General features: G+C 71.1%; 55 protein-coding genes and 1 riboswitch (2 of these 56 running past the window's edge). Of the genes, 29 read left to right on the top strand and 26 right to left on the bottom strand.

Annotation, left to right across the window (positions count from 1 at the left end):
• Positions 1–348: the 5' portion of a PadR family transcriptional regulator gene (locus tag AB3M34_RS14750; RefSeq protein ID WP_370614986.1), read on the bottom strand. 216 nt of this gene lie to the left of the window's left edge; 348 of the gene's 564 nt are visible here — the first part of the coding sequence; its start codon is at positions 346–348; its stop codon lies beyond the left edge, outside the window.
• An 82-nt stretch (positions 349–430) separates the two neighbouring features.
• On the opposite strand from AB3M34_RS14750, the gene AB3M34_RS14745 reads away from it, so the two are divergent.
• The 7 genes from AB3M34_RS14745 (at position 431) to ilvC (ending at position 8269) form a co-directional block, all read left to right on the top strand.
• Positions 431–1519: a WD40/YVTN/BNR-like repeat-containing protein gene (locus tag AB3M34_RS14745; RefSeq protein WP_370614985.1), complete on the top strand. Its 1089-nt coding sequence runs from the start codon at positions 431–433 to the stop codon at positions 1517–1519.
• 77 nt (positions 1520–1596) lie between these two features.
• A complete protein-coding gene (locus AB3M34_RS14740) occupies positions 1597–2217 on the top strand; it encodes a hypothetical protein (RefSeq protein ID WP_370614984.1) in 621 nt (206 codons plus the stop codon).
• A gap of 28 nt (positions 2218–2245) precedes the next feature.
• Entirely contained in the window at positions 2246–2797 is a 552-nt protein-coding gene (locus tag AB3M34_RS14735) for a hypothetical protein (RefSeq protein ID WP_370614982.1), read from the top strand.
• Between the two features lie 57 nt (positions 2798–2854).
• Positions 2855–4543, top strand: coding sequence for a dihydroxy-acid dehydratase (gene ilvD / locus AB3M34_RS14730; protein ID WP_370614981.1), 1689 nt, complete (start codon positions 2855–2857; stop codon positions 4541–4543).
• Between the two features lie 300 nt (positions 4544–4843).
• The gene (locus tag AB3M34_RS14725) at positions 4844–6613 is read left to right on the top strand and encodes an acetolactate synthase large subunit (RefSeq protein WP_370614979.1); all 1770 of its coding nucleotides are present in this window, start codon (positions 4844–4846) and stop codon (positions 6611–6613) included.
• A gap of 9 nt (positions 6614–6622) precedes the next feature.
• A complete protein-coding gene (gene ilvN / locus AB3M34_RS14720; RefSeq protein WP_370614978.1) occupies positions 6623–7159 on the top strand; it encodes an acetolactate synthase small subunit in 537 nt (178 codons plus the stop codon).
• 81 nt (positions 7160–7240) lie between these two features.
• On the top strand, positions 7241–8269 hold the full coding sequence (gene ilvC, locus AB3M34_RS14715) for a ketol-acid reductoisomerase (RefSeq protein ID WP_370614976.1): 1029 nt from the start codon (positions 7241–7243) through the stop codon (positions 8267–8269).
• Positions 8270–8385: 116 nt separating this feature from the next.
• Here ilvC and AB3M34_RS14710 read toward each other — a convergent pair whose 3' ends face one another.
• The gene (locus AB3M34_RS14710) at positions 8386–8529 is read right to left on the bottom strand and encodes a hypothetical protein (protein WP_370614974.1); all 144 of its coding nucleotides are present in this window, start codon (positions 8527–8529) and stop codon (positions 8386–8388) included.
• A gap of 104 nt (positions 8530–8633) precedes the next feature.
• Positions 8634–8725: riboswitch (TPP riboswitch) on the top strand.
• On the opposite strand from AB3M34_RS14710, the gene thiM reads away from it, so the two are divergent.
• The 4 genes from thiM (at position 8714) to AB3M34_RS14690 (ending at position 11662) form a co-directional block, all read left to right on the top strand.
• Complete coding sequence (gene thiM / locus AB3M34_RS14705) at positions 8714–9508, top strand: hydroxyethylthiazole kinase (protein ID WP_370614972.1); 795 nt, start codon at positions 8714–8716, stop codon at positions 9506–9508. It overlaps the preceding riboswitch by 12 nt.
• Positions 9509–9522: 14 nt before the next feature.
• Positions 9523–10185, top strand: coding sequence for a thiamine phosphate synthase (gene thiE, locus AB3M34_RS14700; RefSeq protein WP_370614970.1), 663 nt, complete (start codon positions 9523–9525; stop codon positions 10183–10185).
• Entirely contained in the window at positions 10182–10985 is an 804-nt protein-coding gene (gene thiD, locus AB3M34_RS14695; RefSeq protein WP_370614969.1) for a bifunctional hydroxymethylpyrimidine kinase/phosphomethylpyrimidine kinase, read from the top strand. Before thiE ends, thiD begins: the two co-directional genes overlap by 4 nt.
• Positions 10982–11662, top strand: coding sequence for a TenA family protein (locus AB3M34_RS14690; RefSeq protein WP_370614967.1), 681 nt, complete (start codon positions 10982–10984; stop codon positions 11660–11662). The genes thiD and AB3M34_RS14690 overlap by 4 nt, the downstream gene beginning before the upstream one ends.
• Positions 11663–11739: 77 nt before the next feature.
• Here the strand turns inward: AB3M34_RS14690 and AB3M34_RS14685 are convergent, their stop codons facing one another.
• Complete coding sequence (locus tag AB3M34_RS14685; RefSeq protein WP_370614966.1) at positions 11740–13182, bottom strand: PLP-dependent aminotransferase family protein; 1443 nt, start codon at positions 13180–13182, stop codon at positions 11740–11742.
• Between the two features lie 61 nt (positions 13183–13243).
• Here AB3M34_RS14685 and AB3M34_RS14680 point away from each other — a divergent pair, with 61 nt between their 5' ends.
• Positions 13244–13924 (top strand): YczE/YyaS/YitT family protein, encoded by a 681-nt coding sequence (locus tag AB3M34_RS14680; protein ID WP_370614965.1) that lies wholly within the window; start codon positions 13244–13246, stop codon positions 13922–13924.
• A gap of 4 nt (positions 13925–13928) precedes the next feature.
• Here AB3M34_RS14680 and AB3M34_RS14675 read toward each other — a convergent pair whose 3' ends face one another.
• The gene (locus tag AB3M34_RS14675) at positions 13929–14492 is read right to left on the bottom strand and encodes an O-methyltransferase (RefSeq protein ID WP_370614963.1); all 564 of its coding nucleotides are present in this window, start codon (positions 14490–14492) and stop codon (positions 13929–13931) included.
• Between the two features lie 298 nt (positions 14493–14790).
• On the opposite strand from AB3M34_RS14675, the gene AB3M34_RS14670 reads away from it, so the two are divergent.
• From AB3M34_RS14670 to AB3M34_RS14650, 5 genes are all read left to right on the top strand, one after another.
• On the top strand, positions 14791–14928 hold the full coding sequence (locus tag AB3M34_RS14670) for a hypothetical protein (RefSeq protein ID WP_370614961.1): 138 nt from the start codon (positions 14791–14793) through the stop codon (positions 14926–14928).
• Between the two features lie 77 nt (positions 14929–15005).
• Entirely contained in the window at positions 15006–16070 is a 1065-nt protein-coding gene (locus AB3M34_RS14665; RefSeq protein WP_370614959.1) for a 3-isopropylmalate dehydrogenase, read from the top strand.
• A 47-nt stretch (positions 16071–16117) separates the two neighbouring features.
• On the top strand, positions 16118–17215 hold the full coding sequence (locus AB3M34_RS14660) for a branched-chain amino acid aminotransferase (protein ID WP_370614957.1): 1098 nt from the start codon (positions 16118–16120) through the stop codon (positions 17213–17215).
• A gap of 102 nt (positions 17216–17317) precedes the next feature.
• Positions 17318–18265, top strand: a complete 948-nt coding sequence (locus AB3M34_RS14655; protein ID WP_370614956.1) for a hypothetical protein — start codon at positions 17318–17320, stop codon at positions 18263–18265.
• Positions 18262–19725: an FAD-dependent oxidoreductase gene (locus AB3M34_RS14650; RefSeq protein ID WP_370614954.1), complete on the top strand. Its 1464-nt coding sequence runs from the start codon at positions 18262–18264 to the stop codon at positions 19723–19725. The genes AB3M34_RS14655 and AB3M34_RS14650 overlap by 4 nt, the downstream gene beginning before the upstream one ends.
• Before the next feature lie 24 nt (positions 19726–19749).
• Here AB3M34_RS14650 and AB3M34_RS14645 read toward each other — a convergent pair whose 3' ends face one another.
• Complete coding sequence (locus tag AB3M34_RS14645; RefSeq protein ID WP_370614952.1) at positions 19750–20445, bottom strand: hypothetical protein; 696 nt, start codon at positions 20443–20445, stop codon at positions 19750–19752.
• On the bottom strand, positions 20442–21500 hold the full coding sequence (locus AB3M34_RS14640) for an NADP-dependent oxidoreductase (RefSeq protein ID WP_370614950.1): 1059 nt from the start codon (positions 21498–21500) through the stop codon (positions 20442–20444). The genes AB3M34_RS14645 and AB3M34_RS14640 overlap by 4 nt, the downstream gene beginning before the upstream one ends.
• Before the next feature lie 179 nt (positions 21501–21679).
• Here AB3M34_RS14640 and cimA point away from each other — a divergent pair, with 179 nt between their 5' ends.
• Positions 21680–23272 (top strand): citramalate synthase, encoded by a 1593-nt coding sequence (gene cimA / locus AB3M34_RS14635; RefSeq protein ID WP_370614949.1) that lies wholly within the window; start codon positions 21680–21682, stop codon positions 23270–23272.
• 77 nt (positions 23273–23349) lie between these two features.
• Here the strand turns inward: cimA and AB3M34_RS14630 are convergent, their stop codons facing one another.
• The gene (locus AB3M34_RS14630) at positions 23350–24645 is read right to left on the bottom strand and encodes a C39 family peptidase (protein WP_370614947.1); all 1296 of its coding nucleotides are present in this window, start codon (positions 24643–24645) and stop codon (positions 23350–23352) included.
• Between the two features lie 132 nt (positions 24646–24777).
• On the bottom strand, positions 24778–26016 hold the full coding sequence (locus AB3M34_RS14625) for an ROK family protein (RefSeq protein ID WP_370614946.1): 1239 nt from the start codon (positions 26014–26016) through the stop codon (positions 24778–24780).
• Positions 26017–26203: 187 nt separating this feature from the next.
• Between AB3M34_RS14625 and AB3M34_RS14620 the strand changes: the two genes are divergently transcribed.
• Entirely contained in the window at positions 26204–27184 is a 981-nt protein-coding gene (locus AB3M34_RS14620) for a TauD/TfdA dioxygenase family protein (protein ID WP_370614944.1), read from the top strand.
• Positions 27185–27290: 106 nt separating this feature from the next.
• On the opposite strand, the gene AB3M34_RS14615 is transcribed toward AB3M34_RS14620, so the two are convergent.
• Genes AB3M34_RS14615 through AB3M34_RS14590 form a run of 6 tightly spaced genes read right to left on the bottom strand, consistent with a single transcriptional unit; the run spans position 27291 to position 31518 of the window.
• A complete protein-coding gene (locus AB3M34_RS14615; RefSeq protein WP_370614943.1) occupies positions 27291–28166 on the bottom strand; it encodes a 3-methyladenine DNA glycosylase in 876 nt (291 codons plus the stop codon).
• Complete coding sequence (locus tag AB3M34_RS14610) at positions 28163–28555, bottom strand: Fur family transcriptional regulator (RefSeq protein ID WP_370614941.1); 393 nt, start codon at positions 28553–28555, stop codon at positions 28163–28165. Before AB3M34_RS14610 ends, AB3M34_RS14615 begins: the two co-directional genes overlap by 4 nt.
• Positions 28552–29406, bottom strand: a complete 855-nt coding sequence (locus AB3M34_RS14605; RefSeq protein WP_370614939.1) for a metal ABC transporter permease — start codon at positions 29404–29406, stop codon at positions 28552–28554. Before AB3M34_RS14605 ends, AB3M34_RS14610 begins: the two co-directional genes overlap by 4 nt.
• Positions 29407–29416: 10 nt before the next feature.
• Entirely contained in the window at positions 29417–30226 is an 810-nt protein-coding gene (locus tag AB3M34_RS14600; RefSeq protein ID WP_370614938.1) for a metal ABC transporter ATP-binding protein, read from the bottom strand.
• The gene (locus AB3M34_RS14595; protein ID WP_370614936.1) at positions 30223–31197 is read right to left on the bottom strand and encodes a metal ABC transporter substrate-binding protein; all 975 of its coding nucleotides are present in this window, start codon (positions 31195–31197) and stop codon (positions 30223–30225) included. Before AB3M34_RS14595 ends, AB3M34_RS14600 begins: the two co-directional genes overlap by 4 nt.
• 57 nt (positions 31198–31254) lie before the next feature.
• On the bottom strand, positions 31255–31518 hold the full coding sequence (locus AB3M34_RS14590; protein WP_370614934.1) for a hypothetical protein: 264 nt from the start codon (positions 31516–31518) through the stop codon (positions 31255–31257).
• A 46-nt stretch (positions 31519–31564) separates the two neighbouring features.
• Here AB3M34_RS14590 and AB3M34_RS14585 point away from each other — a divergent pair, with 46 nt between their 5' ends.
• The 6 genes from AB3M34_RS14585 to dusB all read left to right on the top strand — a co-directional run bounded on the left by AB3M34_RS14585 (position 31565) and on the right by dusB (position 37508).
• Complete coding sequence (locus AB3M34_RS14585; RefSeq protein ID WP_370614932.1) at positions 31565–31900, top strand: antibiotic biosynthesis monooxygenase family protein; 336 nt, start codon at positions 31565–31567, stop codon at positions 31898–31900.
• 25 nt (positions 31901–31925) lie between these two features.
• Positions 31926–32939: an aldo/keto reductase gene (locus AB3M34_RS14580; protein ID WP_370614930.1), complete on the top strand. Its 1014-nt coding sequence runs from the start codon at positions 31926–31928 to the stop codon at positions 32937–32939.
• 110 nt (positions 32940–33049) lie between these two features.
• On the top strand, positions 33050–34453 hold the full coding sequence (locus AB3M34_RS14575) for a glycine--tRNA ligase (protein ID WP_370620028.1): 1404 nt from the start codon (positions 33050–33052) through the stop codon (positions 34451–34453).
• On the top strand, positions 34450–35076 hold the full coding sequence (locus AB3M34_RS14570) for a hypothetical protein (protein ID WP_370614928.1): 627 nt from the start codon (positions 34450–34452) through the stop codon (positions 35074–35076). The genes AB3M34_RS14575 and AB3M34_RS14570 overlap by 4 nt, the downstream gene beginning before the upstream one ends.
• Positions 35077–35098: 22 nt before the next feature.
• Entirely contained in the window at positions 35099–36310 is a 1212-nt protein-coding gene (locus AB3M34_RS14565) for a pyridoxal phosphate-dependent aminotransferase (protein WP_370614926.1), read from the top strand.
• A gap of 58 nt (positions 36311–36368) precedes the next feature.
• On the top strand, positions 36369–37508 hold the full coding sequence (dusB, locus tag AB3M34_RS14560; RefSeq protein WP_370614924.1) for a tRNA dihydrouridine synthase DusB: 1140 nt from the start codon (positions 36369–36371) through the stop codon (positions 37506–37508).
• 18 nt (positions 37509–37526) lie between these two features.
• Here dusB and AB3M34_RS14555 read toward each other — a convergent pair whose 3' ends face one another.
• From AB3M34_RS14555 to AB3M34_RS14535, 5 genes are all read right to left on the bottom strand, one after another.
• On the bottom strand, positions 37527–38750 hold the full coding sequence (locus AB3M34_RS14555) for a metal-dependent hydrolase family protein (protein WP_370614922.1): 1224 nt from the start codon (positions 38748–38750) through the stop codon (positions 37527–37529).
• A 79-nt stretch (positions 38751–38829) separates the two neighbouring features.
• Positions 38830–40299 carry a PH domain-containing protein gene (locus AB3M34_RS14550; RefSeq protein ID WP_370614920.1) on the bottom strand — a complete coding sequence of 490 codons (1470 nt, stop codon included), beginning with the start codon at positions 40297–40299 and terminating at the stop codon, positions 38830–38832.
• Complete coding sequence (locus AB3M34_RS14545; protein WP_370614919.1) at positions 40283–40774, bottom strand: PH domain-containing protein; 492 nt, start codon at positions 40772–40774, stop codon at positions 40283–40285. Before AB3M34_RS14545 ends, AB3M34_RS14550 begins: the two co-directional genes overlap by 17 nt.
• A 10-nt stretch (positions 40775–40784) precedes the next feature.
• Complete coding sequence (locus AB3M34_RS14540; RefSeq protein WP_370614917.1) at positions 40785–42986, bottom strand: bifunctional polysaccharide deacetylase/glycosyltransferase family 2 protein; 2202 nt, start codon at positions 42984–42986, stop codon at positions 40785–40787.
• 2 nt (positions 42987–42988) lie between these two features.
• The gene (locus AB3M34_RS14535; protein WP_370614915.1) at positions 42989–43579 is read right to left on the bottom strand and encodes a hypothetical protein; all 591 of its coding nucleotides are present in this window, start codon (positions 43577–43579) and stop codon (positions 42989–42991) included.
• A gap of 126 nt (positions 43580–43705) precedes the next feature.
• Between AB3M34_RS14535 and AB3M34_RS14530 the strand changes: the two genes are divergently transcribed.
• Together AB3M34_RS14530 and AB3M34_RS14525 are read left to right on the top strand one after the other, a co-directional pair.
• A complete protein-coding gene (locus tag AB3M34_RS14530; RefSeq protein ID WP_370614914.1) occupies positions 43706–44248 on the top strand; it encodes a hypothetical protein in 543 nt (180 codons plus the stop codon).
• 137 nt (positions 44249–44385) lie between these two features.
• The gene (locus tag AB3M34_RS14525) at positions 44386–45459 is read left to right on the top strand and encodes an ABC transporter ATP-binding protein (protein WP_370614912.1); all 1074 of its coding nucleotides are present in this window, start codon (positions 44386–44388) and stop codon (positions 45457–45459) included.
• Between the two features lie 86 nt (positions 45460–45545).
• Here AB3M34_RS14525 and nagB read toward each other — a convergent pair whose 3' ends face one another.
• The 7 genes from nagB to AB3M34_RS14490 form a co-directional block, all read right to left on the bottom strand.
• On the bottom strand, positions 45546–46325 hold the full coding sequence (gene nagB, locus AB3M34_RS14520; protein ID WP_370614911.1) for a glucosamine-6-phosphate deaminase: 780 nt from the start codon (positions 46323–46325) through the stop codon (positions 45546–45548).
• Positions 46313–47281: an ROK family protein gene (locus AB3M34_RS14515; protein WP_370614910.1), complete on the bottom strand. Its 969-nt coding sequence runs from the start codon at positions 47279–47281 to the stop codon at positions 46313–46315. The genes nagB and AB3M34_RS14515 overlap by 13 nt, the downstream gene beginning before the upstream one ends.
• Complete coding sequence (locus tag AB3M34_RS14510; protein ID WP_370614908.1) at positions 47278–48786, bottom strand: glycoside hydrolase family 3 protein; 1509 nt, start codon at positions 48784–48786, stop codon at positions 47278–47280. The genes AB3M34_RS14515 and AB3M34_RS14510 overlap by 4 nt, the downstream gene beginning before the upstream one ends.
• The gene (locus AB3M34_RS14505; protein WP_370614907.1) at positions 48783–49640 is read right to left on the bottom strand and encodes a carbohydrate ABC transporter permease; all 858 of its coding nucleotides are present in this window, start codon (positions 49638–49640) and stop codon (positions 48783–48785) included. Before AB3M34_RS14505 ends, AB3M34_RS14510 begins: the two co-directional genes overlap by 4 nt.
• A complete protein-coding gene (locus AB3M34_RS14500; protein WP_370614905.1) occupies positions 49637–50602 on the bottom strand; it encodes a carbohydrate ABC transporter permease in 966 nt (321 codons plus the stop codon). The genes AB3M34_RS14505 and AB3M34_RS14500 overlap by 4 nt, the downstream gene beginning before the upstream one ends.
• Positions 50603–50679: 77 nt before the next feature.
• A complete protein-coding gene (locus AB3M34_RS14495) occupies positions 50680–51930 on the bottom strand; it encodes an extracellular solute-binding protein (RefSeq protein WP_370614903.1) in 1251 nt (416 codons plus the stop codon).
• 86 nt (positions 51931–52016) lie between these two features.
• Entirely contained in the window at positions 52017–53189 is a 1173-nt protein-coding gene (locus AB3M34_RS14490; RefSeq protein ID WP_370614902.1) for an ROK family transcriptional regulator, read from the bottom strand.
• Between the two features lie 214 nt (positions 53190–53403).
• Between AB3M34_RS14490 and AB3M34_RS14485 the strand changes: the two genes are divergently transcribed.
• Together AB3M34_RS14485 and smc are read left to right on the top strand one after the other, a co-directional pair.
• Positions 53404–53601, top strand: coding sequence for a hypothetical protein (locus AB3M34_RS14485; RefSeq protein WP_370614900.1), 198 nt, complete (start codon positions 53404–53406; stop codon positions 53599–53601).
• Positions 53602–53834: 233 nt separating this feature from the next.
• Positions 53835–56827: the 5' portion of a chromosome segregation protein SMC gene (gene smc, locus AB3M34_RS14480; RefSeq protein WP_370614898.1), read on the top strand. 565 nt of this gene lie beyond the right edge of the window; 2993 of the gene's 3558 nt are visible here — the first part of the coding sequence; it begins with the start codon at positions 53835–53837; its stop codon lies off the right edge, out of view.

The raw sequence follows: 56827 nt of genomic DNA, 5'->3' as shown, positions 1-56827 counted from the left end.
GTGGGCGAACATCAGCCGGAGGGCGACCGGGTGCTTGAGCACGGGGAAGGCGGGCTCGGAGGTCTCGAGCCAGGTGAGCAGCGCCGCCCGGCCGGCATCGCTGAGGGCGTACCGGCGGGTGTTGCGGCGTCCGTTCGGTGCGTCCGTGGTGTCGACGAGGCTGAGGCGGGCCAGCCGGGCGAGCTCGGTGTAGACCTGGCTGGTGGCGGGGGAGACCCAGTAGAAGCGCATCGTGAGGTCGCACCGCTGCTTGAGCTCGTAGCCGGTGAGGCCCTCTGGCGGGTCGTTCGGGTCGAGCGTGAGCAGACCGAGGAGCGCGTACGAGGTCGTTGACAGGTCGGCCGCCATGTCCCTAGCGTAGCGAGTATTCCAGTTAGGAAGATCGCGGCCGTCGACGACGACGGGCGCGGGTGGCGAGGCGGGGAGCGACATGGACGCGATGCTGTTGATCGGGACGCGCAAAGGCCTGTGGATCGGTCGTTCACCCGATCGCACGTCGTGGGAGCTCACCGGCCCGATCTTCCCCATGACGGCCGTCTACTCGGCCTGCATCGACACTCGCGGTGCCTCCCCGCGGCTCCTCGTCGGCACGATGAGCGAGCACTGGGGTCCTCAGGTGAGCTGGTCCGACGACCTCGGGGAGACGTGGTCCGAGACGAGCGGCGGCGGCATCCGGTTCCCGGAGGACGCCGGCGCAGCCGTCGAGCAGGTGTGGCAGCTGACCCCCGGGGCGCGACCCGACGAGGTCTGGGCCGGCACGCAGCCCTCGGCGCTGTTCCGCTCGACCGACCGCGGTGAGCACTTCGATCTCGTACGCCCCCTGTGGGACCACCCGCACCGGCCGAACTGGGACGCCGGCTACGGAGGTCAGGCGATCCACACCATCGTCCCTGATCCTGCAGATGCCGAGCGGGTAACCGTCGCGATGTCCACCGGCGGCGTCTATCGCACCGAGGACGGCGGTGCGAGCTGGGACCCGCACAACGTCGGCATCAAGGCGTACTTCTTCCCCGATCCCTGGCCCGAGTACGGCCAGTGCGTCCACAAGGTCGCGGCGCACCCCGACCGCCCTCGGCAGATGTACGCCCAGAACCACCACGGCGTCTACCGCTCCGACGACGGGGGCGACACGTGGACGTCGATCGCGGACGGGCTGCCGAGCGACTTCGGGTTCCCGATCGTGGTCCACCCTGCGAACCCCGACACCGTCTACGTGTTCCCGCTGGTCGCCGACGGAGACCGGATGCCTCCGGGCGCGGCCGCACGGGTCTGGCGCTCCGACGACGCGGGGCAGACGTGGCGCGAGCTGGGCAAGGGCCTTCCCGACGTCTACTACGCCGCCGTGATGCGGGATGCGTTCCGGGCTGACGACGCGACGGCGTACGGGCTGCCTGCGGGGCTCTACCTGGGCGGCCGCGACGGCAGCGTCTTCGCCAGCGCGGACGAGGGCGAGACGTGGGACGAGGTGGCGGCGCACCTGCCGGACGTGATGTGCGTCCGTGCCGCGATCGTGGGCTGAGCCGCCGTCAAGGCTCTGCGCTTGACATTCTCGATTCAAGCGCGCAGCCTTGATGTCAAGGGATCAATTCTGAAACCTTGACGGGAGCCGAAGTCATGTACGTGATGACGCTCGACCAACGACGCAGCAGGACCGGGCCGGACGCCGTGCCCGACCTCCTTGCCGCGTTCGCAGCGCTCGCCGAACCCATCCGCGCGTTCGAGCGCACGGCGGGCGACGAGGTGCAGGGTCTCCTCGACGACCCAGACCAGGTTGCCGACCTGACGGCGTACGCGCTGCGCGACGGACGCTGGTGGATCGGCATCGGAGCGGGCGTGGTCGACGGTCCCCTCCCGCAGACCACCCGCGCCGGACGCGGAGCCGCGTACGTCCACGCACGGGAAGCCGTCGAGCGGGCCAAGTCCGAGCCGCAGCCGGTCTGCGTCCGCGCGGACGACACCCAGCGCGCCGACGACGCCGAGGCTGCCCTGTGGCTGGTGTCGAGCCTGCTGTCTCGCCGTACCGATGCCGGGTGGGAAGCCGTCGACGCGATGGCGAGCGGCGGCACGCAGCGCGCGGCCGCGGCCGACCTCGGCATCACGGCGCAGGCGTTCAGTGGCCGGCTCGCGGTCGCGGGATGGACCGAGGAGCGTCGAGGCCGTACGCTCGCGGCGCACCTGCTGGCCATCTGCGACCCCGAGCAGAAGCCCAGCGACTGAAGACGGCCCAGCCACGAGGAGTGCGCCCATGACGACCTACGTGCTGGTGATCGCGGCTGCGTGCCTCGCTGTCGTCGGATCTGCCTTCGCACGCACCGAGCTCGCCCAGCGCATCGTCGGTGCGCTCCTCGCCGTCGCCGTCGCGTTCGGCGTCGTCGCGACCATCTTCGAGGACCCGGTGACGGGGGTGCAGCACGACATCCTCGTGCTTTTCGCGATGGTGCTCGCCGTCCTCGGCGGCGGTGTCGTCACGACGGCCGCCTTCGAGACCATCGACGCCTCTCGCTCCTCGGACACGCCCGGCCGAACGGTCACGGCGGCCGCCGAGGTCCTGCGCGGGGGTGCGTGGGTCGGGGCACTCGAGCGGCTGGCGGTGTTCGGGTCGCTCGCTGCGCGCTGGCCCGAGGGCGTTGCGATCGTGCTCGCCGTGAAGGGCCTCGGGCGCTACCCCGAGCTGAAGGTCAAGGAGCGCTCCGGCGCTGCTGAGCGCTTCATCATCGGCACCATGATCAGCGTGATCTGGGCCGTGGCGTGCGTCTACCTCGCCTTCGCGCCGTACGTGCTCGACCCCCGCCGCTGAGTCCGCACCGCGATACCAGCGGACCGCCGCGGCCGCAGCGGTCGTAATCTTGCACGCATGGCGTCCGAGACCCCCGACATCAAGCCCCGCAGCCGCGACGTGACCGACGGTCTGGAGAGCACCGCTTCACGCGGCATGCTCCGTGCCGTCGGCATGGGAGACGACGACTGGGAAAAGCCCCAGATCGGCGTCGCGTCGAGCTGGAACGAGATCACCCCCTGCAACCTCTCGCTCGACCGGCTCGCAGGAGCGGTGAAGAACGGTGTGCACGCGGCGGGCGGATACCCGCTCGAGTTCGGCACCATCTCGGTCTCCGACGGCATCTCGATGGGGCACGAGGGCATGCACTACTCGCTGGTGTCGCGCGAGGTGATCGCCGACTCGGTCGAGACCGTGATGATGGCCGAGCGCCTCGACGGGTCGGTCCTGCTCGCGGGGTGCGACAAGAGCCTGCCCGGCATGCTGATGGCGGCCGCACGCCTCGACCTCTCCAGCGTCTTCCTGTACGCAGGCTCGACCATGCCCGGCCAGGTCGACGGCAAGGACGTCACGATCATCGACGCCTTCGAGGCCGTCGGTGCGTGCGTGAAGGGCCTCATCACGCGTGACGAGGTCGACCGCATCGAGCGCGCGATCTGTCCGGGGGAGGGTGCCTGCGGTGGCATGTACACCGCCAACACGATGGCCTCGGTCGCCGAGGCTCTCGGCATGTCGCTGCCCGGATCCGCCGCCCCTCCGGCGGTCGACAGCCGCCGCGACGGGTTCGCCCGCCGCTCCGGCGAGGCCGTCGTCAACCTGCTGCGTGAGGGCATCACGGCGCGCCAGATCATGACGAAGCCCGCCTTCGAGAACGCGATCGCCGTCGTCATGGCGCTCGGAGGGTCGACCAACGCTGTGCTCCACCTCCTCGCGATCGCCCGCGAGGCCGAGGTCGACCTGACGCTCGACGACTTCGTCCGGATCGGCGAGAAGGTCCCGCACCTCGGTGACCTCAAGCCGTTCGGCCGCTACGTCATGAACGACGTCGACAAGGTCGGTGGGATCCCGGTGATCATGAAGGCGCTGCTCGACGCGGGTCTCATGAACGGCGACACCCTGACCGTCACCGGCAAGACGATGGCCGAGAACCTCGACGCCCTCGTCAAGACGGCGATCGACGGAGACGTGATCCGCAGTCTCGACAACCCGATCCATGCGACCGGGGGGCTGACGATCCTCGAGGGCACGCTCGCGCCGCGGGGTGCGGTCGTGAAGAGCGCAGGGTTCGACGAGTCGGTCTTCACCGGCACCGCGCGTGTCTTCGACGGCGAGCGCGCGGCGATGGACGCGCTCGAGGACGGCACGATCGTCGCCGGCGACGTCGTCGTCATCCGGTACGAGGGACCGAAGGGCGGTCCCGGCATGCGCGAGATGCTCGCGATCACCGGGGCGATCAAGGGCGCCGGCCTCGGCAAGGACATCCTGCTCCTGACCGACGGGCGCTTCTCGGGCGGTACGACGGGGCTGTGCGTCGGGCACGTCGCGCCCGAGGCCGTCGACGGAGGCCCCATCGCGTTCGTGCGCGACGGCGATCCGATCACGCTCGACGTGGCCAACCGTCGCCTGGATGTGGACATCGACCCCGACGACCTGGAGCGGCGCAGGGTCGGCTGGGAGCCGCGGCTGCCGGTCGTCCCGCCGCGCGGCGTCCTCGCGAAGTACGCGAAGCTGGTCGGCTCGGCCGCGGACGGCGCCGTCCTCGGCTGACCCGGCACCGGAACCGCAGTGAGGCCGCCGTCATGTGGGACGGCGGTCTCGCTATTTGAGATCGGCTCGACGCTGGCTTGACCGTCACCGGCGCGTCGCGCACTCTTGACTCGTGCGCAACCTTCTTCTCGTACGTCACTGACGCGTCACCGGTCACCGGTCCCGCGTCACCCCTCGAATGCCCAGGTGGGCCGGGGGGTTTTTTCTTGTCACCACGGCTATCGAGACGACAGCAGCACACCGGGCAGCCGCCCACCCGAACGAACCGGCACCGCAGCCGGTCAGCATGAAGGGACAGTGATGAGCGAACAGATCACGGGGGCCCAGAGCCTCGTCCGGGCGTTGGAGCACGCCGGTGTCGAGGTCGTGTTCGGCATTCCGGGCGGCGCGATCCTTCCGGCCTACGACCCGCTGATGGACTCCCAGCAGATCCGCCACATCCTCGTCCGCCACGAGCAGGGCGCCGGTCACGCGGCCCAGGGCTACGCCGTCGCGAGCGGCCGGGTCGGCGTGTGCATGGCGACCTCCGGCCCCGGCGCGACCAACCTCGTCACCGCGATCGCCGACGCCTACATGGACTCCGTCCCCATGGTCGCCGTCACCGGTCAGGTCGCGAGCCGCGCGATCGGTACGGACGCCTTCCAGGAGGCCGACATCCGAGGCATCACGATGCCGATCACCAAGCACAGCTACCTCGTGACCGATCCCGCCGAGATCCCGCGCGCGGTCGCCGAGGCGTTCCACATCGCAGCGACGGGCCGACCGGGCCCGGTCCTCGTCGATGTCTCCAAGGACGCCCTCCAGGCCATGACCACGTTCACGTGGCCGACCGAGCTCCACCTCCCCGGCTACCGCCCCACGACCAAGCCGCACGGCAAGCAGGTTCGTGAGGCGGCTCGGCTCATCGCTGCCGCCTCCCGCCCAGTGCTGTACGTCGGCGGAGGCGTCGTCAAGGCCAATGCGTCGACCGAGCTGAAAGTGCTCGCCGAGATGACGGGCATCCCGGTCATCACCACCCTGATGGCCCGCGGCGCCTTCCCCGACAGCCACGACCTCCACCTCGGCATGCCGGGCATGCACGGCACCGTCGCCGCGGTTGCCTCGCTGCAGAAGAGCGACCTGCTGATCTCGCTCGGCGCGCGCTTCGACGACCGGGTGACCGGTGATCTCGCCTCGTTCGCACCCGGCGCGAAGGTGATCCACGCCGACATCGACCCGGCCGAGATCTCCAAGAACCGCACCGCCGACGTGCCGATCGTGGGCGACTGCCGCGAGGTGATCGCGGACCTCGTGGTCGCCCTCCAGGCGGCGTACGCCGAGGGCCCCGCGGACTCCGCGCATGACAGGTACGCCCCGTGGCGCGAGCAGATGCAGGCGCTGCGGACCCGCTTCCCCCTCGGATACGACGAGCCCGACGACGGCACGCTGTCGCCGCAGCGCGTCATCCAGCGGATCAGCGAGATCGCGGGCCCGGGGGCCACCTACACCGCGGGGGTCGGCCAGCACCAGATGTGGGCCGCGAACTTCATCCAGCACGAGCGTCCCGCGCGCTGGATCAACTCCGGCGGCATGGGCACGATGGGCTTCTCCGTGCCGGCGGCGATGGGTGCGCAGGTCGCCCGTGCCGGAGAGGTCGTGTGGGCGATCGACGGTGACGGCTGTTTCCAGATGACGAACCAGGAGCTCGCGACGTGCGCGCTCGAGGGCATCCCGATCAAGGTCGCCGTCATCAACAACTCGTCGCTCGGCATGGTCCGGCAGTGGCAGACGCTCTTCTACGAGGGCCGCTACTCCAACACCGACCTGCAGACCGGGTCTGATGCGGCGCGCATCCCCGACTTCGTCAAGCTCGCCGACGCCTACGGCTGCGTGGGCCTGCGGTGCGAGCGTGCCGAGGACCTCGACGACGTGATCGCGAAGGCGATGTCGATCAACGACGTGCCCGTGGTGATCGACTTCGTCGTGCACCGCGACGCCATGGTGTGGCCGATGGTCCCGGCGGGCCTCAGCAACGACCTGATCCAGATCGCGCGCGACATGGCGCCCGACTTCGGCGACGAGGAGCTCTGAGGAGCAGGCATGACCAAGCACACCCTGTCCGTCCTGGTGGAGAACACCCCCGGTGTTCTCGCCCGCACCGCGAGCCTGTTCATGCGGCGCGGCTTCAACATCGAGTCCCTCGCCGTCGGCGAGACAGAGATCCCCGAGATCTCGCGGATGACGATCGTCGTGAACGTGGACGAGCTGCCTCTCGAGCAGGTCACCAAGCAGCTCAACAAGCTCGTCAACGTCCTCAAGATCGTCGAGCTCGAGCCGGCGCACGCCGTCGAGCGCGAGCTGATGCTGATCAAGGTCCGTGCCGACGCGCAGACGCGCGGCCAGGTCCTCGAGACCGTCCAGCTGTTCCGCGCGAAGGTCGTCGACGTCGCGGTCGACGCGGTGACCATCGAGGCCACCGGGGACCCCGGCAAGCTCGCGGCGATGCTGCGCGTCCTCGAGCCGTTCGGGATCCGCGAGATCGCCCAGTCCGGTCGTGTCGCGATCGGTCGCGGCGGTCGGTCGATCACCGACCGCACCCTCCGTACCGTCCCCGGATCCTCCACCCAGTCCGCCTGAGCGTACGGTCGTAGTCGGCCGCACCTCTTGCAAAACGGCACCACACCGGTGCCACTCGGCACCACGAGAAGGAGTAACCCCGTGCCTGAGCTGTTCTATGACGACGACGCCGACCTGAGCGTCATCCAGGGCCGCAGCGTGGCCGTCCTCGGCTACGGCAGCCAGGGCCACGCCCACGCGCTGTCGCTGCGCGACTCCGGCGTCGACGTCCGCGTCGGTCTGCCCGAGGGCTCGAAGAGCCGTGTGAAGGCCGAGAACGAGGGCCTCCGGGTGCTCACCCCGGCAGAGGCGTGCGCCGAGGCCGACGTCATCGTCGTCCTCGCTCCGGACCCGGCGCAGCGTTCGCTGTACGCCGAGGCGATCGAGCCGAACCTGAACGACGGTGACGCACTGATCTTCGGTCACGGCTTCAACATCCGCTACGGCTACGTGAAGCCCCCGGCCGGTGTCGACGTCGGCATGATCGCGCCCAAGGGTCCGGGTCACCTGGTCCGTCGCGAGTACGTCGAGGGTCGCGGCGTGCCCGTGCTCGTCGCCGTCGAGCAGGACGCGACCGGCAACGCCTGGCCGCTCGCCCTCTCGTACGCGAAGGCGATCGGAGGCCTGCGTGCCGGTGGCATCAAGACGACCTTCACCGAGGAGACCGAGACCGATCTCTTCGGCGAGCAGGCCGTCCTCTGCGGCGGCGCGTCGCAGCTGATCATGTACGGCTTCGAGACGCTCACCGAGGCCGGCTACCAGCCCGAGGTCGCCTACTTCGAGGTGCTCCACGAGCTGAAGCTGATCGTCGACCTCATGTACGAGGGCGGCATCGCCAAGCAGCGTTGGTCGGTCTCGGACACGGCCGAGTACGGCGACTACGTCTCCGGCCCGCGGGTGATCGATCCGCGCGTCAAGGAGAACATGCAGGCCGTTCTCGCCGACATCCAGAACGGCGCGTTCGCGGAGCGGTTCATCGCCGACCAGGACGCCGGTGCTCCGGAGTTCAAGAAGCTCCGCGCGGAGGGCGAGGTGCACCCGATCGAGACCACGGGTCGTGAGCTGCGCAAGCTCATGGCGTGGGTCAAGAGCGCGGACGACGACTACACCGAGGGCACAGCAGCGCGCTGACCCTCGCGCGCGGACGCACCGCGTACGCACGAACCGACCGGCGGTGAGCCCGGTCCCACGACGCCTCGGCGGCTGGGACCAGGCTCACCGCCGTCGTCGTGTCGCGACCCGGAGTCTCAGGACGCCGGGTCGCGCCTGCGCGGCGGGCGGGGGATCTCGCCGGGGTAGATGAGACGGGCGAGCCATCGGCGGGTGGCGAGGTAGACCTCGTGGGTGCCGCCGCGACGATAGGCGCGGCGGAGACGGCGGGCGGAGTGCATGGCGTGCGTACCCCTCGGGGATGGAGTCGGGCCGGTGCCCGGCACCGTACCGGTCGTACGAGGGTCTCCGAAAGGGTTGATCCCGCTCTGTTATCGTCTCCACAACTGCACGGCCGGGGTGCCCACGAGGCTGAGAACACACCCGACGAACCTGATCCGGGTCATACCGGCGAGAGGGAGCCTGATGCTCGATCCACAGACTGCTGTCCACGTCCACGACCAGCTGCGGTCCCGCGGGCCGCTGGTGCAGGTCATCACGAACTACGTGTCGATGGACATCGCCGCCAACCTGCTCAACGCGGCGGGTGCGTCGCCGGCGATGGTGCACGACGCGCGGGAGGCCGGCGAGTTCGCGGGTCTCGCCCAGGCCGTCGTCGCGAACATCGGCACCTTGTCGCCGCCGTGGGTCGACGGGATGCTCGCGGCCGTCGAGGTCGCGTCCGCCGCCGGCAAGCCGTGGGTCCTCGACCCGGTGGCGGTCGGGGCGACCACCTACCGCCGCGAGACCGCCGCCCTGCTGGTCGAGCACCGTCCGACGGTCATCCGGGGCAACGCGAGCGAGATCCTCGCGATCGCGACGTCGACCGGGGCAGGACGCGGGGTCGACGCCGATGCCGACACCGCTGACGTCCGCGCCGACGCAGAGGCGCTCGCGTCGAAGCTCGACACCGTCGTCGCGATGACCGGTGTGGTCGACGTGGTCACCGACGGCACGCGTACGGCGCACGTCATCGGCGGCGACGACCGCGCTCCGATGATCACCGCGCTCGGCTGCTCGGCGAGCGCGCTGGTCGCCGCCTGCTGCGCGGTCCACGACGACTCGTTCGAGGCGTCGGCGTCGGCGCTCGCGATCCTGACTGCCGCCATCGAGCAGGCCGCACTGCTCGCGGAGGGTCCGGGGTCGCTGCGCTGGCGCCTGCTCGATGCGCTCTCGACGCTGCCGTCGGCCGCGGTCGCCGGCGTCGTCGCACGTCGGTGACCGGAGGCGCGGCCGTGGATCGCGCCGACCTGCGCCTCTACCTCGTCACGGGTGACGTCCCGCCGGGTGTCGACCTGGTGGACGTGGTCGTGGCCGCTGCCGCGGGCGGCGTGACCACGGTCCAGCTGCGCGACAAGGTCGGTTCCCGGGACGAGGTCGTGCGGGTCGGCAAGCGGATGGTCGAACGGCTGGTCGGGTCGGGTGTCACGTTCGTCGTCAACGACGACCTGGAAGCGGCGCGTGCGATCCCCGGTGCGGGCCTGCACGTCGGGCCGGACGACCTGCACCCCGCTGATGCGCGTGCCGCGCTCGGCGAGGGGGCTGTGATCGGCTGGTCGTTGCACGACCTCACCCAGCTCGACGACACGTCGGCGTTGGACGCCTGCGACTACCTCGCGGTCAGCCCGGTCTGGCCGACGCCCACGAAGCCCGACACGACCACGCCGTGGGGACTCGACGGGGTTCGTCGGCTGCGCGACGCGGTCCCGTCGCGCCTCCCGCTCGTCGCGATCGGCGGCATCACGGCCGCCAACGCGGCATCGGTCGTCGAAGCGGGCGCGGACGGGGTCTGCGTCGTGTCCGCGATCTGCTCGTCCGCCGACCCGGGTGCCGCCGCGTGGACGCTGCGAGCCCAGGTGGACGCGGCTGTCGCTGCCGCCCCAGGATGGTCGTCATGAGCGACGTTCCCGTGATGCTGTCGATCGCCGGATCCGACCCGTCGGGGGGCGCCGGCATCCAGGCCGATCTCAAGACGGCGACGGCGCTCGGGGCGTACGGCGCCGCGGTGGTGACGGCCCTGACCGTGCAGAACACCCGTGGTGTGACCGGCATCCAGTCCGTGCCGCCCGACTTCGTCGCCGACCAGATCCGCTCGGTCCTCGACGACCTGGACGTCGGTGCCGTCAAGATCGGCATGCTCGGGACGGCTGACGTCGTGGTCGCGGTGTCGGTCGCCCTCGCGGACGCCGACGTGCCGATCGTCCTCGACCCGGTGATGGTCGCGACGTCCGGCGACCGGCTCGTCCCGTCGGACGCGGTGGACGCGATCCGTACGATGCTGGTCCCGCTCGCCACGGTCGTCACCCCTAACGTCCCGGAGGCTGCCGTCCTCGTCGGTGCCGACCCGGCGAAGGACGTCGACGGGCTCGCCGAGGCGGCGTACGCGCTGCGCGAGGTCGGTGCGGCAGCGGCGCTCGTCAAGGGCGGGCACCTCGGTGGCGACCTGAGCGTCGACGTGCTGGCCGACGCCGACGGCGTCCGCAGCTTCGAGGCGGCGCGGGTCTCGACCCCCAACACGCACGGGACCGGTTGCACGCTCTCGTCGGCGATCGCCACCGGACTGGCGCTCGGGCTCCCGCTCCGCGAGGCCGTCGCCGACGCGAAGGCCTACCTCACGGGCGCCCTCCTCAGCGGTGCCGAGCACTCCGTCGGGCACGGCAACGGCCCGGTCGACCACCTGTGGAGGATGCACCAGTGACGAGCCCGGCACGCTTCTCGCAGTCGGCGTGGACGCACGTCGCCGGCTGGTACGACGCGATCATGGCCCACCCGTTCGTGACAGGGCTGGCGGACGGGTCGCTCCCGCCGGAGGTGTTCGCCCGCTACTTGCTCGACGACGCCCACTACCTCGCGCAGTACGCGAGGACGCTGGCCATGCTGTCGGCGCGTGCCGGTGACCCGGCGCTCTCGGCCGAGCTGGCGCGGGGCGCCGCGGACGCCGTGGAGGCGGAGCGGCTGCTCCACCAGGGCTTCCTCGCCCCGCTCGGCATCGACCCCGACGCCCCCGACGCGGCCGAGCCGACGCCGACGTGCCGGGCGTACGTCGGCACGCTGCTCGCCGATGCGGCGTACGCGCCCGTCGAGGTCGGGCTCGCGGGGGTGCTGCCGTGCTTCCGGGTGTACCTCGAGGTCGGCCGCGCGATCGCGGCGCAGGCCGATGACCACGCACACCCGTTCCGGGCCTGGATCGACACCTACTCCGACCCGGCGTTCGACGCTGCCGTCACGCGTGTCGAGGAGTGGGCCGACAGGCTCGCCGCGGCGACCACCGACGGTCGTCGCGAGGCGATGCTGGCCGCGTACGCCCGGGCGACGCGGTTCGAGTGGATGTTCTGGGACGCCTCGTGGCGTGGGGAGGCCTGGCCGAAGCCCTGACCCGCACTGAGACGTGGCGTAAAGACGTTGCGACCAGGGCACGGTGGTGATGTCGATACGAAAGGTCGATACGCACGTCAGGCGGTGAGCGCGGGGCGGCGACGTGACGGCGTCGAGGGTGCGGCGCGGCCGGCGACGACGGCGTCCCAGGCGAGGGCCAGCCGGTCGACGCCGTCCGCGAGGTGCTCGGCGCTGCGGGCGTAGGGCAGCCGCAACGAGGTCTCGCCTCCGCCGTCGGCGAAGAAGCGCGGGCCGGCGGTGAGGAGCAGGTCGTGCGCCTCCGCGGCGACCACGAGCCGGCTTGACGCCCGCGCGGGGAGCCGGACCCACAGGGACAGTCCGCCCACCGGCGCGTTGAGCCCCCAGTCCGGGAGCCGCTCGCGCAGCACCCTCACCAGCTCGTCGCGGCGCGCGCGAAGGCGCTCGCGCCGGCCGTCGAGCACCTCGCGGCGGACGCGGAGCAGCTCGGCGACGGCGAGCTGCTCGAGGATCGGCGTCCCGATGTCGACCGTCTCGCGGGCAGCGACCAGCCTCGGCACGACCGCGTGAGGGGCGCGGATCCACCCGATCCGCAGGCCACCCCAGAAGGTCTTGCTCGCCGAGCCGAGCGTGATCGCGCCGGGGTGGTGCGCGGCGAGGGGGACGGGCATGGCCTGCTCGTCGACGTCCAGCGACAGCTCTGCCATCGTCTCGTCGACGATCGGCGTGGTGGTCGATCGGCGCAGGATGGAGGCGACGTCGTGGCGCGTCATGTCGTCCATCAAGGTGCCGGTCGGGTTCTGGAAGTCGGGGATGAGGTACGCCCAGGCGACCGGGGCCGCCCGCACGGACGCCGCGAGCGCGTCGAGGTCGAGCCGGTGACCGTCGTGCGGGACGCCCAGCACGCGGAGGCCGCTGCGGCGCAGTGCGTCGATCGCGTTCGGGTACGTCGGACTCTCCACGGCGACGCGGTCGCCGCGCGCGGCGAGCGTACGGGCGAGGAGCGTGAGTGCTGACTGTGCGCCGGAGGTGATGATGATCTGGTCGGGGTCGGTGGGGAGGCCGCGCTCGAGGTAGCGCTGCGCGACGAGCTCCCGGAGCACCGGGATGCCGGTGGTCTCGTACCCGGTCTCGGTGAGGTAGGCGGGCAGCTGTTCGAGCGCCCGGCCGTACGCCAGGCCGACTCCCGGGGCGGCGTGTCCGGCGGCGATCGTCCATCCGACCATCGACGACCCGGGGGCGGGCATGAACGGCGGGCGGCTGCCGCGGGGGAGTGCGACGACGCTGCCGGAGCCGCGGCGTGAGACGAGCAGGCCCGCGTCGCGGAGCATGGCGTACGCCCGGGTGACCGTGGTGCGGCTGACGGGCAGTGCCGAGGTGAGATCGCGCTCGCTGGGAAGACGTGTGCCGGCGGGGATGCGTCCGTCGAGGACGAGCAGGCGCACCAGGTCGGAGAGCTCCCGGTAGCCCGGTGGATCCTCGGCCGAGACGTCGAGCAGCGCTCGAAGGCGGTCGGCGGAGAGCTGAGAGGTGGGAGCCATGTAAGCCACTATTCCATGATTGGCTATCGAAACGTAGGCCAATCACACGCAGAATGGGGACATGGCGCGTCCCGCATACACCCCTGTGTCCGTCTCTCCGGTCGAGCAGCTGCGAACCGGTCGCCTCGTACGACGCCTCCCGCAGCTGGTCTTCGGCCTGCTGCTCTACGGCTGGTCGATGGCGCTGATGGTCGAGGCAGGACTCGGGCTCGACCCGTGGGACGTCTTCCACGAGGGGCTGACCCAGTACCTGCCGCTGACGTTCGGCCAGATCACGATGGTGGTCGGGGCGTTCGTCCTGCTGCTGTGGATCCCGCTGCGCCAGTGGCCTGGGATCGGCACGGTGCTCAACGTGGTCCTGATCGGCATCGCGGTCGACCAGGGCATCGCGCTGTTCGAGCAGCCCGACTCGTTGGTGGCGCGAGCAGCGATGCTGGTCGCCGGCGTGGTGCTCAACGGGCTCGCCGGGGCGCTCTACATCGGTGCCCACCTCGGCCCGGGCCCGCGTGACGGTCTCTTCCTCGGTCTCGTACGCCGTACCGGCTACAGCGTCCGGCTGATGCGGACCTCGGTCGAGATCACGGTCCTCGCGCTCGGCTGGCTGCTCGGCGGCACCGTCGGGGTCGGGACGGTGCTGTACGCGCTCGCGATCGGACCGATCGTGCAGGCGTTCCTGCCGCTCGTCCAGGTGCGGATGAATGCCCCCGAGGACGAGGCGGCTGCCGCGCTGCCGGCGAGCTAGAGGGTCAGACCCGGGTCGCGAGGATGACGGACGCGTCGGGCGCGACCATCACCTCGACCGCGATGAAGCGCTCGTCGGTGAGCCACTGCTCGCGGACGACGTCGACGCGTCCCTCGTAGATCGGGGGCCACGTGTACGACGGCGTGAAGTCGTCGAGCACGGCGATGCCGCCCGGCTCCATCAGGTCGGCGACCAGATCGACGCTGCGCTTGACGTCACGCACGTCGACGAACAGCAGGGAGAACGGCGCGTGCTTCTCGAGCGCACTCCAGTCGCCCGAGGTGACCTCGATCGACGGGGTGTCCGAGAAGAGGTCCTGGACCGCTTCGGCGAGCTTCGGGTCGAGCTCGGCGCTGACGATGTGCGCATCTTCGGCGACGCCGCTGGACAGCCACGCGGATCCGACCCCGCACCCGGTGCCGAGCTCGGCCAGGGTGCCCGTCCGTGACGCGGCGAGCGCGGCGAGAAGGCGGCCCGTCTCGTTGCGGGTCGCCGTGATGAAGCCACGGCGCCGCGAGAGGTCGAGGGCGCGCGCGACGAGGGGCGGAACTTCGTTGGGGGCGCTCACGGTTCGAGTCTGTCACACCGCCAGAGTCCGGACACCGGTCTCAGTCAGCGAGATCCATCGCAGAACCGGTAGCGCACCGCGGAAACGCGACGTACGGTCGATCCATCATGCGGATCGACGTCGTATTCCTCGACTGCCGCGGCGAGGCCTCTTAGGCCGACACCTCGCCGCGGAGCTTGGCGTTGGCCGACGACCCGCAGCGAGGATCCCGCACCGCACCTCTTTCCTCCCGTTCGGCGAATCGGTTCCCAGTGCCACCGGCTACCGCACAGAACCGACACGAACAGGAGATGGACCGATGTACGAGATGGACTACGCCGAGTGGGGCCCGAGCCGCCACTGGTCAGACGAGAGCCGCGACGAGGGTCCCCGGAACCCGGTGCAGACCGCGCTCGACCTCCGCGACAACGGTGGTCCACGACCGGACGACAACTGACCCGTCCTGTCGTGTGACCATCCGACATCCGAGATCCCAGTATCAGATGCTGGGACGCCTTGAGTAGAGTACGAGCCATGACACGCAGCTTCTCCCTGGCCGTGATCCCCGGAGACGGGATCGGTCCCGAGGTCGTCGCCGAGGCGACCCGCGTCCTCGACGAGGTCGCACGCATCCACGACGTGACGTTCGAGCAGACGCCGTACGTCCTGGGCGCGGAGCACTACATCGAGACGGGAGAGGTCATCTCCGACGCGACGCTGGCCGAGATCCGCGGCCACGACGCGATCCTTCTCGGAGCGATCGGCGGCAAGCCGGGCGACCCCCGCCTCCCCGCCGGGCTCCTGGAGCGCAACCTCCTCCTGCGGCTGCGCTTCGAGCTCGACCACTACGTGAACCTGCGTCCCACCAAGACGTACCCGCAGGTCGACTCACCGCTGCGCGACGCCGACGGGGTCGACTTCGTCGTCGTCCGCGAGGGCACCGAGGGCCCGTACGTCGGCAACGGCGGCCGCCTCCGTGCCGACACGCCGCACGAGGTCGCCACCGAGGTCAGCCTCAACACCGCCTTCGGCGTGGAGCGCGTCGTCCGCGACGCCTTCACCCGTGCGCAGGCTCGCCGCAAGAAGCTCACCCTCGTCCACAAGACGAACGTGCTGGTCCACGCGGGAGCCGTCTGGTCGCGCATCGTCGACGCCGTCGCCCCGGAGTTCCCCGAGGTCGCCGTCGACTACCTCCACGTCGACGCCGCGACCATCTTCCTGGTCACCGACCCGGCTCGCTTCGACGTCATCGTCACCGACAACCTGTTCGGCGACATCCTCACCGACCTCGCGGGCGCCATCTCCGGCGGTATCGGCCTGGCGGCGAGCGGCAACATCAACCCCGACCGTACGGCGCCGAGCATGTTCGAGCCGGTCCACGGCTCGGCTCCCGACATCGCCGGGCAGGGCATCGCCGACCCGACGGCCGCGATCGGCTCGGTCGCGCTGATGCTCGACCACCTCGGGCTGCCCGAGGCGGCTGCCCAGATCGACCGCGCGGTCGCCGCCGACATCACTGCCCGTTCGGGCCGACGCACCACCAAGGAGGTGGGGGAGGCCATCGCGGCGCGTGTGGCCGGTGACGTACCCGGGGAGTGACTCGTCCCCCCTCGTCTCCGTCCGAAAGGTCAAGTACCGTGCCCCTCATGACCACCTCTACCGACGCCTTCTCCTACGCGTTGGAGCCCAGCCCCTCCCCGGTGTCCGACCAGCGCCGTACGGAGATCCTCGCCAACCCCGGGTTCGGGGTCCACTTCACCGACCACATGTTCACGTCGGAGTGGACGCCGGAGACCGGCTGGGCCGACCCGACGGTGAAGCCGTACGGTCCGCTCATGCTCGACCCGGCCACGGCGGTCCTGCACTACGCGCAGGAGATCTTCGAGGGTCTCAAGGCGTACGCGCACGCCGACGGCTCGGTCTGGACCTTCCGTCCTGACGCCAATGCCGCCCGGTTCCAGCGTTCCGCCCACCGGCTCGCGCTCCCGGAGCTCCCGCAGGACTGGTTCATCGGGTCGATCGACGCGCTTGTCACCACCGACCGCTCGTGGGTGCCGACCGGCGGTGAGACCAGCCTCTACCTGCGTCCGTTCATGTACGCGTCGGAGGCGTTCCTCGGTGTCAGGCCGAGCAAGCACGTCACCTACTGCGTGATCGCCTCGCCGGCCGGTGCCTACTTCGCCGGCGGCATGAAGCCGGTCAACATCTGGCTGTCCCGCGAGTACGCCCGTGCCGGCGCAGGCGGCACCGGTGCCGCGAAGTGCGGCGGCAACTACGCGTCGAGCCTCCTCCCGCAGCAGATCGCGGCCGAGCACGGCTGCGACCAGGTGGTCTTCCTCGACTCCGAGGAGCACCGGTGGATCGAAGAGCTCGGCGGCATGAACCTCTACTTCGTCCACGACGACGGCACGATCGTGACGCCGGCGAGCGAGTCGATCCTCGAAGGCATCACGCGCGACGCGATCGGCACGATCGCGAGCGACCTCGGCTACAGGGTCGAGCAGCGACGCTTCAGCATCGACGAGTGGATCGACGGTGCGGCCAGTGGTCGTGTGACCGAGGTCTTCGCCTGCGGTACGGCCGCGGTCGTGACCCAGGTCGGTGCGCTGCGGTGGCCCGACGGCGAGGCCGTGACCAGCACGAGCGAGAGCGGGTCGGTCACGATGGCGATCCGCGAAGCCCTGATCGACGTCCAGTACGGCCGCGCCGAGGACACCCACGGCTGGATGCACCGCATCGCCTGACAACGGCGGCGGTCTTCCGCGAACGACGACGATCCCTGACAATGGAACGGCGTTCCATCGTCAGGGATCTTGTCGTTCCTGCCTGTCCTGAAGGATGTCTCGGTGCCCCCACCCCGGTCTCGTCTTTACGGCCCGCTGGTCTCGACCTCCGACCTGGCTGCGCAGCGCCGGCTGTTCGTCGACGTGCTGGGTACGACCGAGCGTGGCAGTGCGCTCATCGACGAGGCGGCGGCCGTGGCGCTGCTCGGCCCGCGCAGCGGTACGACCGAGCTGGTGGCCTTGCAGACCCCGGGTGTCGCCTCGGGCGCCGTGCTGTGCCGCTTCGCTGAGCCGGCCGAGCAGACCGTCCGCGAGGACGCCTCGCCGGTGGACCGGGACGCCTTCAAGGTCGTCGACTACTACGCGCCCGAGCTCGAGGTTTTCGCCGCGCACGCACGAGACCTTGGGCACGAGGTGACCGGTCCTGCCGGGCCGTACGACATGGCAGGCACCGGCCTCCGGGAGGCGCACCTCCACGGCCCCGACTCGCTCCAGGTCGCGTTGCTGAGCGGCGCAGCAGGGTCGCTCGACGGCTATGTCGAGGTCACCGACCGGCGCGTGAGCGAGGTTCTCGGGATCACCGCGCCGGTCGGCGACGTGGAGGCGGCGGTCGCGTTCTACGCCGACGTGCTGCGCTGGTCCGTGGTCCACCGATACGCGATCGACGGCTCGTCGGTCGCGCGCCTGGTGGGGGTCGACGAGGAGGTGCGGATGTCGGGCCGCTGCGTGGGCACCGCGGCACGCGAGTCGTACGTCGGGCTCGTCGACTACGGTCTGCCCCCGGAGGTCGGCGCCTCGCTGGAGGGACGTGCCGTCCCGCCGCGGCGCGGTCTGCTCGGCGCGGTCGTCATCACCGACGAGCTCGATGCGGTCGTGAGGCGCGCGGGGGAGCGGGCCGGGCAGGTCGTCGCACTCGACCTCGCCCCGTTCGGCGCCACCCGAACCGTGGTGCTCCGGCCGCCGTACGAGGTGCCGCACCTCGTCATCGAGGCGATCGGGGTCGCGTGGTGACGACGCGCGACGACGGCGTGAAGCCCGCTGCCACCGCGTACGACGTGGTGGTCGTCGGCGCGGGGACGGCCGGCATCCCGTGCGCCGTGAACGCCGCCGACGCCGGTGCGCGCGTCCTGCTCGTCGAGAAGGACTCTCGCACCGGCGGCACCCTGCACGTGAGCGGCGGCCATCTGGCCGCGGCGGGCACGCGTCGTCAGCACGAGCACGGCATCGAGGACTCGCCGCAGGCGCACCGGGCGGACATCACCCGCATCAGTCATGGGACGGCACGATCGGACCTCGTGGACGTCCTGGTGGACGAGGCGGCGGTGACCGTCGACTGGCTGGAGGACCACGGCTTCGCGTTCGCGCCGGAGACGCCGCGGATCGTCTACGGGCACGAGCCGTACACGAAGGCGCGCACCTACTACGGCACCGACGAGGGGCAGTCCGTGCTCGAGGTGCTCCGGCCCGAGCTCGAGCGGGCCTGCGCCGAGAGCGACCTCACGCTGTGGACGAGTGCGCCTGTGACCGAGCTGATCACCGACGCGGACGGGAGGGTCACGGGCATCGGCGTCTACCGCGACGGGCGCGAGACCACCGTGCAGGCGGGCGCGGTCGTGCTGGCCACCGGCGGTTACGGCGCCGATCCCGACCTTTTCCTGGAGCTCGAGGGCGCGCCGTTGGTCTCGGCCGCCGCGCGCACCGCGACGGGGGACGGACTGCACCTCGGCAGGTCGGTCGGCGCGCGACTGCAGGGCCAGGGAAGCTCGCTCCCGACGTTCGGGGGCCTCCCGGATCCGCGCACCCCCGGACGCGCGAACTGGGCCGACCGGCAGCGGCTGACCAGTGAGCGGCCACCGTGGGAGATCTACGTGGATCGCGACGGACGCCGCTGGGTCGCCGAGGACGAGGAGTCGATCGACGTCAAGGAGCGCGCCCTCGCCGAGGTCGTGGACCGGACGTTCTGGACGGTCTTCGACGACGCCGCCCTGTCGGCCGCGAGTGGGACGATGCGCCAGCTGGTGGTCGGCAAGGAGCCCGACGACGTCCGCGCGATGATGAACACGCGACCGGGCGTGCACCGCGCGGACACGCTCGCGGACCTCGCCGACCTGGCGGGCATCGACGCCGCCGGCCTCGTCGAGACGGTCGCCGCGTACAACCGCGCGGTCGAGGCCGGCCACGACCCCGCGTACGGACGGACGTTCCTCCCTGCCCCGATCGCGCGACCGCCGTACTACGCGATCCGCAACCACGCGATCACGCTCGTGACCTTCCAGGGCCTCGACGTCGACGCGTCGTTCGCGGTGCGTGACGAGTCGGGGGTGGTGATCGAGGGCCTGTACGCCGTCGGCGAGGTGATCGGCGCCGGCGCGACCTGCGGCAACAGCTTTTGCTCCGGCATGCTCGTCACCCCCGCGCTCACCTTCGGCCGGCTTCTCGGAGCCGAGCTCGGCGCGTCCGTCCGGCGGTGACCGCCGCTCACGCGCTCGTGGCGCTCAGGGAGCGAACAGCGCCGTAGCCGGGTCGTCGTGCATGGTCACGGCGAGGCGGTCGGCATGGGGGTCGTACGCGAGCGTGACGTCGATGCTCCGCGTGAGTGTCGGGTCGTCCCCGCCGGCCGACGCGTCACCGTAGCCGCGGGCGATGTCACGCATCGTCACCGTCGCCGGACCGACAGGATCGTTGCCGGGCCACTCCTCGACCACCCGCTGCGCGACACCCATGATCACGGCGTCGACCATCGGCAGTGCCGCGTCGCCCGAGTCGGCGACGTACAGCTCGGGGAGTCCGAAGCGTGCCAGCCCGTGGGTCGCGGTGGTCGTCTCGTCCGGCCGCTCGAGCACGAACCACTCGCTCGCGCGAAGCACGTCCGGGTGCGGAGGCTGCGGACCCAGCAGGCGGGGCACGGCGGCGTCCACGACCACGCCGACGTGCTCGGCGGCGAGCGCGCGCGCCGACGCCTGCGTCCGCCGCTGCAGGTCCAGCGCGTCGGCCAGGTCGGACTCCGCCGACACCGCGGTCGCGTACGTCAGAGACTCCGCGAAGCGGACGGCCTTCGGGCTCGACCCCCGCGCCAGCAGCAGGCTGGGCGGTGGCACCGGGGGAGCGGGCAGGTCGGACTCGATCGGCTCGTCGGTGAGGACGACGTACAGGGCACCGACGCTGCGCGGCGCCGGAACCGCGCTGCTCACGGCCTCGTCGGGTCCGGGCCGACCTGCACGACGAGCTTGCCGAAGTTCGTGCCACGAAGCATGCCGAGGAACGCCTCCGGCGCCTTGTCGAGGCCGTCGACGACGTCTTCGCGGTAGCGGACGCGTCCGTCGGCGATCCAGCCGGCCATGTCCTCCTGGAACTGCCGGTAGTGGGCCTTGACGAACTCGCGCTGGATGAAGCCGCGGACGGTGAGGCTGCGCGTGAGGATGCGGCGCAGCAGGACGGGGGAGCGGTCCGGACCCTCGGGCAGCGCGGTGGCGTTGTACTGCGCGATCAGGCCGCACAGTGGGATGCGACCGAACTCGTTCACCCGGGGGAGGACGGCGTCGAAGACCGCGCCGCCGACGTTCTCGAAGTAGACGTCGATCCCGTCGGGTGTGGCCGCTGCGAGCTCGTCGACGAAGTCGGGGGAGCGGTGGTCGAGCGCGACGTCGAACCCGAGCTCTTCCTTGACGTAGCGGACCTTCTCCGGCCCACCGGCGATGCCGACGGCGCGAGCGCCCTTGATGCGGGCGATCTGGCCGACCGCGGAGCCGACCGGGCCGGCAGCCGCCGCCACGACGACCGTCTCGGACGGCTGCGGACGACCGATCTCGAGCAGACCGGCGTACGCGGTGAAGCCCGGCATGCCGAGCACGCCGAGCGCGGTCGACAGCGGCGCGCGCGACGGGTCGAGTCGGCGTACGGCGTTCGCCGGCGCGACGGCGTACTCCTGCCAGCCGGTGAAGGCGATGACGAAGTCGCCGACCGTGACGAGGTCGCTGTTCGAGGCGACCACCTCCGAGACGGTGCCGCCGACCATCACGCCCCCGACGGGGACGGGCTCGTCGTACGACTCCGCGTCCGACATGCGCCCGCGCATGTAGGGGTCGAGGGAGAGGTAGATGGTCCGCAGGAGCACCTCGTCCGGCCCCGGCTCGGGGACCGGGGTGCGCTCGATCGTGAAGTTCTCGGGTGTCGGTTCGCCGTGCGGCCGGCTGGCCAGGAGGACGCTGTGATGGGTCGTGGGGGCCGAGGCTGCGCTGGAAGTCATGGTCCGGCCAGTCTAGAGTGGCCGTATGCATCGCGTGACCGGCGTCGTCATTAGTCAGCGCGTCTGACCCACCTCCCGGGTCCGACGCGCCAGCCTCTCGTACCCCGAGGGGCTTTTTTGATGGGCACAGCCTTGTGTTCGGGAGGACCCGCCGGCCGCACCTGAGCAGGAGAACGACGATGACCACGGACCAGGACCCGACCTTCCACGTGTACGACACGACGCTGCGCGACGGTGCGCAGCAGGAGGGGTTGAACCTCTCCGTCGCCGACAAGCTGGTGATCTCGCGCCACCTCGACGAGCTCGGCGTCGGCTACATCGAGGGCGGGTGGCCCGGTTCGAACCCGAAGGACACCGAGTTCTTCGCCCGCGCGAAGGACGAGCTGGTCCTCAAGCACGCGACGCTCGCAGCCTTCGGCGCGACGCGGCGTGCGGGCTCCGGCGCGGCCGACGACCCCCTTGTCGCCGCGCTGCGCGACTCCGGCGCGTCGGTCGTGACCCTGGTCGCCAAGAGCCACGACCGCCACGTCGAGCTCGCGCTCCGAACCACGCTCGACGAGAACCTCGCGATGGTCCGCGACACCGTGCAGCACCTGCGCGCGCACGGGCAGCGCGTCTTCGTCGACTGCGAGCACTTCTTCGACGGCTTCCGGCGCAACCGGGCGTACGCGCTCGAGGTGGTGCGGACGGCTGCCGAGGCGGGCGCCGAGGTCGTGATCCTGTGCGACACGAACGGTGGGATGCTCCCGCACTGGGTCGGCGAGATCGTCGCCGACGTCGCCGCCTCGACCGGCGCGCGACTCGGCATCCACGCGCACAACGACACCGGCTGCGCGGTCGCCAACTCCGTCGCTGCGGTCCAGGCCGGTGCGACGCACCTCCAGGGGTGCGTCAACGGGTACGGCGAGCGCACCGGCAACGCCGACCTGATCACGTGCGTCGCGAACCTCGAGCTGAAGCTCGGCCAGAAGGTCGTGCCGACGGGTGCGCTGCGCGAGGCCAGCCGAATCGCGCACGCGATCGCCGAGGTCACCAACTACCCGCCGGCGGCACGGCAGCCGTACACGGGCGTGTCCGCGTTCGCGCACAAGGCCGGGCTGCACGCGAGCGCGATCCGCGTCGATCCCGACCTCTACCAGCACATCGACCCCGAGCTGGTCGGCAACGACATGCGCCTGCTCGTGTCGGAGATGGCGGGTCGCGCCACGATCGAGCTCAAGGGCAAGGAGCTCGGCTTCGACCTCAGCGGCGACGCCGCGACGCTCGGACGCGTGACCGAGGTCGTCAAGGAGCGCGAGCAGGCCGGCTACACGTTCGAGGCCGCCGACGCGTCGTTCGAGCTCCTCCTCGCCGAGATGGTGGAGGGTGAGCGGCCGTCGTACTTCGACGTCGAGTCCTGGCGGGTGATCACCGAGTCGAGCCACGCGGCAGGCGAGGAGGCGCAGTCGGAGGCGACGCTGAAGATCGTGGCCGGCGGCCGGCGCTACGTGGTGACCGGGGAGGGCAACGGCCCTGTCTCCGCGCTCGACCACGCGCTGCGGCAGGCGATCGATCGGGCGTTCCCGGACGTGGAGACGTTCGGGCTCAACGACTACCGGGTGCGGATCCTCAACGAGTCGGGCGGCACCGACGCCCGCATCAGAGTCATGATCGGCACGACCGACGGCCAGGACACCTGGACGACGGTCGGGGTCGGCCACAACATCATCGAGGCCTCGTGGGAGGCGCTGCTCGACGCGTTCACGTACGGTCTGCGCCGCCACCGCGACTGACCCGAGCTGAGGCGTTGCGTATCGACATCAGGCCCACGGGGTGGCCGCGATGTCGATACGCAACGCCTGTGCGCCCGTCACCAGTTGGTGGCGTCTCCGGGGAGCCGCTTGCCCGGAGGACGATAGAGGTACGAGACGCCTCCGGTGGAGTCCTGCCACACCTTCTCGAAGTTCTCGCGGGTGTAGACGTTGCGCACCGCCTCGTTGCTGCTCGATGCGGGATCGTTGAGGATGGGGTCGCCATCGGCCGTGAAGCCGACGATCACCATCAGGTGCCCGTTGGTGTCGTACCCCGCCTCCGGCATCTCCTCGAGGTCCCACGAGAGTGACGTGATCACCGGGATGCCTGCGGCGACCAGCTTCTCGGCCTCGGCGAGCGACCGGAGCCGCGTCACGAAGGTGTCGAGCCCGAAGGTGTGCGCGTACGCCGCGTTGAACGGCCAGTTGCCGGCCCCCTCGTACGTGTAGTCCCACGTCTTCATGGCGGCGTAGTCCACCTGGGGGTCACCGTTCGGCGCGACGATGTCGGTCAGCTCCGACGCCGGCACCTGGTACTTGCGACCGTAGTAGTACTGGACCATGGTCGTCGAGGTCGGCGAGCACCAGACCTCGCCGCCGCCGCCGAACTCCGGGTACTCGCCCTTGTGGATGTTCTGCGAGAACCGCGGCACGTCGAGCTCGACGTGCCGGCCGAGCGTGAACGCGCTCGTCTCGCCGTCGTCGCCCGAGAGCAGCTCGTTGGTCATCGTGGTCAGCCCGTCGAGGCGCGGCGACTTCCAGGTGCCCTTCGGCCGCAGCAGCGTCACCCGGGTCTGGTACGCGACGGGCTCGTGGCCCGTGCGTGCGGAGAAGGTGTCGGTCCAGATGTTCGCGTTCGCGTCACCTTGCCCGTCGAGCGACGTGCGGTGGATGTCGCCGGCGGCGAAGTCGTCGCCGGAGGCCCACCGGCCCATGACGTACCACTTGGTCCACGTGCCGTCTTCCAGTCGGCCGCGGAATGTGGTCTCGACGAACGTGCCGGTCGGGGTGCGTGCGTTCCAGGACGTGATCGACTCGTCGATCGCGTAGCCGGGAGAGACGACCGGGGACGTCCAGCGGCCGTAGACGTAGGTCTTCTCCGTCCCGTCGCCGAACGGATCGGCGTACGTGGTGGTGCGCTTCGAGAGCGGGCTGATGACGAGGCTGCCGTCGAGACCCGGAACGACACCCTCCCAGGAGCCGCGCGCGAAGTCGAGGACGTCGTCCCAGTGCTTCACGGTGATGTCGGGGCCGGGCGGGGCGGCGTCCTCCGCGGCTGCGGCGCTCGAGACGGGAGATGCGGCGACCGCAATGATGGAAAGACTTGCGATACCTATCAAGATCTGACGGAACATGCTGCTCCTCGGGCTAGTGACTGCGGAGATCCTCTCGCAGTGCAAGCCTTGCAGGGAACAGCGCGTCTCGCCCCTCGGGAACACTCGTCGTTCTGTCGAGGGTTGAGGCGCGAGATGCGTTTCCTATCTGTCTCAGGCAGGTTGCAGCCGACCTGCGTGCGCGTCCGTCGTCGGATCGGCCGTGCCCGAGCGCTGTCGCGGTGCGCGCGCGTTCCGCACCCGGCGTTGCTGGCGCTCGAGCCGTTCGAGCGCCGCGACCGGGTCCCGGTAGAGCGGGCCCAGCGCGATCGCGGTGGCTGCCGCGGCCTGCACCTCCGCACCGAACCGCGACAGCGTGATCGGGACCGGACCCAGCCCCGTCGTACGCCGGAAGGCCTCCAGCACGACGGACGCCGCAGGCGGGTACGCGGTGAACGCCTGGCCCGCCAGCACGACGCGATGCGGGTCGAGGAGGTCACGGACGACCGCGACCGCACGACCGAGGTGGTCCGCTCGCTCGATGAGCAGGGCGTGGGCCCGTGCGTCGCCGGCGAGGGCGGCGGCGTGGACCAGCTCGACGTCGGGCCGCGCCACGATCCCGGCGGCGTGGGCCGCTGGGCCGATCGCGGCCACCGTGGCCCCGAGGCAGCCGCGGGCACCGCAGGGGCAGAGGACGTCGGAGGTGGTCGGAAGGTGGGTGACGCTCCCCGCCCGGCGAGCACCCGACGGTGCGACCCCGTCGTGCGCGGTGGCGACCCCCACCGTCTCGCGCGCGTAGACGTACGCGGTGACCCCGTGGGCATGCTCGGGCGACGAGAGCAGGTCGGCGGCAGCGACGGCGGCGACGTGGTCGGAGGTCGCCGTGGGGAGGCCGGTGAGATCGCGGAGCGTACGCCCTGCGACGGAGGGCGAGCGGTCGATGGCCTCCCAGGGTGCGACGACTGCTGCGGTGACGAGCCGTCGATCGCCGATCCCTGCGTCCAGCCCGATGAGCCGTCGACCGGCTGCGACGACGAGCTGACGGTCGTCCCCGCGGGTCGGCAGGTGGGCGATGGCGAGAACGCGACCCCGCAGGTCGGACACAGCGACGGTCGTGACGAGCCGGCCGATGTGCACCGCGGCTGCGGACAGCCGCCGGTCGTCGACCTCGACGGGGATGGTGGGGCGTCCGACGTGACCGGCGCGCGTGCAGTCGGGCCGCTCCTGGAGGAGGCCGTGCTGGACCAGCGACGTGACCTGGCGGCCGATCGTCGCGGCGCTCAGGCCGGTGTGCTCGGCGATCTGGTCCCGGAAGGCGATGCCGTGGCGCAGCACCGTGCGGAGCACGATCCCGGCGGTCGAGCTGTCCTGCGCGAACGTGTTCACGAACCCTCGTTTCGTCGTCCAGGTCATGTGCAGCAACTATATAAAGTCGAGTGACTAGAACGACTTTAGCCCATCTTGTTCTTCCCACGCCGCGTTCTCGCCCCGTGGGATGCCGTGTCCGGTTGAAGTCAGGCTGACCGCAAACCTTCGTTCGCCGACCGGTCGCCCTCACGGTGGAGGAAGCACGCCGAACGTCGCACCAGAAAGGCCGCCCGTGACCTCGAGCCTCACCACGTCCGACAGCCTCGGTGCCGACGCTGCCCTCGCGGGCGCGCCGTACGAGCGCATCGCGGTCCACCGGCTCGGCGGCCGGATCGGAGCACGCATCGAAGGCGTACGCCTGTCCGGCGCCGTGGACCCAGCGACGGTCGCGGAGATCCGTGCGGCGCTGCTCCGTCACAAGGTCGTCTTCTTCCGAGGACAGGACCACCTCGACGACGAGCAGCAGATCGCGTTCGCCGGACTGCTCGGCCCACTCACCAGTGCGCACCCGACGATCAGCACCGGATCGTCGCGGCTTCTGACGATCAAGACGCGCAGCGGCCAGGCCGCGAACTCCTGGCACACCGACGTGTCGTTCGTCGACAAGGTCCCGGCGATCAGCGTGCTGCGCGGCGTCGAGGTGACCGAGTACGGCGGCAACACCTCGTGGGCGAACACCGTCGCCGCGTACGAGGCGCTTCCCGAGCCCCTGCGCGCCCTCGCCGACCGGCTCTGGGCGGTGCACAGCAACCTGTACGACTACGCGGCGATGAACGAGCTCGGCGACGCGGACCCGGACGATCCTGAGGTCACGGAGTACCGGAAGGAGTTCGGCCGCATCCCCTTCGAGACCGAGCACCCCGTCGTCCGCGTGCACCCGGAGACCGGCGAACGCGCCCTGCTGCTCGGACAGTTCTTCCAGCGGTTCGTCGGCCTGAACACGTACGAGTCGCACGAGATCTTCGAGCTGTTCCAGACGCGCATCACGAGGCTCGAGAACACCGTCCGCTGGGCGTGGGCTCCGGGCGACGTCGCCGTGTGGGACAACCGCGCCACGCAGCACTACGCCGTCGCCGACTTCGACGACCAGCCGCGCGAGGTGCGGCGCGTCACCGTCGCCGGCGACGTGCCGATCAGCGTCGACGGCCGCACCAGCGTCGTACGCTCCGGCAGCTCGGCGGACTTCGTCGACATCGACTCGCTGATCAGCTGATCAGCGCCCCGACGCGCGGGTGGAGGGCAGACGGCGGCCCTCCACCCGTGCACATCCCGTCCCCGATTCGTGCGATACGACAAGGAAACGGCAGCGTCGTTCCTTGTCAAACCTCACGAATCGCGGACGGGAGGGACAGGACGCGGTCGTAGTCGGCGAGCAGCCGCGCCCGCAGCACCGCCGCCCGCTCGGCGTGCGCGCGCTGCAGCCGGACGTACGCGGCCTTGCCGTCGACGGTCTCGATGCGCACCGGTTCGTAGCCGAGGTCGCTCAGGTCGTACGGGGCTGCGCGCATGTCGAGCTCGCGGACGTCGCGCGCCAGGGCGAAGCAGTCGAGGAGCAGGTCCGAGTCGCCGAGGGGGACCAGCTTGCTCGCCCACTTGTAGAGGTCCATGTTGGCGTGCAGGCAGCCCGGCTGCTCGAGCGCACGCTGGGTCTCGCGTGTCGGCGTCACCGCGTTCAACGGTGCGGCCGGCGGGGTGAAGAACCGGAAGGCGTCGATGTGCGAGCAGCGCAGCTGGTGCGCCTCGACGACCGCGTCCGTCCCGTCGGGGCCGAGCCGCAACGGCCAGTCGTGGCGGACCTCGTCCACCGGCTGGCGATAGACCATCGCCCACTCGTGCAGGCCGAAGCAGTCCGTCCGCGCGGGACGGGTGGCCGTCATCGCGAGGAGTCCGCGGATCCACTCCATCCCGTCGCGGCGAGCGGGGATCCGGCCGAGGTCGGCCCCGACTCCCGCGTCATAGGAGCGGTACGCCCCGAGCGCGGCGTACTCGGACGCGTCACCGCCGAGCAGGACGCCGGCACCGGGATGCCAGCGGGACAGGCGTGCGGGGGAGTAGCCGTAGTACTCGAAGAGGAAGTCGTCGACCGGGTGCTTCTCGCCCTGCGCCCGCCGCCGGAGCCGCCCCGCGACGAAGGGCTCGGCGCGCTCGCGGTGCCGCGCGGCACGCTCGCGCCAGTCGGTCTCGTCGAGCGTCACCCACACTGGTCGCAGGTCCCGAAGAGCTCGAGGGTGTGCGTCATCTTCCGGAAGCCGTGCTCGGCGCCGACCTGCTCGACCCAGCGTTCGAGCGCCGGGCCTTCGACCTCGACGGTGCGGCCGCACTCGCGGCACACCAGGTGGTGGTGGTGGGTGTCGGTGACGCACCGCCGATAGAGGATCTCGCCGTCGTCGTTGCGCAGCTGGTCGACCTCGTCGGCGTCGGCGAGTGCCTGGAGGTTGCGGTACACCGTCGACAGACCCACCGAGTCGCCGCGGTCACGCAGCGCGTCATGGATCTCGCGGGCGCTCGCGAAACGGTCGAGCTCGTCCATCACGGCGGCCACGGCGCGCCGTTGCCGGGTCGTACGGATCGGGGTCTCGGTCATGCTGCCTCCTCGACCGGGTCGTTCGTGCTGGACAGGCGCCGTCGTGTCGATCGGACAAGGTGGCCCACCGGAGCGAGCACCAGGAAGATGCCCAGCGCCACGATGACGATCGTCGGGCCGGGCTGGGTGTCGATCTCGTAGCTGCCGAGGACACCGGTCAGTGCCGCGAACGTGCCGATGCCCATCGCGAGGACGAACGTGCCCCGGAAGCTGCGGGTCAGCTGTTGCGCGGCAGCGACGGGCACGACCATGAGCGCGGACACCAGCAGGAGCCCGACGGTCCGCATGGAGACGGTCACGGTGACGGCAGCGAGGACGGCGATCAGGATCCCGTACGCCTGGACGGGCACACCGGACACGCGGGCGTGCTCCTCGTCCTGGCACACCGCGAACAGCTGCGGCGACAGGCCCACGGCCAGGAGCAGCACGACGGCGCCCAGCACGGCCACGATGACCAGGTCGGTGCCGCTGATCGTGTTGATCGACCCGAACAGATAACCGTTGAGGGTGGCCGCCGACCCGCCGGCGAGGTTCGTGAGCAGGACGCCCCCGGCGATCCCGCCGTAGAAGAGCAGCGCGAGCGCGACGTCGCCGCTGGTGCGGCCGTACGTCCGGAGCAGCTCGATCGCGACCGCGCCGAGAACGCTGACGATGACCGCGGTGACGAGAGGCTGGGTGTTGGTCAGCAACCCGGCCGCGACCCCGGTCAGCGCGATGTGCCCGATGCCGTCGCCGAGGAGTGCGAGGCGGCGCTGCACGAGGTACGTGCCGATGGCGGGCGCGGTCAGGCCCGTGATGACCGCGGCGAGCAGCGCCCGCTGCATGAACTCGTAGGACAGGATGTCGTTCACGCCGTGCCCCTCACGCGCCCCACGCTCCGGACTCGTCGATGCCGACCCGGTGCTGCGGGACGACGAGGTGCGGGTGGTGCTGGTTGTGGGGTTCGGACGCGGCAGCCAGGTCGCCGCCGGTGCACGGACCGTCGTACGAGACCTTCCCGGCGCGCAGCACGACCGCCCGGTCGATCATCGGCTCGAACGGGCCGAGCTCGTGGGCGACCATGAAGATCGCGCGACCCTCGCCGAGGAGCCGTCCGAAGAGCTCCGCGAGCGACAGCTGGCTGCGAGCGTCGACTCCGGCCGTCGGCTCGTCGAGAACGAGCAGGTCGGGCTGCGAGGCGAGCCCGCGGGCGATCATCACGCGCTGCTGCTGCCCGCCCGAGAGCTCGGCGGCCGGCTGCGCCGCGTACTCCTCCAGGTCGACCAGCGCGATCGCCTCCGCCACGGCGGCCCGGTCGTCGCGCGAGGACCGGCCGGCGTACGGACGCCGGGACAGTCGCCCGCTCATCACGACCTCGCGCACGGTCGACGGCACCCCGGCGGCGGCCGTCGAGCGCTGGGGGACGTAGCCGATCCGCTGCCGGTCGCGGAACCGACGCAGCGGTGTCCCGAACAGCCGGACCTCGCCGGCAGCGATCGGGATCACGCCCATCGCCGCCCGCATCAGGGTCGTCTTGCCGGAGCCGTTGCTCCCGAGCAGCACCACGAACTCCGACGGGTGGACCACCAGCGACACCCCGCGTACGACCTCGCGCCCGCCGAGCGCGACGTGGACGTCGTCGACGACGAGCGGATCGCTGCCGGCGGTGCGGGTGCTGGCTGATCGGGTCACGGGCAGTCGTTCGCCTTCTGGAGTGCTGCGAGGTTCTGGCGCATGAGCGTCAGGTAGGTCTCGTCGCTGGTGTCGTCGGTGAGTCCCTCGATGGGCGAGAGTACGGCAGTGGTCACGCCGGCCTCACGGGCGATCGTCTCGGCCGTGCGGGGGCTGCTGAGCTCCTCGGTGAACACCGTCGTGATGCCCTCGGACTCGACGAGGCCGGTGATCTCGGCGAGCTGCTGCGTCGACGGCTCCGTGTTGGGCTCGATGCCGGCGATCGGGATCTGCTCCAGGTCGTAGGCGTCGGCGAGGTAGCCGAAGGCCGCGTGGCTGGTGACGAAGCTGCGGATCCGGCACTGCGCGAGGCCGGTGTCGAACGCCTTGTCCAGGTCGGTGAGCTCGGCGTCGAGGGCGTCGGCGTTCTTGCGGTACTCGGCGGCGTTGTCCGGGTCGATCTCGCCGAGCCGGTCGGCGACCGCGTCGGAGATCATGAGCATGCGCTCGGGGTCGAGCCACACGTGGGGGTCGATCGAGCCGTGGTCGTGGCCGTCCTCGCCCTCCCCGTGGTCGTGGTCGGCGTGCTCCTCGTGGTGGCCGTCGGCCGAGCTCTCGAGCAGCGGGACCACGTCGGCGACGTCGAGGACGGCGTCGTCAGCGAGGTCGGACTGGTCGATGGCGTCGTCGACCTGTGGCTGGAAGCCGTCGAGCGTGACGACGAGGTCGGCGTCGACGATCGAGCCGAGCTGTCGGGCCGTCAGCTCGACGTCGTGCGGCTCGACGCCGGGCTGCGTGAGGTTGTCCACGGTGACCATCGTGCCCCCGATCTGCTCGGCGACGTAGGCGAAGGGGTACGCGCCGGTGACGACCGTGATGCCGTCGCCGGACCCCCCCGACCCCTCGGACCCGCACGCGGCCACGGTGAGGGCCAGCGGTGCGAGGACGGCGACGGCAAGGGATCGGCGACGGAACGACGCGGAGGAAGGCATGAGAGGAACACTATTGCGTTTGAGAATCATTCTCAAACTCATTGAGCGTGCTCCCGATCACCCGAGCACGGCAGTCAAGAAGCGACCGACCACGAGGAAGGTGAGGATCCCCGCGACGAGAACGCGGAGCCGCGCCAGGCCCGAGGTCTGGTCCACGGAGTTCCGTGCCATCCAGGCCACGAACGCGATGATCACGATGAGCGCCGGGATGCCGATCCACGCCGGCGCGGCGAGCCCGACGACGAGCAGCAGCGCCCCGGCCACCGGGATCACGATCCTCGCCCGACGCGACACCATCAGACGGTCGTACAAGTCGCTCATGGGCGTCATCCTGCCGTACGCGTGAGCAGGCCACTAGGCTGCGCGGGTGCTCGTCATCACGCGGTTCCGTGTCCCGTCCGAGGCGGCGACGGACTTCACGGCCGATCTCCGGGCCGTCGTCGATGCGTTCGCGTCGCGCCCCGGGCTCGTCGACTCCTACGTCGGCCGCAACCTGGACGAGCCGACCCTGTGGACGCTGACGACCCGGTGGGAGAGCGTCGGCGCCTACCGGCGGGCGCTGTCCTCGTACGACGTGAAGCTGGCGACCGCCGAACCCTACGCGCTCGCTCTGGAGGAGCCGGGTGCCTACACCGACGCGTACGACGACGTCGTCGCCGACACGTTTCCGCATGACGACGCGCCGCGCAGGGGGAATACGTGAGGCGCGCCCGGTCTTGGGCGACGACATGACCGTGAACGCCGACCGTACGAGCCCGAGCAGCGTCGTCCTCGGAGACGGGTTGCGAGTCAGCCCCCAGGGATTCGGCGGGATGGCACTGACCTCCGTGTACGGGGGCGCAGACCCTGACGCCTCCCTCGCGACCCTCGAGCACGCGCTCGACCTCGGTGTCACGTTCGTCGACACCGCTGACGTCTACGGCAACGGCAGCAACGAGGAGCTCATCGGCCGCCTCCTCGCGCGTCGTCGCGGCGAGGTCCAGATCGCGACGAAGTTCGGGGTCTCGGGCAACATCAGGACCGGTGAGAAGGAGGTGCGCGGTGACGCCGCGTACGTCCGCGCCTGCATCGACGCCTCGCTGCAGCGGCTCGGGACCGATGTCGTCGATCTCTACTACATGCACCGCATCGACACCCGCGTCGAGATCGAGGAGACCGTCGGTGCGATGGCCGAGCTGGTCGCCGCGGGCAAGGTGCGTCACCTCGGGCTCTCCGAGGTGACGGCCGGCGAGCTGCGCCGTGCGCACGCGGTGCACCCGATCGCCGCCGTGCAGAGCGAGTGGTCGATCTGGAGCCGCGACGTCGAGGCGCACGTCGTGCCGACCGCCGTCGAGCTCGGTGTCGGGTTCGTCGCCTACTCGCCGCTCGGCCGCGGCTTCCTCGCCGGTGCCGCGACCGCCGACCTCCCTCCGGGCGACATGCGGCACACGTTCCCGCGTTTCGATGCCGACGCGCAGCAGGCCAACCAGGTCGTCGTCGACGCCGTACGCGCGGTGGCCGCCCGGCTCGACGTGACGCCGGCGCAGGTCGCCCTGGCGTGGGTCTACGAGCAGGGGCGCCGCAGCGGCCTGCCGGTCGTCCCGATCCCGGGGACGCGCCGCGCCGAGCGGGTCGACGAGAACGTCGCGGCCGTGTCGATCACCCTCGACACCGAGGCACTGGAGACGTTGGACGCGGTCTCCGACGCCGTCGTCGGCGCGCGTTCCGCCGATCCGACCTGGGTGTCGTCCGGGCGCGAGTAGGTCTCGATCGCTGCCGGAGGGCGTCGGGTAGCCTGGATCAGCCAACTCGGGTGCGGGACGCCACGGCGACCCGCTCATGCCCGCCGACACCCAGCCGGAAAGCGAGCCCTCTGGTGCCTGCCTCCACGATCGACAACGTCGTCAGCCTCTCCAAGCGCCGGGGATTCGTCTTCCCCAGCGGCGAGATCTACGGCGGCACCCGCTCCGCCTGGGACTACGGCCCGCTCGGTGTCGAGCTCAAGGAGAACATCAAGCGCCAGTGGTGGCGTGCGATGGTGCAGCGCCGCGACGACGTCGTCGGTCTCGACTCCTCGGTCATCCTGCCGCGCCCGGTCTGGGAGGCTTCCGGTCACGTCGACGTGTTCACCGACCCGCTGATCGAGTGCCAGCACTGCCACAAGCGGTTCCGCCAGGACCACCTCCAGGAGGCGTACGCCGAGAAGGCGGCGAAGAAGGGCGACGTCGTCAACCCGGACGACGTCTCGATGAGCGAGGTCGTGTGCCCGAACTGTGGCACCCGCGGCCAGTGGACCGAGCCGCGCCAGTTCTCCGGCCTGCTCAAGACGTTCCTCGGCCCGGTCGACTCCGAGGAGGGCCTGCACTACCTCCGCCCGGAGACCGCGCAGGGCATCTTCGTGAACTTCGCCCTCGTGATGGCCGCCGCCCGCAAGAAGCCGCCGTTCGGCATCGCGCAGATGGGCAAGTCGTTCCGCAACGAGATCACGCCCGGCAACTTCATCTTCCGGACGCGCGAGTTCGAGCAGATGGAGATGGAGTTCTTCGTCAAGCCGGGCAGCGACGAGGAGTGGCACCAGTACTGGATCGACGAGCGCATGCGGTGGTACACGGACCTCGGCGTCGACGCCGACAACCTGCGGCTCTACGAGCACCCGCAGGAGAAGCTGTCGCACTACTCCAAGCGCACGGTCGACATCGAGTACCGCTTCCGCTTCGCAGGCTCGGAGTGGGGTGAGCTCGAGGGTGTCGCGAACCGCACCGACTTCGACCTCGGCACCCACGCCAAGCACTCCGGCAACGACCTGTCCTACTTCGACCAGGAGCTCGGTGAGCGCTGGACCCCGTACGTCATCGAGCCTGCAGCCGGTGTCAACCGCTCGATGATGGCGTTCCTGGTCGACGCGTACCGCGAGGACGAGGCACCGAACGCCAAGGGCGGCGTGGACAAGCGCACCGTGCTCGCGCTCGACCCGCGCCTCTCGCCGATCAAGGCGGCCGTGCTTCCGCTGTCGCGCAACGAGCGGCTGAGCCCCGCCGCGCGCGACCTCGCCGCGGAGCTGCGCCAGTCCTGGAACGTCGACTTCGACGACGCCGGCGCGATCGGTCGCCGCTACCGCCGCCAGGACGAGATCGGCACGCCGTTCTGCATCACGGTCGACTTCGACACCCTCGACGACAATGCCGTGACGATCCGCGAGCGCGACTCCATGGCGCAGGAGCGGGTCGCGCTCGACCAGGTCCCCGCGTACCTCGCGGCCCGGCTGATCGGCGCATGACCGGCGTCCTTCCCGCAGGCGGCGCATCCCGTACGCCTTGGCGTGCGGCCGCTGTCGCCCTGACGGTCGCCGCGGGCCTCGTGCTCGCGGGCTGCAGCGGCGGAGACGACGAGCCCGCGAAGAAGGCGACGCCCGAGGCGACCTCGGCAGTGGACCTCCCCGAGGGAGTCACGCTGACCGAGGCCGGCACCGAGGTCGCGATCGTGCAGCCGGCGACCGTCGGCTACCCGGTGGGCGAGGCGGCGAGCGCGATCACCGTGACCGTCGCGGCCGTGAAGCCGGGCAGGATCACCGACCTCTCGGGGTACGCGCTCGACAAGGTCTCGGCGACCTCCACGCCGTACTACGCCACGGTGTCGGTCCGCAACGACGGGCCCGACCCGCTCGGGGGCGCCGCGGTGCCGGTCTACGGGTTCGACTCGACGCAGACCTCCTTCCCGCCGACGCGGTTCGCCGGCGAGAGCTACGCGAAGTGCCCGGGCGGCGCGCTGCCCAAGACCTTCGACGCCGGTGCGACCTGGAAGGGGTGCTTCGTGCTCCTCGTCCCGAAGGGCGCGAAGCTGACCGCGGTCCAGGTGCGGACGTCTGATCTCGAGACCCCGGTCTCCTGGCCCGTCGCCTGACCCTCGCTGGCATGCTTGGGGCATGCGCGAGGTGATGCAGTCCACGAAGCTGTCCGACGTCCTGTACGACATCCGGGGGCCGGTCCTGGACGAGGCCAAGCGTCTCGAGGACGAGGGTCACCGCATCCTCAAGCTCAACATCGGCAACCCCGCGCCGTTCGGCTTCGACGCGCCCGACGAGATCCTCGTCGACATCATCGCCAACCTGCACCAGGCCCAGGGCTACAGCGACTCCAAGGGGCTGATGCCGGCTCGCCGTGCGATCGTCCAGCACTACGAGGAGCGGATCCCCGGAGTCGACGTGGAGGACGTCTACATCGGCAACGGCGTCTCCGAGCTGATCGTGATGTCCATGCAGGCGCTGCTCGACGACGGCGACGAGGTGCTCGTCCCGATGCCCGACTACCCGCTCTGGACGGCAGCAGTGAGCCTCGCCGGGGGCACGGCCGTGCACTACCGCTGCGACGAGGCCTCCGACTGGAACCCCGACATCGACGACCTTCGGTCGAAGGTGACCGACCGCACCAAGGCCGTCGTGGTGATCAACCCCAACAACCCGACAGGTGCTGTCTATGCGCCCGAGGTGCTCGAGCAGATCGCCCAGGTCGCCCGGGAGAACGACCTGATCGTCTACGCCGACGAGATCTACGACAAGATCCTCTACGACGACGCTGAGCACACCCTGATGTCCGCGGTGGCCGACGACGTCCTGTGCGTGACCTTCAACGGACTCTCCAAGGCGTACCGGGTGGCCGGCTTCCGCAGCGGCTGGATGATGCTGACGGGCCCCAAGCACCACGCGCACAGCTACATCGAGGGCCTCAACATGCTGGCCAACATGCGGCTGTGCCCCAACGTGCCCTCGCAGTACGCGATCGCGACCGCGCTCGGCGGACGCCAGTCGATCAACGACCTGCTGCTGCCGGGTGGACGCCTGCTCGAGCAGCGCAACAAGGCGTACGACCTACTGACGGCGATTCCCGGGGTCACCTGCGTCAAGCCGAAGGGTGCGCTGTACATGTTCCCGCGGCTCGACCCGGAGATGTACCCGATCGCCGACGACGAGAAGTTCGCGTACGAGCTGTTGCGGGAGCAGAAGCTGCTCGTGGTGCAGGGCACCGGGTTCAACTGGCCGACGCCGGACCACTTCCGACTGGTGACGCTGCCGCGGGTCGAGGATCTCGAGGACGCCGTCGGCCGCATCGCGCGCTTCCTGGAGACGTACGCCGCCTGACCGGGGCAGCGCCCGAGCCGCACCGACCGGGTTGCTCGTGCCTGAGAGAATGGACGTCATGCCCACCACCGCTCTCGCGCGCCCGCTGCGCCTCGGCAACCTCGAGGTCGCGACGCCGGTCGTGCTCGCCCCGATGGCCGGGGTCACCAACGCCGCGTTCCGGCAGCTGTGCGCGGAGCAGGGTGCGGGCCTGTACGTCTGCGAGATGATCACCTCGCGCGGCATCGTCGAGGGTGACGCGATCAGCCTGCGGATGCTCAGCTTCGCCGAGGCCGAGACGGTGCGCTCGGTGCAGCTGTACGGCATCGACCCGGCCTATATCGGCAAGGCCGTCCGGATCCTCTGCGCGGAGTACGGCGTCGGGCACGTCGACCTCAACTTCGGGTGCCCCGTCCCCAAGATCACCCGCAAGGGCGGCGGGGCGGCGCTGCCGTGGAAGGCCACGCTCCTGGGCGAGATCCTCACCGAGGCCGTACGCGCCGCGGAGCCGTACGCCGTCCCGGTGACGATGAAGACCCGCAAGGGCATCGACGACGACCACCTCACCTACCTCGACGCCGGCCGCATCGCGCAGGATGCGGGCTGCGCGGCGATCGCGCTGCACGGTCGTACGGCTGCGCAGCACTACTCGGGCACCGCCGACTGGGACGCGATCGGCACGCTCAAGCAGGCCGTCGACATTCCCGTCCTCGGCAACGGCGACATCTGGGAGGCCTCGGACGCGCTCGCGATGGTCGAGCAGACCGGCGTCGACGGCGTCGTCGTCGGACGCGGCTGCCTGGGCCGGCCGTGGCTGTTCCGGGACCTGGCCGCGGCGTTCTCCGGCGACGACGCGACCGCACTCCCGACGCTCGGCGAGGTCGCCGGCTGGATGCGCCGGCACGCCGAGCTGCTCGCCGTCGACATGGGGGAGGAGCGCGGCTGCATCGAGTTCCGCAAGCACGTCGCCTGGTACCTCAAGGGCTTCCGCGCCGGTGGTCGCATGCGCCACGCGCTCGCAACGATCTCGTCGCTCGCCGACCTCGACGCGCTGCTGGCCGACCTCGATCACGACGAGCCGTACCCGGTGGCCGAGCTCGGCACCCCGCGCGGACGCCAGGGGAGCCCCAAGAAGGTCGCGCTGCCCGACGGCTGGCTCACCTCGCGAGAGGTCGGGCACATCGACGCCGCAGCAGAGGACGCGACCTCCGGAGGCTGAGCGGGTCTCGCCGTCCCGCTAGGGACGCCGATCCACCGGCACACCCGCGCGGAGGACCGTCCGCGGCCGCGACTCGTCCCAGAGCACCTCGACGTCGTCGATCGGGTCGGCGCCGAGCACCACGAGGTCGGCGGGTGAGCCCACCGCGAGCCGGCCGAGCTCGGGCCGCTGGAACAGCGCGGCGTTGACCGTCGTGATCGAGCGCAGCAGGTCCTCGGGCGTCTGCACCTCCGCCTGCAGCTGCAGGCCGCGCAGCTGATCGTCCTCCAGGTCGCCCATCAGGTCGCTGCCGAAGCCGACGGGGACGCCTGCCGCCGCGGCCAGCACGATCGCCTGCCGGCCCGAGTCGAGCACCTCGGCGTTCTTGGCGCGCCCCACCGCCGACAGCCCGACCTCGTCCGCACGCCGGGCCATGGAGTCGTACGTGACGAGGGTGGGCACGAGGTAGGCGCCGTGCTCGGCCATCGCCAGCGCCGCCGTCTCGTCGATGAGGTTGCCGTGCTCGATCGAGCGGACGCCGTGGGTGACCGAGTGGATGACGGCCTCGCTCGAGTAGGCGTGCGCGGCGACGTAGCTGCCGCGCCGGGTCGCCTCGTCGACGACCGCGGCGACCTCGTCCGCGGAGTACTGGGGGATGCGGATCGGGTCGACCGGCGACACGACACCCCCCGACGTCATGATCTTGATGACGTGGGCGCCCTGCTGGAAGCGGCGACGGACCGCGCGCCGGAGGTCGTCGACCCCGTCCACGATCTCGTTCATGTGTCCCTCGTGGAAGCACACGTCGAGGTCCGCAGGGCGTGGGTCGCCGTGCCCACCGGTCTGGCTGAGCGCCGGGCCGCTGTAGAGGTAGCGCGGAGCGGCGACGAGCTGCTGGTCGAGCGCCTGGGCGAGGCCTGCGTCGCCACCGGCCACGTCGCGGACCGTGGTGAAGCCCCGAGCGAGGCGGGCTCCCAGGCGGCGCGTCGCGTTGATGGCGACGAAGCTCATCGCGCGACGCTCGAGCTCGAGGCCGCCCATGCACGTGCTGTACGCGTGGAAGTGGGCGTCGAGGAAGCCCGGCACGACGGTGGCACCGCGAAGGTCGAGAACCGCGGCGTCGCTGCGTCCGACGTCCCCGATCTCCCGGACGACCCCGTCCTCGACCAGGAGGTCGCCCTCGACGACGGTGCCGCTCTCAGGGTCACGGAACCGCCCGTCCCGCAGGACCAGGGTGCCGCGGCCGTGCGACGTGACGGACATCAGCGCCTCCTGGGCGGGTCGTCGGCAGCACGGCTCGGACAGGTGAATGCTACTGCCGCCGTCGGCTGCTGCGGCGGGCTCAGGACTCGCCGCGCTCTTCTCGGGCCTGGCGCGCGAGGGTCAGCTGCGCGGTCGCGAGGGCGCGGACGTCTGCGGCGTCGAGGGAGTAGCCGTGGGCCGCGACGGGCCCGTCGGGCGTGTGCACGACGATGTCGGCGACTCCGCGGAGGCGCTGCAGCGGCCCCTGCTTGATCACCACGGACTGCGTCTTCGCATGGGGGACGACGTCCGTGCGATGCATGATCCAGCCCGACTCGGTCACGAACGCGTGCGCGTCCGAGCCGGCCGACCGGAAACGCCAGCCGACCGGGGCGAAGACCGCAGAACGCCGCGGCGCGCGGACACGGGGGATGCGGACGTGGTCCACGTCGGTGAAGAGCTCGCCCAGCACCATGCGGACCTCGTCCGGGGTGGCGACCGGCAGCAAGGTCGCGCTCCCGGACTCGTCGGAGTCGTTGGACCCACCGGCGACGGTCACCTCGGCGCGTTCGAGGTGCAGCGGCCGCCACAAGGCGGCCTGGCGGACGACGACGGCCTGCACGCGGTCGTACGGGATGGTCTGCGCGATCCGTGAGAGCAGACCGCGTGTGACGTGCAGCCCGGTGGGCGCTCGACGCAGGGTGAAGCTCCACTGCGCCACGACCCGAGACATGATGACCTGGCCGGCCCACAGCAGCAGCGGGACCACGCCGAACACGATGACGCCGGGAAAGACGACCCCACCGACGACGAGCGCGGTGAGGAAGAGCGCTGGCGCGAGGAACTCGGCGGACACGACCGTCGCCACGACGAGGCGCAGCGGCGGGACGACGAGGATCGGTGGTGAGAGGTCGAGGTGCGGGACGGTGATCGGTGCTTCCGTCGATGCCGCGGTGCCGTCGTCCGCCCCGCCGAGCGAGGGAGCTGCCGCGCGGCCCAGGGCATCCGTGGCGCCGGCGCCGGCGACAGACGCCGGCACCGCGTCGCGCACCGCCTGCGAGCCTGCCTCGTACGCGCGCTGGAGGAGGAGGTGGCGCAGGCGGTCGGCCTCGCTCTGACGGAGGTACTGGAGGGCGACGCGCGAGTCGTCGCCGCCGGCGAGCTCGATCCTGAGCTCGCAGAGGCGGAAGATCCGGGCGGCGAACGGCTCGGCGATGTCGACGGCCTGGATGCGCTCGTACGGAGCCCGTCGTGACGAGCGGGTCAGGATGCCGCGCTCGATGCGGATCTCGCGACCGTCGATGAAGTAGCGGGTGAACCGCCACGACAGGTAGCCGAAGGCCACGCCGAGGAGTGCCGCCGCGCCCACGATCGCCAGCCCGATCCACAGCATCGACAGCAGGCTGCGGCTCTCTCCGCCCTCGACGAGATCGCGCCCGAACGCGAACAGGCCCGCGGCGACCCAGAGCCACACGCGCACCAGGGCGCTGGCCGGGTGCGTCCGCTGGCCGACTGCGGCTGCCGGCTCCGGGGACGGCGGGGGCAGCGGCTGATCAGATCCCGGAGCCACGGGTCTTCCCGAGCTCGGTGAGGCGGTCACGGAGCCGGGTCGCCTCGCCGGCGGGGACGCCGGGGATGGCGGCCGAGGTGCTCGAGCTGGCCGTGTGCAGCGAGACCTTCGCGATCCCGTACGACCGCTCGAGCGGGCCGGCGGTCACGTCGACGTACTGGACCCGGCCGTACGGGACGGCCACGATCTGCCGCCAGGCGACCCCGTGCCGGATCCACAGGTCCTCGGCGTTCTCGGCATAGCCCCATGCCGCCTGGTTCCGGGCCGACCACATCCAGCCCCACACGGCGACGGCGACGGCGGCGGCGCCCACGAGGCCCACCAGCCACCACCACTGGAGCGTGAGAGCGACGATGGCCATCACCACTCCGGCGATCACGAGCGTCCAGACGACGGTGAGGAGCCGGTGCATCGTGCGGAGCTTGGGTGAGACCGGGTGCCAGGTGTCGGCGGGTGGTGCGAAGAGGGGGTCCACTCTTCCGACCTTATCGGGGGCTGTCCGGCGCTCCCACCGACGCGGTGGGTTGCGGGACCACCTCGACCGGGGGACCGGCCGCGGTCGCGCGGAGGGTGCCGTACCGCTCCATCCGCTGCCACCTCAGCCGGAGGCCCGCGACCGAGGTCCACACCGACTGGATGACCACGAGGTACATCAGCTGGCGGTAGACCACCTGCTGGAGGGCGAGCGTCCACAACGGCGCGAGCCGCTCGCCGTCGAGCCGGAACGCGTACACGCTCGTCGCCAGCTGCAGACCCAGGAACGCGAGCCACAGACCGATCACGTTGAGCGGGTCGAGGAAGATCAGGCCGTAGATCGCGAAGACGTCGACGATCGGCGCCAGGAGCGGCAGCAGGACCTGGAAGAGGGTCAGGTAGGTGAGCCCGCGGCGGCCGAAGCGCCCGGCTCGTCCCCGCTGGACGAACGCACGGCGGTGCTTCCACATCGCCTGCAGCGTGCCGTAGCACCAGCGGTAGCGCTGCCGCCACAGCGCGTCGAGCGTGGCCGGCGCCTCCGTCCACGCCCGCGCGTCCTCCTGGTAGACGACGCGCCAGCCCGCGCGCAGCAGCCCCATCGTGAGGTCGGTGTCCTCCGCGAGCGTCTCGTCGCTGACGCCACCGACCGCCAGCAGGGCGCCGCGCCGGAAGGCGCCCACCGCGCCAGGGACGGTCGGCATGCACTCGGCGAGGTCGAACAGCCGGCGGTCGAGGTTGAACCCGACGACGTACTCGATGTGCTGCCAGCGCCCGAGGAGGCCGGTCCGGTTGGCGACCTTGGCGTTGCCGGAGACCGCGCCCACCTCGGGGTCGCGGAACGGCACGACGAGGTGTCGGATCGTGCTGGGCTCGAAGACGGTGTCACCGTCCACCATCACGACGATCTCGTGGGACGCGGCGGCGATGCCGGTGTTGAGCGCAGCGGGCTTGCCGGCGTTCTGCTGCCGGATGAGGCGGACACCTGGAAGCCCGAGCCGCTCGACGATGTCGGCGGTGTCGTCGGTCGAGCCGTCGTCGACCACGACAATCTCGACCTGGACGTCCGAGGCGACCAGGGAGCGTACGGCGGCTTCGATCCCGGCGCTCTCGTTGTACGCCGGGACGACGACGGTCACCGGCGGGCACTGCGCAGGCGTCGGGATCGGCCCCCACCGCTGCGGGCTGCGGCGGCGGTGGCGCCGCGCGGCGACGACGAGGAGCAGCGACCTGCCGACGGCGAGCGCACCGGCGGCGAGCAGCATCACGGTCAGGATGCGCAGGATCCACGTGCTTGCGGTGAACGCGAGAAGGAGCGTGCGTCCCTGCAAGGTCTGCGAGGCCGTCGCGTCACCCGTGGCGCCGGTCAGGCGCGTGGTCTCGCCGACGGTGCCCACCGTGATCCCGGACTGCTCGAGCTGGGGAAGGAGCCGGTCGAGCGCCGCGACAGTCTGGCTGCGGTCGCCGCCGGCGTCGTGCATCAGCAGGATCTCACCTGCGTCGGAGGGCGGGGTGGCGTTGGCGACGATCGCGTCGACGCCGGGACGGCGCCAGTCCTCGCTGTCGAGGGTCGACAGCACCGACACGTATCCCGCGTCGCCGACCGCCTTCAGGGCCCGCCATTGGGTGTCGTCGACGGCGTCGGGCGTGGAGGAGTAGGGAGGACGCAGGAGCGAGCTGGTCGTGCCGGTCGCGCCGTTGAGGACCAGCTGCGACTCGCGGAGCTCGAGCCCGCGGCGCCAGTCGCCGACCTGGCCGAGGTCGGCGTGGGAGAAGGTGTGCATCCCGATCTCGTGGCCCTCGTCCAGGATGCGACGGGTCAGGCGGGGATGGTCGGCCATCTGTGTGCCGACGGTGAAGAACGTCGCATGGACGTGGTGCTTCGCGAGGACGTCGAGCACCTTCGGCGTCCAGCGTGGGTCGGGGCCGTCGTCGAAGGTCAGCGAGAGGGTACGCGGCTCGGGCGCGAGAGTCCGGACCTCGTCGCCGCGCGCGTCGATCACCGGCCCGCCGGACGGGACCGCAGCCGGCACGGTGGCGGTCTCGCCCGACGGCTTCACCGCGCCGTCGGCCGCGGTGCCGAACATGTGGCGCGCGTAGCCCTGCACCAGCAGCGCGGCCATCAGGGTCGGCAGCAGGACCGCGAGCAGCACCCAGTGCGCTCGGGGCCGGACGTCTCGCACCGTGCGGTGGCGCGGCGCCGCGTGCGTGTCCATGGTCAGGGAGCCGTCGTGGCCTTCGTCTTGCCCGGCGCCGCCGTGGAGCCACGCTCCTCTTCGGTCTTCTTGTGGGCGTCCTGGGCGGCGTCGCTCTTGCCCGGGGCCGTGGGTCGTCCGGTCGTCGGCGACGGTGTCGCCGGCGTGGGCGTCGTCGGGGGTGTGCTCGGCGCCGGCGCGGTCACCTGCTCGGTGGGCGACGGCGTGGACGGCGGCGAGCCCTCCGTCGGTCGGTCGTCGTCACGCGGCTCAGACGGGGCGTCGGACGGGCTGTCGGAATCGGCAGCCGGGGCTGAGGCGTCCGACGGGCTCTCGTCCGCACCGGTGGACTGGCCTCCACGCTCGGACCGAGGAGGCTCAGACTGCGCCGGCGCCGCTGCCTCGGGCACAGCGGGAGGCAGGAGCGCCGACGGGAGCGACGGCCCGCCGAGGACGCTGCTGCCGAGCGCGACGACGTACGCGGCCGCAGGCAGGGCCAGCACGAGCGCCCAGCGGCGGGCGCGGTGGGCACGCCTGCCCGAGGCGTCGACGAACACCGGCTCGGAGGCCGGGGTGGACGACGCGCTCGTGTGGCGCTCGGGGGTAGCAGTCACAGCAGACGAATCTATCAGCGGGCTTCAACCGCGAGGAAGGCTCGGCGCGTGGCGAAGTATGTGGCGCCGCGATGCTTGGGAGTGCAATTCAGGGCGTGCGTCGCAGTCGGCGCGAGACCGTGGGCCATGGTCTCCAAGCGCTCAGTGGTTCTTCTCGCCGCCGGCATGGTGTGCGGGCTGCTCGTCGGCGGTACGACCGCGTACGCGGTGTCGTCGGCCAAGACCGTCAAGGTCTGTGTCACGAAGGCCGGTGTCGTCCGGTCGGCGAACGAGAAGGGGAAGTGCCCGAAGCGGACGAAGAAGCGCGCTGTGGCGGTGCGAGGTCCGGTCGGCCAACGGGGTGTGCGGGGCCCGGCGGGAGCGGCAGGTACGGCCATGGCCTGGGGCTCGATCACGGTCGACGGAAAGGTCGTGCCCGGGTCGTACCGGATCAAGGCCGTCCGACAGGACAATGCTGCCTACCAGTACTGCGTCCAGCTCTCCGTGGCCCTGCCGGAGTCGCGGCTGGCCGCTGCACAGCTGCGTACGACCAGCGGGCCGGGTGGGTTCGGCCACCTCGAGGTAGGGCTGCCGAACTGTCCGGCCGGATGGCTGGACATCTCCACCTGGCGGCTGAGCACTGGGGGATTCGGGGCAAGCCCGGAGCCGTTCAGCATCCTCGTCCCCTGAGGTTCGATAACGGTTCGCGCCAACCCATGGACGAATAAGTCTTCCTCGGCAACAATAAGCGCAAGCCCGACCCTGGGCCGTCTCCACTTCACTCGGATCGTGCGGCACGTTCCTGCCGCTGAAGGGATGTATCCAGCATGGCATCAGTCAGCTTCCAGAAGGCGACCCGCGTCTTCCCGGGCCAGGAGCGCCCAGCCGTCGACCAGCTCGAGCTCGAGGTCGCAGACGGCGAGTTCCTCGTCCTCGTCGGCCCGTCGGGCTGCGGCAAGTCCACCTCGCTGCGCATGCTCGCAGGGCTCGAGGACGTCGACGCCGGCCGGATCCTCATCGGTGACCGTGACGTCACCGACCTCCCGCCGAAGTCCCGCGACATCGCGATGGTCTTCCAGAACTACGCGCTCTACCCGCACATGTCGGTCGGCGAGAACATGGGCTTCGCGCTCAAGATCGCCGGCACCTCGAAGGCGGAGATCAAGACGCGCGTCGCCGAGGCGGCCGAGATGCTCGGACTCACTGAGTACCTCGACCGCAAGCCGAAGGCCCTGTCCGGAGGTCAGCGTCAGCGCGTCGCCATGGGACGCGCGATCGTACGCTCGCCGCAGGTCTTCCTCATGGACGAGCCGCTCTCGAACCTCGATGCCAAGCTCCGTGTCCAGACCCGCGCCCAGATCGCGCAGCTCCAGCGCCGCCTCGGCACCACGACGGTCTACGTCACCCACGACCAGGTCGAGGCCATGACGCTGGGCGACCGGGTCGCCGTCATGAAGGACGGCGTCCTGCAGCAGATCGACACGCCGCGCGCGACGTACGACAAGCCAAACAACGTCTTCGTCGCGGGCTTCCTCGGTTCCCCGGCGATGAACCTCATCGACGTCGAGATCACCGAGGGCGGGGTGAAGGTCGGCGACACCGTCGTCCCGATGTCTCGCGAGGTGCTCTCGCAGACCAGTGCCTCGGCCGTCACGCTCGGCGTCCGCCCGGAGGACATGACGCTCGGCGACCACGGCATCGCGACCGTCGTCGACGTCGTCGAGGAGCTGGGGTCGGACGCGTTCGCGTACGGCCACACGAAGCACGGCGACCAGGACCAGCCGCTCATCAGCCGCGTCAACTGGCGTACGCCGCCGCGCATCGGCGAGGTCGTCCACCTGACCGTCGACCCGGAGCGCGTGCACGTCTTCTCGAAGGAGACCGGGCTGCGCCTCGGCTGAGCCTTCTTCCCCGATTTGGCGCGTTCGACAAGGAACGCCAGCCCGGATTCCTTGTCGAAGGCGTCAAATCGGGGACGAGAGGGCCGTCAGAAGCCCTGCCAGTCCGGCTTGTGGGCGAGGGTGTGGCGGTAGTAGTCGGCGAACTCGAGCCGGGACGCCGCCGCCTCGTCCACGAACACGGTCGCGTGCCGGTGCCACTGGAGGATCGACGCGGGGCAGCGAGCCGACAGCGGACCCTCGACCGCCGCGGCGATCGCTTCGGCCTTCGCGGAGCCGGTCGCGACCAGGACGAGGTGGCGGGCGCTGCTGATCGTGCCGAGACCCTGGGTCAGGACGTGCGTCGGCACCTCGTCGACCGAGTCGAAGAAGCGTGCGTTGTCCTCGCGCGTCTGCCGCGTCAGTGTCTTGGGGCGGGTCCGCGAGGTCAGGGACGACATCGGCTCGTTGAAACCGACGTGTCCGTCCGTGCCGATGCCGAGCAGCTGCACGTGGACACCGCCCGCCGCTGCGATCGCGGCGTCGTAGCGCGCGCACTCGGCGGCGAGGTCGGCGGCGGTCCCGTCGGGGGAGAAGACCCGTGCGGGGTCGATGTCGACGTGGTCGGTCAGCTCGCGGCGGATCACCGCCGCGTACGACTCCGGGTGCGAGAGGGGAAGCCCGACATACTCGTCGAGCAGGAATGCGGTGGCACCGGCGAACGAGAGCCCGTCTTCGCGGTGGCGGCGGATCAGCTCCTGGTACGCGACCAGCGGCGACGACCCCGTGGCGAGCCCGATCACCGGCGCGGGGCCACGCAGCACCGCCTCGTACACGTCTGCCACGTGTCGCCCGATCTCCTCGCCGGACCCGCAGATCACGACCTCCACGTCGTCGTCCCCTTCGTGCTCGTCGCATCGGCGTTCGCCTCGGTCGCCAGCTCGGCCGCCCCGAGAGCGGCGGCCGGGTAGTCGACCGGAAGGGCCACCGTACGCTCCCGCAGCCGCAGGCTCGCTACGAAGGGTGACACCGCCTCGTCCGAGCCCAGCTGTGCGCGCAGCGGCTCCATGACCCGGTCGCCGAGCCGCATCACGCCGCCCGTGAGCACCACGCGTGCCGGATCGACGCTGAGCGTGACGATGCGAATGGCCTCGCAGAGCCAGTGGACGAAGGTGCCGCGGACCGCGATCGCCTGCTCGTCGCCGGCGTCGGCCGCGTCGAACACGGCGATCGGCAGCGGACCCGGCCCGTCGTACGGCCACTGGCGGGACAGCCCTCGGCCCGACGCGTACAGCTCGAGACAGCCGTGCTGCCCGCACGTGCAGAGCGGGCCGTCGTCGACCACCGACAGGTGGCCGACCTCGCCGACCACGCCGTGCGCTCCGCGCCGCATCCGCCCGTCGAGGACGAAGCCCGCGGCGAGACCGGTGCCGACCGAGAGCAGGGCGACGTCCTCGGGCTCGCCCTGTGCGCGCAGCCAGGTCGCCACACCGCGCGCGGCAGCGTTCACGTCGTTGTTCACCGTGACGGGCACGGAGAGCGCTCCCGACAGCGCGCCGCGCAGGTCGAACGGCTCGTGGATGTCGAGGTTGACGGCATTCGCGAGAATGCCGTCGCCATCGACCGCGCCGGGGATGCCGGCACCCGCGGCCAGCAACACGGTCTCCGGAGGGAGAGCCTCGAGGAGACGCTTGACGACGTCGAGGGCCGTCGAGACGACACCGGCGGGCCCGAGCACCGTGGGCATCCGAACCTCGGCCAGCACCTCGTCCGGCGACTCGGCGTCGGACGCGATCCCGTGGATCTTGGTGCCGCCGATGTCGAGTCCGATCGTGACGGCGCTCATCGAGCCTCTCCGGTAGGTCCGGGCGTCGCCCGGGTGGTGGGTGTGGTCGCGGCGCGGATCGCGTCGCCGACGGCGCGTGAGGGCGGCAGCGCCGACCCCCATCCGCGGACGACGTGGGGGAGTGCGTCGATCTCGGGCGACGGCCACCCGAGCTCGACCACGAGGGTGTCGGGGCGAGCCGCGACGAGCGAGACGAGCCACTCCCACGTGGGCGGTGTCGCGGCGGCGGAGCGTGCGACGACGACCACAGGGCCGTCGTGCGCGACGATGCCCTCGAGCGGCGGCACGTCGGAGGTCGCCGAGACGACCGTGGCGCCGCTCAGCCCGAGGTCTCCCCAGGCGGCATCACCGACGGCCATGTTGGAACCCGTCTCCAGTCGGACGATCAGCGGGACGCCCGGACGCAGCGGAGGCAGGTCGTCGAGGGCCGCAGCGGCGGCTCGCCGTCCCGCGGCGAGTCCGGCCTCGACGACTGCTGGATCAGCCGGGACGAGCCCGGTCCCGTACGCCGCGGCCAGCGCGTCCACGCGGGCAGCCGCATCGTGCAGCCGCTCGGCGGCGAGCGTACCGGCGTCCACGGCGTCGACCAGCGCATCGACCACGTCGCGGATGTCGTCGGGACCGCGTCCGCGCAACGACGGACCGATGCACAGGAGGTCCGCGCCGGCGGCGAGCGAGGCGACGGCCGCAGCGGGGATGCCGATCGTCGCGCTCGCGCCTGCCATGTCGAGGGCATCGGTGACGATCACGCCCTCGAACCCGAGGTCCTCGCGCAGCAGCCCGGTGAGGATCGCCGGGCTGAGGGTGGCGGGCAGCTGCGCGTCGAGGGCGCTCAGGACGATGTGCGACGTCATGACCGTCGCCGCGCCGGCCTCGATCGCGGCGACGAACGGCACCAGCTCGCGCGTACGGAGGGTCGCGAGGTCGACGTCGACGCGCGGGAGCGCCAGGTGCGAGTCGTCCGACGTGTCGCCGTGACCGGGGAAGTGCTTGACGCACGCGGCGACACCCCGGCTCTGCAGGCCCTGGACCCAGGCAGCGGTGTGCCGGGCGACCAACGCCGTGTCCGCCCCGAAGCTGCGGGTCCCGATGACCGGGTTGCGCGGGTTGGAGTTGATGTCGGCATCGGGGGCCAGGTCGAGCCACACACCAGCCGCTTTCAGCTCGGCACCGATCGCTGCAGCGACCGCGGTGGTCGTCGGCAGGTCGTCGGCACGGCCGAGCACGGCGTTGCCGGGGTACGGGCTGCCGGTGGCGTAGTCGAGCCGGGTGACGTCGCCGCCCTCCTCGTCGAGCGCGAGGACGAGCGAGGGTGCGGCCTGGCTCAGCGCCTGCGCGAGCCTCACGGCGTCCGCCGGATCGGCCGTGAGGTTGTTGCCGTAGAGGCAGATGCCACCGAGCCCGTCCTCGATCAGACCCGGCAGCCACGCGGGCACGTCGGCGCCCTCGAACGCACCGAGGACCACCCGGTGCGCGCTGCGGCGCACGGAGGCGTCGGCCGTCATCCCTTGACCGCCCCCGACACCATGCCGCTGGTCATCTTGTTCTGGACGAACATGAACAGGCCGATCACCGGGATCGCGACGAGCGTCGCACCCGCCATCACCGCCGGCCAGTCGATGGCCTGGTTGGACACCGTCGTCATCCCCTGCAGCCACAGGGGGATCGTCTGGTTCGCCGGGTCCATCACGACCGTGGCGAGGGTGATCTCGTTCCAGCACTGCAGGAACCCGTACACGCCGGACGCCACCAGGCCGGGTGCCAGCAGCGGGAACGTAATCGTGAAGAAGGCACGGAAGCGGCTGCACCCGTCGACCATCGCCGCCTCCTCGAGCTCCGCCGGGACACCGGCGACGAAGCCGCGCAGCATCCAGATCGTGAAGGGAAGGATCATCGCGAGATAGAGAAGTGTCAAGCCCGCGACGGTGTTGAAGAGCCCCCAGCCCGACAGCATCTTGTACTGGGAGATGAACAGGGCCTCGGCGGGGATCATCTGCACGACCAGGATCACGACGATGAACGACGTCTTGCCGCGGAGGCGGAAACGGGAGATCGCCAGGGCCGCGAGGAACGCGAACACGAGCCCGGAGCCGACGGCGAGCAACGTCACCGTGAGGCTCAGCTGCATCGCGTCCCAGAACGACGCGTCCGCCACCCGCCCGTACGCGTCGGGGCTGGTGTCACCGCCGAACGGCAGCCACGCGGGGTCGGGGGAGCGGAGACGCCCCAGTGTCTGGAACGAGCTGTTGACCATCCAGTAGACCGGGAACGCCCACACGGCGGCGATCACGATCGCCAGCGTGCTGAGCAGCGTACGGCCGGTGCGGGGGCGCCGCGTACGGGTGGTGGGGGTCGTCATGATGCGCGCTCCTCACGCAGCAGGGAACGCACGTAGCCGAAGGTCAGCCCGAGCGTGAGCAGCAGCATCACCATCGCGACCGCGGACGCGACGCCGTACTCGCTCTGCGCGATGCCGAGCTGGTAGAGGTAGGTGCCGAGGAGGTTGGTCTCGCTCACGGTGCCGCCGGCTCCTTGGAGGTACTTGATCTGGGCGAACACGCGCAGGTCCCACACGATCTGGAGCAGCATCACGATCGAGAGAACGGGACGGATGGACGGGACGATGATGTGCCGGAACCGCTGCGTGCGCGACGCGCCGTCGAGCTGGGCCGCCTCGAGCGTCTCCTCCGGCACCTGGGTCAGCGCCGCGTACAGGCTGAAGGCGACGAACGGCACGCTCATCCAGACCACGATCACGCACGCCACCAGGAAGAAGGTCCACGGGTTCGCCAGCCAGGAATAGTCCTCGAAGGACTCGAAGCCGATCTTGACGAGCAGCCAGTTGACGACGCCGTAGCGCGTGTCGAACAGCCAGTTCCAGACGGTCAGGCTCGCGATCAGCGGGGTGGCCCACGCGGCGAGCATCGAGACCTGGAGGATCAGCCGCGCGACGGTGGAGACCGACCGCATGAGGAGCGCGACGCCCATCCCGATCACCATCGTCAGCGACGCAGCGACGAAGCAGAACACGACCGAGCGGACGATGACCGCCCACGTCGTCGGGTCGCTGAGGATCGAGACGTAGTTGTCGAAGCCGATCCAGCCCGGGTCGGCCGTGCCGAACTGCTGCGCGAGGCCGAACTCCTGGAAGGACATCGCGACCTGGCGGACCAAGGGATAGCCGAGGCCGAGGAGCAGGGTGGCGAGCGCCGGGACGAGCAGCAGGTACGGCGCGGGGCGCCGCCGGCGGTTCCGTGACGGAGGGGCCGCGGGGTCGGCGCGCTCGGGGGGCGCTTCGGTGTCTGTGATCGCCTGAGCCATCGTCTGCCTGTCGTGTGGAGAGGGGGTGCGGGGCCCGTCGCGCCGGGGGAAGGTCGCGACGGGCCCCGTACGCCTGCTTACTTGTTCAGGATCTCCGCGAGCTTCGCGTCGTAGTCCTCGGCCGTCGCCGCGACGTCGGCGCCGCCGGCGATCTTGCCGAAGAACTCCTCCATGACCTGGCTGGTCTCGACCTCGGTCCAGTTCGGCGAGTTCGGGGTCAGCTTGGAGTTCGAGGCCGCGGCGACGGAGGCCTTCGCGAACTCGTCGTCACCCATCTTGGCGGTGAAGTCCGGCTTGGCCGGGCCGAGGCCGTTCTCCGCCAGCAGCGTCTGGTACTCGTCGCTGTAGATCAGCTGGAGCAGCGCGAACGCCTCGTCCTGGTTCTTGGACTTGGCCGAGACGCCCAGGTTGGACCCGCCGGCGAACACCGGAGCAGCTCCGCCGTCGGTGCCCGGGAGCGCGAAGCCACCGAGGTCGGCAGCCAGCTCCTCGGGAACGCTCCAACGCGCCCAGCTCGGCGCCATGAATGCAGCGGCCTCACCGTTGTTGAAGGGGACCCATGCCTCGGCGTCGAGTCCGTCCTTCGGGGCCGCGCTGGCGTTGTCGGAGAGGTTCTTCCACTCCTCGAGGCCCTTGACGCTCTCGGGCGAGGAGAGCTTGCCGACCCACGAGTCACCCTCCTGGACCGCGATGTCGCCGCCGTGGGCGAACATCCACGAGATGCCGTTGCGCCAGTCCTGACCGGGCACCCAGAAGCCGGAGTAGTTCTTGTCGCCGGACTTCTTCTTCAGCTCCACGACGGCCGTGTTGAACTCGGCGAGCGACGTCGGGAGGGCGATGCCGGCATCGGCGAAGGCCTTCTTGCTGTAGAAGACGTAGCGCGAACCCCAGTAGTAGGGCACCGCGAACTGCTTGCCGTCGAACGCGCCGGCCTCGACGAAGCTCTCCGGGCCGATGTTGTCACCGAGGTCGCCGACCTTGTCGGTGAGGTCGGCGAAGGCGCCCACGGAGGTGAAGGTCGGGGACTGCGTGTTGCCGACCTCGAAGACGTCGGGCGTCTGGTTCTCGTCGCTCAGGGCGGTCTGGAGCCGCGGGACGAGCTGGCCCCAGTCGATCTGCTCGATCTTGAGGTCGGTGCCCTCGTTCTGGGCCTCGTACTCCTTCTCGAGCCACGTGGTCAGCGCCTCGGGCGTGTCGGTCTCGCCGGCGAGCCAGAGCTTGACGACCGTGGTGCCCGACGAGGAGTCGTCGGAGTCCGCGCTGCCGCACGCAGTCAGGGCGAGGGCCGAGGCCACGCCCAGAACCGCCAGACGGGTCAGATTCTTCATGGTGTCTTCCTTAGAGGTGAGGGCTCCACGCGGGGGCCTTCCGGGGGTGAGGAGAGGGAGTGATGGCAGTCGAGGAGACATCGGCGTCAGACCACCCCTAGCTGGGCGAAGCGGACCTGGGCCGCCGCACCCGTGAGGACGACGTCGCTTGCCAGCGAGGCCATCCGCACGTCGAGGTTCTCGGCGATCACCGGCATGCTGCGTTCGGCGACCGCGGCACGGACGGCACCCAGGAGGGGGCCGTCGAGCAGCTCGGCGGGGCCGTAGAGCACGACGTCGGTGATCCCGAGCGTGGTGACGATGGGGGCGAGGACCGCCCCCAGCGTCGTGCCGACGGTCCGCAGCTCGGACTCGACGGCGTCGGGAGCGACCGCGGCGAGGCGGTCGCGGAGCCGGGGGACCGCCAGCACCGTCTCGAGGCAGCCGCGGTTGCCGCACGCGCAGGGGGCGCCACCGGGATCGACGACCACATGGCCGACCTCGCCCGCCGACAGCAGGGGTCCGCCGAGCATCGCGCCGTCCATGAGGATGCCGCCACCGACACCGTGCCCGACCGCCACGAGCAGGAGACCGTCGGGGTTGCCCGCGCCGAAGGTGCACTCGGCGAGCGCGGCGATGTTGGCGTCGTTCGAGATCGAGACCGGGAGGCCGACCCGCTCGCCGACGGCCGCAGCCAGCGGGAGCTCGTACCAGCCGAGGTTCGGCGCCTGGCGGACGACGCCCAGCTCGTCGACGACTCCGGGGGTCCCGATGCCGACGCCGAGGACGGGGCGCTCGGAAACGTCGACGAGGCGCTGGACGAGGGCGACGACGAGGTCGACGGCCGCCTCGCCGCGGGCGGTGCCGAGCTCGACGGCGTGGCGAGTGACGATCTCGCCGCGCAGGTCCATGAGGGCACCGTGGAGCACCGTGTCGTCCGACAGGTCGAGAGCGACGATCAGGACGGCGTCGTCGACCAGGCCGAGCAGCGTGGCCGGCTTGCCGGGCCGGGCGCCCGGCTTGGTGCCGAGCTCGGCGACGAGGCCGTCCGTCAGCAGCTCGGTGACGAGGTCGGACACTGTCACGCGGGTGAGCGAGGTGGCGCGGGCGAGGTCCGCGCGGCTGAGCGGACCCTCGTCGGCGAGGCACTGGAGGAGGAGCGAGAGGTGGTGCCGGCGGGTGTCTGCCGGAAGCATCTTCTCGGTCGAGCGGCGCGAGGAGCGCGGGCGCAACGGCGTGGTGCCGCGTGCGTCACCGGAGTCGGTCGTGCGCTCGATCATGGTTGTTAGTTCACCCTACTAACAAATCATCGTCAACCCCTGTTAGGCATTCGTTATCTGGGCCTTCGCGGCCCGTCCTCCGGGTCAGATTGACCCGGTCGGGGGGCAGGTGCGAGACTGGGAGACGGCGTATTCCGTCCGATCCAGACCGCCGTCTCGGCATCTCGGATGCGGCGTGCGCCCATCCCAATCACTCCCGATGAGAAGGACTCCGATGGCCAAGGCTCTCCTCGGCTACGTGGCGACGCCGAACGTCCACCAGGCCCGCGAGGCTCAGCTCCGCCGACGCATCGCCGATCTGGAAGCAGAGGTGATCCGGCTCAAGCACGAGAACGACGAGCTGGCCACCTCGACCGGGCTCGCACCCGTGGACCTCTCGACCGCAGACCTGCTCGAGCCCGCCAGCTCCTGACCGGTCGAGCCCGACCGGTCGAGCCCGACCGGTCCAGCCCCGGTCACTCCGGGCGCCGACACCCACCTCGCCCTCCCCGGGCGTGGCGTGGCGTACGACCCGCGTCCGTCCCCTACGCTGAGAGCGGCATCCTTCCCCGCTGCCTGCAGTCCCGCCGACGTGGCGTGGCCGCCTCGGCGCCACTGTCTTGTGAGACATACCGTCTCGAGTCGAATGCGTGAAGGAGCACTGGCTTGCACCTCAAGAGCCTGACGCTGCGTGGGTTCAAGTCCTTCGCCTCTGCCACCCACCTCCAGCTCGAGCCCGGCATCACCTGTGTGGTCGGTCCCAACGGCTCCGGCAAGTCGAACGTCGTCGACGCCCTCGCCTGGGTGATGGGCGAGCAGGGCGCCAAGTCGCTGCGCGGCGGCAAGATGGAGGACGTCATCTTCGCCGGGACGTCCGGCCGCGCGCCGCTCGGTCGCGCCGAGGTCGTCCTCACGATCGACAACGCCGACGGCGCCCTTCCGATCGACTACGCCGAGGTGACGATCTCGCGGACCATGTTCCGCAACGGCGGGTCCGAGTACGCGATCAACGGCAGCTCCTGCCGCCTCCTCGACGTCCAGGAGCTCCTCAGCGACTCCGGCATCGGTCGCGAGATGCACGTCATCGTCGGACAGGGCCAGCTCGACTCCGTGCTCCAGGCGTCGCCGGAGGACCGACGCGGTTTCATCGAGGAGGCCGCGGGCGTCCTCAAGCACCGCAAGCGCAAGGAGAAGGCGCTCCGCAAGCTGGACGCCACCGAGGGCAACCTGACCCGGCTCCAGGACCTGCTCGCCGAGATCCGCCGCCAGCTCAAGCCGCTCGGGCGCCAGGCGGAGGTCGCTCGCAAGGCCGCCGTCGTCCAGGCCGACGTCCGCGACGCCCGCGCCCGCCTGCTGGCCGACGACGTGCTCCGCTCCCGCGAGCAGCTCCAGACCGAGCTCGCCGACGAGGAGGCGCTGCGCCTCAAGCGCACCGCCGTCGAGGGCTCGGTCAACCAGATGCGCACCGAGGAGGCTGCGCTCGAGGATGCCCTGCGCGCCGACGCGCCGCGCATGCAGGAGGCGCAGGACACCTGGTACGGCCTGAACAGCATGCGCGAGCGCGTGCAGGGCACCGCCGGGCTCGCCGCGGAGCGGGTCCGCAACGCGGCCGCGCTGCCACCGGACGACCGCCGCGGGCGAGACCCCGAGGAGCTCGAGGAGGAGGCGACGCGCTTCGAGGCGCAGGAGAAGGCGATCACCGAGGAGGTGGCTGCCGCCGAGAAGGGCCTTCAGGGCGTGATCGCCGCCCGCAAGGCCGCTGAGGAGGCGTACCAGGCGGAGGAGCGCCGCATCGCCGATCAGCTGCGCGCCGCGTCCGACCGCCGCGAAGGCCTCGCCCGCCTGACCGGCCAGGTCAACACGCTCCGTACGCGGGTGCTGGCCGCCGAGGAGGAGATCGGGCGCCTCGAGGAGAACCGGCTCCTGGCGGAGCAGCGTGCCGAGCGTGCGCAGCACGAGTTCACCGGGGCAGAGACGCAGGTGGCTGGGCTGGACTCGGGAGAGACCAACCTGACCGCCGAGATCGACGCCGCCGAGGCCGCGCTCGACGACGTGACCGACCTCTTGGCGAAGACCACCGACGCCGTCCACGCCGCCGACCGTGAGCGGGCCGCGCTCGAGGCGCGCAAGGAGGCGCTCGAGATGGGTCTGGCGCGCAAGGACGGCGCCGGAGCCGTGCTCGGCGCTGCCGACCGGCTCGGTGGGGTGCTCGGATCCGTCGCCGCCGTGGTGACCGTCGAGTCGGGCTACGAGACTGCCGTCGCCGCTGCGCTGGGCCCGGCCGCCGACGCGGTGGCGGTCGACACGCTGGCCACAGCGATCAGCGCGGTCGAGTCCCTCAAGGTGTCCGAGGACGGACGCGCGGGCCTGCTCGTCGGATCCGCGAGCGCTCTGGAGCGGTCCGGCTGGCCGTCGCTGCCGGCCGGTGCCGCGTACGCCGTGGATGTCGTCTCCGCACCGAAGGGCGTCATGGCGGCGCTCGAGCGGCTGCTCGATCGCGTCGCCGTCGTCGACGCGATCGGCGAAGCCCGTGAGCTCGTCGAACGCGTCCCGACGGTCGTGGCGGTGACCCGTGAGGGCGACGTCGTCGGCGGTCACTACGTCGCGGGCGGCTCGCAGGACGTCCCGAGTCTCATCGAGGTCCAGGCCGCGGTCGACCTTGCCGCCGAGAACCTGCGCGCCGTCGCGGTCCGCCGCGACGAGCTCAGTGCGGAGGTCACCGACCTGAAGGCTCAGCGTGCCGAGGCCAAGCAGCGGCTCGACGTGGCCGTCGCGGAGCGCCGTGCGTCGGAGGCCAAGACCAACGCGCTGACCGAGAAGCTCGCGCAGCTCGGGTCGACGGTCAAGGCTGCCAGGGACGAGAGCACGCGGCTCGCGACGGCGATCACCGCTGCGCAGAAGGCACGCGACGACGCCGCGGCCGGCCTGGTCGAGCTCGAGAAGCGCTTGACCGACGCCGAGAACGCTCCGGAGGACGACCCCGACACGAGCGCCCTCGAAGGCCTGGCCGACGCCGCCCGCACCCAGCGCGCCGAGGAGACCGACGCCCGCCTGGCGCTGCGCACCAGCGAGGAGCGTGCACGCGCCATCTCCGGTCGTGCCGCCGGTCTGCGCCGCCGTGCCACCGAGGAGCGCGCGGCACGCGAGCGCGATCGTGCACGCCGTGAGCGGCTGCGCCGTGAAGGAGCCGCCGCGCGTGCCGTCGGGGAGGCCGCGCAGGTCGTCCTCGAGCACCTCGCGGTGTCGCTGGCCGCCGCCAAGAAGGCCCGCGACGAGATCACCGCGGCGCGCGCCGGGCGCGAGCAGCAGCTCGCCGAGGTCCGTCGCAAGCTGCGCGACCTGTCGGTCGAGCTGTCGCGCCTGACCGACTCGGTGCACCGCGACGAGGTCGCACGCGCCGAGCAGCGCCTGCGGATCGAGGCCTTGGAGCAGCGTGCGCTGGAGGAGATCGGTGTCGAGGCGGACTCGCTGGTGGCCGAGTACGGCCCCGACGTCCTGGTGCCGGTGCCGCGGGCCGTCGACGCGCCCGACGACGAGCCCGACCCGGAGCCCGTCCCGTACGTGCGCGCCGAGCAGGAGAAGCGGCTGCGCACCGCCGAGAAGGCGCTTGCGCTGCTGGGGCGCGTCAACCCCCTCGCGCTCGAGGAGTTCTCCGCGCT

The sequence above is a fragment of the Mumia sp. Pv4-285 genome (assembly GCF_041320275.1).
In the GTDB taxonomy this organism is placed as follows: domain Bacteria; phylum Actinomycetota; class Actinomycetes; order Propionibacteriales; family Nocardioidaceae; genus Mumia; species Mumia qirimensis.
Note: the sequence above shows the minus strand (reverse complement) of the source record. Positions and strands in the feature narration are given on the sequence as shown.

Coding starts and splice junctions, on each gene's coding strand:
- AB3M34_RS14565 (WP_370614926.1), top strand. CDS start 35,099: ATGCGCGAGGTGATGCAGTCCACGAAGCTGTCCGACGTCCTGTACGAC.
- AB3M34_RS14745 (WP_370614985.1), top strand. CDS start 431: ATGGACGCGATGCTGTTGATCGGGACGCGCAAAGGCCTGTGGATCGGT.
- AB3M34_RS14610 (WP_370614941.1), bottom strand. CDS start 28,555: ATGACCGAGACCCCGATCCGTACGACCCGGCAACGGCGCGCCGTGGCC.
- AB3M34_RS14595 (WP_370614936.1), bottom strand. CDS start 31,197: ATGCCTTCCTCCGCGTCGTTCCGTCGCCGATCCCTTGCCGTCGCCGTC.
- AB3M34_RS14505 (WP_370614907.1), bottom strand. CDS start 49,640: ATGACGACCCCCACCACCCGTACGCGGCGCCCCCGCACCGGCCGTACG.
- AB3M34_RS14725 (WP_370614979.1), top strand. CDS start 4,844: ATGAGCGAACAGATCACGGGGGCCCAGAGCCTCGTCCGGGCGTTGGAG.
- AB3M34_RS14685 (WP_370614966.1), bottom strand. CDS start 13,182: ATGGCTCCCACCTCTCAGCTCTCCGCCGACCGCCTTCGAGCGCTGCTC.
- AB3M34_RS14530 (WP_370614914.1), top strand. CDS start 43,706: ATGGTCTCCAAGCGCTCAGTGGTTCTTCTCGCCGCCGGCATGGTGTGC.
- AB3M34_RS14515 (WP_370614910.1), bottom strand. CDS start 47,281: ATGAGCGCCGTCACGATCGGACTCGACATCGGCGGCACCAAGATCCAC.
- ilvD (WP_370614981.1), top strand. CDS start 2,855: ATGGCGTCCGAGACCCCCGACATCAAGCCCCGCAGCCGCGACGTGACC.
- dusB (WP_370614924.1), top strand. CDS start 36,369: ATGCCCACCACCGCTCTCGCGCGCCCGCTGCGCCTCGGCAACCTCGAG.
- AB3M34_RS14640 (WP_370614950.1), bottom strand. CDS start 21,500: ATGACTTCCAGCGCAGCCTCGGCCCCCACGACCCATCACAGCGTCCTC.
- AB3M34_RS14665 (WP_370614959.1), top strand. CDS start 15,006: ATGACACGCAGCTTCTCCCTGGCCGTGATCCCCGGAGACGGGATCGGT.
- AB3M34_RS14660 (WP_370614957.1), top strand. CDS start 16,118: ATGACCACCTCTACCGACGCCTTCTCCTACGCGTTGGAGCCCAGCCCC.
- AB3M34_RS14540 (WP_370614917.1), bottom strand. CDS start 42,986: ATGGACACGCACGCGGCGCCGCGCCACCGCACGGTGCGAGACGTCCGG.
- AB3M34_RS14500 (WP_370614905.1), bottom strand. CDS start 50,602: ATGGCTCAGGCGATCACAGACACCGAAGCGCCCCCCGAGCGCGCCGAC.
- cimA (WP_370614949.1), top strand. CDS start 21,680: ATGACCACGGACCAGGACCCGACCTTCCACGTGTACGACACGACGCTG.
- thiD (WP_370614969.1), top strand. CDS start 10,182: ATGAGCGACGTTCCCGTGATGCTGTCGATCGCCGGATCCGACCCGTCG.
- thiM (WP_370614972.1), top strand. CDS start 8,714: ATGCTCGATCCACAGACTGCTGTCCACGTCCACGACCAGCTGCGGTCC.
- AB3M34_RS14485 (WP_370614900.1), top strand. CDS start 53,404: ATGGCCAAGGCTCTCCTCGGCTACGTGGCGACGCCGAACGTCCACCAG.
- AB3M34_RS14735 (WP_370614982.1), top strand. CDS start 2,246: ATGACGACCTACGTGCTGGTGATCGCGGCTGCGTGCCTCGCTGTCGTC.
- AB3M34_RS14590 (WP_370614934.1), bottom strand. CDS start 31,518: ATGAGCGACTTGTACGACCGTCTGATGGTGTCGCGTCGGGCGAGGATC.
- AB3M34_RS14490 (WP_370614902.1), bottom strand. CDS start 53,189: ATGATCGAGCGCACGACCGACTCCGGTGACGCACGCGGCACCACGCCG.
- AB3M34_RS14495 (WP_370614903.1), bottom strand. CDS start 51,930: ATGAAGAATCTGACCCGTCTGGCGGTTCTGGGCGTGGCCTCGGCCCTC.
- AB3M34_RS14510 (WP_370614908.1), bottom strand. CDS start 48,786: ATGACGGCCGACGCCTCCGTGCGCCGCAGCGCGCACCGGGTGGTCCTC.
- AB3M34_RS14680 (WP_370614965.1), top strand. CDS start 13,244: ATGGCGCGTCCCGCATACACCCCTGTGTCCGTCTCTCCGGTCGAGCAG.
- AB3M34_RS14580 (WP_370614930.1), top strand. CDS start 31,926: ATGACCGTGAACGCCGACCGTACGAGCCCGAGCAGCGTCGTCCTCGGA.
- AB3M34_RS14630 (WP_370614947.1), bottom strand. CDS start 24,645: ATGTTCCGTCAGATCTTGATAGGTATCGCAAGTCTTTCCATCATTGCG.
- AB3M34_RS14710 (WP_370614974.1), bottom strand. CDS start 8,529: ATGCACTCCGCCCGCCGTCTCCGCCGCGCCTATCGTCGCGGCGGCACC.
- AB3M34_RS14555 (WP_370614922.1), bottom strand. CDS start 38,750: ATGTCCGTCACGTCGCACGGCCGCGGCACCCTGGTCCTGCGGGACGGG.
- AB3M34_RS14570 (WP_370614928.1), top strand. CDS start 34,450: ATGACCGGCGTCCTTCCCGCAGGCGGCGCATCCCGTACGCCTTGGCGT.
- ilvN (WP_370614978.1), top strand. CDS start 6,623: ATGACCAAGCACACCCTGTCCGTCCTGGTGGAGAACACCCCCGGTGTT.
- AB3M34_RS14525 (WP_370614912.1), top strand. CDS start 44,386: ATGGCATCAGTCAGCTTCCAGAAGGCGACCCGCGTCTTCCCGGGCCAG.
- AB3M34_RS14625 (WP_370614946.1), bottom strand. CDS start 26,016: ATGACCTGGACGACGAAACGAGGGTTCGTGAACACGTTCGCGCAGGAC.
- AB3M34_RS14670 (WP_370614961.1), top strand. CDS start 14,791: ATGTACGAGATGGACTACGCCGAGTGGGGCCCGAGCCGCCACTGGTCA.